The following is a 57,671-nucleotide window of genomic DNA, read 5'->3' as shown; positions in this document are numbered from 1 at the left end:
TGGTTGTCGGTGTTCAATCTGTTGGCCATCTCCCTGGCCTGGAGCGTGCTCGCCGACATCTTCGACAACGAACAGGGCACGCGGCTGTTCGGGCTGCTGGCCGCCGGGGCCAGCCTGGGCGGGCTCAGTGGGCCGATCCTCGGCACCTTGTTGGTGGCACCCCTCGGCCACGCAGGCTTGCTGCTGCTGGCCACCGCTTGTCTGCTGGGCAGTATCGTTGCCACTGGGTATTTGCAACGTTGGCGGGCGCGCCACCCATTGCCCGCCATTTCCGAACACCCACCCTCCAAACCTCTGGGCGGAAATCCACTGTCTGGCGCCACCGCCGTGTTGCACTCCTCGTACCTGCTGGGCATTGCCGGTTTCGTGGTGTTGCTGGCCAGCGTCAGCACCTTCCTGTACTTCGAGCAGGCGCGGATCGTCAGCGAGACATTCACCGACCGCACTCGCCAGACCCAGGTTTTCGGGCTGATCGACACCATCGTCCAGGCCCTGGCGATTCTCACCCAGCTGTTTCTCACCGGACGTCTGGCCCGATATCTGGGGGTTGGTGTCCTACTGGTGGGGGTGCCGCTGGCAATGGCGGTCGGTTTCGTCTGCCTTGCGCTGTATCCAGTCTTTGCGGTGTTCGTGGTGGTGATGGTGGTGCGTAGGGCCGGAGAGTACGCATTGGTGCGACCGGGTCGGGAGATGCTGTTCACGGTGCTGACGCCCGAGGACAAGTACAAGGCCAAGAACTTCGTCGACACCGTGATCTACCGCGGCGGCGATGCGCTGAGCGGTTGGCTCAAGCGCGGGCTGGACGTGATGGCCGACCATCCCCAATTGGCCATGGTCATTGGCGCTCTGCTGGCACTGGGCTGGAGGCTGACCGGCAGTTGGCTGGGGCGACCTCATGGCCAGTCGCTTGGTGCGCCAAATACAGACTCCCCGCATATTTAACGCCACCGGTCAGAACCCTTCTTTTGAAAACGAATCCCTGCGGGAGACCGCACTCCGAACCTATGTACGGCGTACTGCCGTGCATATCCGAAGCCAAATGAGGTTAAAGACCATGGCTAACAAAGAAAATGGCCGCCAGGGTAGTCAAGGCGGCAGCAAGAACCCTGGTAACTTCGCCAACGACCGCCAGAAGGCCTCCGAAGCGGGGCGCAAGGGCGGCCAGTCCTCCGGCAGCAACATGGACCACGACCGCGAGTCGGGCCGCAAGGGCGGTCGCACTTGAGTGAAGGCGCTGCAGTGCCGGGCATGTCCTGGCACTGCATTGCCGCGTTTCGCTCAACCTCTCAGATCTTGCCAGGGTTAGGATTGGCGGCGTTCGCCGTGCCCTGCACCCGGGTGGCCTTGTCCAGGGTATCCTGCGGCAACTGGTCGAACTCATGCAGACCGTCCTTGCGATAGGGGTCGCCAATCCAACGTGGCGCCGCCACGAATTGCGAACTGACCAGGCTCTTCTTCGGCTCGTAGCGGTCATAGCTGAGCCCCGCGAGGTCTGACAGCGTATGGATCAGGTGCGAGCTGCTGTAGGCCCGGTTGGCCATCGCCTGGAAGTCGCGCGGATGCGTGGCCTGCCAGCTTGGCGAGGTCCAGAGTAAGAATGGAATGGTGTACATCGGCCGGGTCGGGGCGCCTTCGTTACGTCCCAGGCGGTCATGATTACCCGAGCTGTACACATCTTCGCCGTGGTCGGACAGGTACATCAGGAAGCCATTGGCAGCGCTTGCCGAGTAACGTTTGATCAGGCTCGAAACCACGTAGTCGTTATACAACACCGCATTGTCGTAGAAATTGTAGGTGTCTGCCTGGCTGTCGGTGAGCTGAGGCGGAACACCTTGCCGGTCTGTGAAGCGATCGTAGGCCTGCGGATAGCGATAGCGGTAATCCATGTGCGTCCCTAGCAGGTGGACGATGATGAACTTGTTCGGTGCGGGGTCTTGCAATGCCTTCTCGAACGGTGAAAGCACCACGTCGTCATACTGGCTGGCGTTCTGATTGCGCTGGTTGTTCAGGTAGACCTGCTCGTCGGTCTGCTGGGAGAACGTGGTCAGCATGGTGTTGCGCTTGGTCATGGTCTGCTGGTTGGTGATCCAGAAGGTCTTGTAGCCCGCCTGTTTCATCAGGTTGATCAACGATGGATCGGTGAGGAAGCGGTCCGGGTTCTGCTGGTCACCGAACGTCAGGATCTGCTGCATCACCTCGATGGTGTAAGGGCGAGGCGAAACCACGTTGTGGAATACCGTCAGGCCTTTGTCGCTGGCCGCCAGAGCGTCGAGATTCGGGGTGGTCGGACGGTTGTAGCCATACAGGTGCATGTGTTCGCGGGTTGTGGATTCGCCCAGCACCAGCACCAAGGTGCGCGGTTCGGTACCGCTGCTGTCATGGAGATTTTTCAAGGGCGGCAACGAGGCGTTGCGGGCCAGCAGTGCCTGCATGTTGTCCAGTTGCTGGCGATACTGCCGGTAGCCGACCAACAACTGCCAGGGGACCGCCGGTTCCATGCGCTGCTCGACCTTTTCCATCGCGTCGGCAAAATTGCGCTGCTGATTGACCATCTGTTTGTAGAAGGGGTAGACGAGGTTCGCCGCCAACAGCAGAACAACTACCGGAACGCGACTGCGAAGAGGCAGCGAAACCGGGCGAATGCGCTTCCATAGCAGCACGGCGACCGCGGTGTACAGCAGCAGTGCCAAGCCCAGCCAGATACTGAAGTACTGGCTGAAGTACTCGCTCGCCTCTGCAGTGTTGGACTCGAACATCACGAAAATGACGCTTTGCGAGAACTCCTGGCGATAGATGCCGAAGTAGCTCAAGCCCACCAGGGAGGCGCCCCATAGCACCAGGCCAATCACTGCCGCGGTGGCGCGGGTGAAGCGCGGCAGCAATAACACCGGGGCAAGCCAGAGGCTGCTCAGGAACAAGGCGTCGCGAAAACCGGCAAAGCCTGTGGTACCGCTGAACAGCAAGAGCGCCTGGGTGACGCCGGAGAAGTACCAGAAGAACAGAAGTAGCCAGCCCAGGCCGGCCCAGTCCAGGCGTTTTGCGGTGGAAGGGGATGTAGTGTCTGACACGTTTGCCTCGTTGAACCATGGCGGCCGCGAGTCCTGCGGCTGCCGGAAAGGCCGTGACGCTAAAGGGAGGACTGTGAAAATAACGTCAACAGAAAGTCGCCGATGGGTCATTTCGAGGGAACTTTGCCAGCGCTTGGAGATTCCACCCAAGGGAGCTCTTTTTTGATGAGCGCCCCTGGGCCACCCCGAATGCGGAGACCAGCATGGCCAGACATATCATCCACTTCACCGGACCTATCAACTCGTCCACCTGTGGCAACCTGATCAGCACGTGCGGCAAGGCGATCCAGCAGGGCGCCGATGTGTTGCAGTTGAACATCGCCACAATGGGCGGTGAATGCAGTTACGGTTTCACCTTGTACAACTTCCTACGTAGCCTGCCCATCGCGTTGCATACCCACAACCTGGGTACCGTGGAGTCGATGGGCAACATTCTGTTCCTCGCGGGCGAGCACCGCACGGCCTGCAGCTACAGCAAATTCCTGTTCCATCCGTTTCACTGGACACTGCATGGCTCGGTGGACCATGCGCGGATGGCTGAGTACGCCATGAGCCTGGACTATGACTTGCGCCTCTATGCGCAGATCGTTGCCGAAAGAACCGAAGGCAGTGCCGAAGCCCTGGATGTACCTCGCTACCTGATGGCCTACCCGCGCATTCTGGGCCCCCACGAAGCGCTGCAAAGCGGGCTGATCCACGCCATCGACGAGCTCGCGATCGGTTCCGAGGCCACCCAATGGAGTGTGCATGCGTGAAACCCCTCTCAGTCGCTGAACAGCGTTTTGAATTTTCTGGAAAAACCCTGATCCATCAAAGGCTCATCCACGGAGAACAGGAGGCCCCCTGCGATGCCTAGCCCACAGCTGTATATCATCGACTATCAACTGCACGGCCAGCCGCGCAGCTTCATCATCCGCCTGGACCGGCTGGACAACGCCGACGCCTGGCATTGGGCCAGCTGTGACGCGGGGATCGGGGTGATTCCGAAGTTCGGCCGGGAAAAGCTCAGGAAAGTCAGCCGTCCGATGGCTGAGCGCTATGGCATCACCGAGGTCAGCTGGCGAGCTTCCGGTGACCGTCAGCGGCCCCCGCAGTGAGGCCTGCAGGGGGCGCGTTCGCACACTCAGGAGCGTTTGAGCACCAGGGTCAGGATGTCGTAGCTGGCGACCAGCTCGCCCAACTGGTTGGTGACCTCCACGTCCCAGGCCACCACGCCTTGGGGTTGGCCAAGAGGACTGGTCTTGCCTTGGTCGATCTTGCGCTTGCAGGTCAAGCGCGCCTGAATGGTGTCGCCAATGCCAACCGGGTTGATGAAGCGCAGGGTGTCCAGGCCGTAGTTGGCCAGCACGGGTCCGGCGCCTGGGGAGACGAACAGCCCGGCAGCGGCAGACAGCACGAAGTAGCCATGGGCGATGCGCTTGCCAAACTGCGATTGCTTGGCGGCGATCTCGTCGAAGTGAATGTAGAAATGATCGCCCGACAGGCAGCCGAAGTTGACCAGGTCGGCTTCGGTGACGGTGCGACGGTGCGTCAGCAGCGACTCGCCGATGCGCAGGTCGTCGAAATGGCGGCGGAACGGGTGAACTTCGGTTTCGATCACTTCAGCGCCGCGGACATACTCGCCGGTGACGGCGGTGAGCATGCTTGGCGAGCCTTGCACAGCGGCGCGCTGCAGGTAGTGCTTGACCGCACGCAAGCCGCCCAGCTCTTCACCGCCGCCCGCTCGGCCGGGGCCGCCATGTTTCAATTGCGGCAGCGGCGAGCCGTGGCCGGTGGACTCTTGCGCGGCCTCGCGGTCCAGCACCAACAGACGACCATGCCAGGCGGCTGCAGCCGGAATGGCCTTGGCTGCCACTGCACGGTCGGCGGTGACCAGCGTCGCCACCAGGCTACCTTTACCACGGGCGGCGAGAGCCAGGGCCTCGTCCAGGTCGTCATACGCCATCAGCGTGCTGACCGGGCCGAAGGCTTCGATATCGTGGGCTCCGCCCTCGGCGTGAGGATCCCGGGCCTGAAGCAGGGTCGGGGCGAAGAATGCACCCTCGGCAACACCTTCGCCCACTGGGGCAAAGCCATCACCCGCACCGAACAGCTGGTCGCAACTTTCCAGCAGGCTGCGTACGCGCTCGCCGACATCGCGCTGCTGGTCGTGGGACGCCAGGGCCCCCATGCGCACACCTTCGACCGAAGGATCACCCACCACCACCTTGCTCAAGCGTTCACGCAAGCGGGTAGCGACAGCGTCAAGGTGCTTGGCTGGAACGATGGCGCGGCGGATCGCCGTGCACTTTTGTCCGGCCTTGGTGGTCATCTCGCGCACCACTTCCTTGATGTACAGTTCGAACTCTTCGCTGTCCGGGGTGACGTCCGGCCCAAGTATGGCGCAGTTGAGTGAGTCGGCTTCGGCGGTGAAGGGCACAGAGTTGCGCACCAGGTTCGGTGTTACCCGCAATTTGGCGGCGGTATCGGCGGAACCGGTGAAGGTCACCACATCCTGGCCTTGCAGGCGGTCGAGCAAGTCGCCTGTGCTGCCGATCACCAGTTGCAGGCTGCCGGCCGGCAACAAGCCGGACTCGTTCATCAGGCGCACCACGGCTTCGGTAAGGTAGCTGGTGGAGGTCGCCGGCTTGACGATGCACGGCATGCCAGCCAGGAAGGTCGGGGCAAATTTCTCGAGCATGCCCCAGATTGGGAAGTTGAAGGCATTGATGTGCACAGCCACGCCGGCGCGCGGCACCAGGATGTGGCTACCGGCGAAATGGCCTTTTTTGCCCAATGGAATCGCCGGACCTTCATGCACCAGGTTGCCGGACGGCAGTTCGCGGCTGCCAATGCCTGCATAGGAAAACAGGGTGGCGTTGCCGCCTTCGATGTCGATCCAGCTGTCGGCGCGGGTAGCGCCGCTGTGGTGGGACAGGGCGTAGAGCTGTTCTTTGCGCTCGGCCAGGTAAAGGGCCAGAGCCTTCAGGCGGGCAGCGCGCTGCTGGAAATCCATGGCCATCAGTTCTGCAAGGCCACGTGCCCGGGCGAAGTCCATGGCTTCGGCGAAGTCCGGGCGCTCTTCGTGGCTATAGGCCAGGACGTGACCGTCCAGGGCACTGCGCAGCGCCTGGGCGCCGTGCTGGCCGATCCAGCGGCCGGCGATGAAACTCTGCAGGGTTGGGGCGTCGGACATGCTGTTCTCCTCAAGAAGGCGCTGTTACCACAGCGCCAGGGTGTAGCCGATGATCAGGCGGTTTTCGTCCACGGCATTGGTCAGGCCGTTGCCGGAACGGAAGGTGACGTTGCGCCAACGCAGGCTGACGTCCTTGAATGGGCCGCTCTGGATGACGTAGGTAAGGTCGGTGTCGCGCTCACGCTCACGACCATTGCTGAGCGTGGCGGTCTCGGCATGGCGGCCGTCGGTGTAGCGGGTCATGAAACTCAGGCCGGGGATGCCCATCGCCACGAAGTCGTAGTCGTAGCGCACTTGCCAGGAGTCCAGCCCGGCACGGGTGAAGGTGTTGTAGGTCACCAGGTTGACGGTGAACGGGTCACCGCCGTTGACGAATGGAAAGGCGCTGTCGCCGGACATCTGCTGCCAGGTGGCGGTGAACTTGTGGGCCTTCACACCCAGTGTGAACAGGGCGTTGAAGTTGCGGTTGTCGATGTTGCCCGCGCGCTCGGCACCGTCGCCGCGGCTGTCGAAGTAGCGCAGGTCGCTACGCAAGCTCACGCCTTCGCCCAGGGGCTGGGTGTGCACCAGGCCGACGAACTGCTGGCGGTAGATCTCGTCGAGCTTGGCGTAGTAGTAGCTGACAGTGGCCTGCGGGGTGATGGCGTAGCTGCCACCGGCCAGGTCCAGGTGATCGCTGCTGGCGGCGCCGTAGCCCATATCGTCGCGGCCGGACGAGTCGCGCAGGTTGACTTTGCTCAGGCGCCCGGCGTTGACGGTCAGCCCATCGATGTCCTGGCTGGTCAGCAGTCCGCCCTGGAAGGTCGACGACAGCAGGCGGGTGTCGTTGTACACCACCACTGGCAGGATCGGTTGCAAGGTGCCCAGGCGCAGCGTGCTCTTGGAGACCCGCACCTTGCCGGTCAGGCCCAACTCGCTGTAGTCATCCACCGGCTCATGGCTGTTCGGTCCGAACGGCAGCAGGCCGGTGTTGCGCCGGTCGCGGCTGGAGTCGAGCTTGATGCCAAGCTGGCCCATGGCATCCACACCAAAGCCCACGGGACTTTCGGTGAATCCCGATTCCAGTCGTGCGGTGAAACCTTGGCCCCATTCCTCGGCCTTGGCCTGGGGAGCGTTAGCCTGACGGAAGTCGCGGTTGATGTAGTGGTTGCGCAATTCCAGCCGTGCATGGCTGTCGTCGATGAAGTCCGCCATGGCCGGCAAGGGCAGGGCAAGTGTGGCGAGCCAGGCGGCTGAGGTCAGATGCGTGCGGTTCATTGTTTTTTTATCCGACATGATGCTGTTCTGGGGTCAGTGCTTGCTGGCGCCAGCGGCGCCGATACCGGTCATGGAGCGGATGAACTGCGCCAGGTAGCGCCCACGCTCCTCGCTGGCGCGCGCCGAGGTGTCTGTTACCGAGAACACCCAGGCGCAGAGGAAGGCCAGGCTCATGGAGAACAACGCGGGGTTGCTGTAAGGGAACAGCGCTTGTTCGTTGTGCAGCACGTTGACCCACACTGCCGGGCCCAGCACGACCAACACGATGGCCGAAACCAGCCCGGCCATGCTGCCGCACACTGCGCCTCGGGTGGTCAGGCCTTTCCAGAACATCGAAAGCAGCAGCACTGGGAAGTTGACCGAAGCGGCCACGGCCAGCACCAGTCCAGACAGGAAGGCGATGTTCTGCGACTCGAACACCAGTCCCAGCACGACCGCCAGCAAACCAATCACCAGCGTGGCGATACGCGAGACGCGCATTTCCTGCTGTTCGCTGGCCTGGCCCTTGCGCACCACGCACGCGTAGAGATCGTGGGACACGGCGGAGGCGCCGGACAGCGCAAGGCCGGCGACCACCGCTAGGATGGTGGCGAAGGCCACGGCCGAGATGAAGCCCAGGAACAGGTTGCCCCCCACGGCCTGAGCGAGGTGTACGGCGACCATGTTGCCACCACCGATGATCGCACCACTGGCGTCGCGGTAGGCTGGCTCGGTGCCGACCATGACGATGGCACCAAAGCCGATGACGATCAGTAGCAGGTAGAAATAGCCAATGAAACCAGTGGCATAGAACACACTCTTTCGGGCCTCCTTGGCATCGCTGACGGTGAAGAAACGCATCAGGATATGGGGCAGGCCGGCAGTGCCGAACATCATGCCCAGGCCGAGTGAGATAGCGTCGATAGGGTTCGACAGCAAGCCGCCAGGTGCCATGATCGCCTGCCCTTTGGCGTGCACCGCCACGGCATTGGCGAACATGGCCTCGGTGCTGAAACCGAAGTGCTTGAGCACCATGAAGGCCATGAAACTGGTACCCGACAGCAGCATCACCGCCTTGATGATCTGCACCCAGGTGGTGGCGAGCATGCCGCCGAAAGTCACGTAGGCGACCATCAGTACTCCGACCAGGATCACCGCATACAGGTAGCTGATGCCGAACAGCAGCTCGATCAGCTTCCCGGCACCGACCATTTGCGCCACCAGGTACATCAGCGCCACGGCCAGGGTGCCGAACGCCGAGCTCAGACGCACCGGCGTCTGCGCCAGGCGGTAGGAGACCACATCGGCGAAAGTGTACTTGCCCAGGTTGCGCAGGCGTTCGGCGATCAGGAACAGAATGATCGGCCACCCGGCCAGTACACCCAGGGCATAGAGCAAGCCGTCATAGCCGTTCATGAACATCATCGCCGAGATGCCCAGGAACGAGGCGGCGCTGATCATGTCGCCCGCAATCGCCAGGCCGTTCTGCATGCCGGTCAGGCCTCCGCCGGCGGTGTAGAAGTCGCTGGCCGAGCGCGTGCGCATCGCTGCCCAGCGAGTGACCAGCAGGGTAAAGCAGACGAACACCATGAACATCGAGATGGCAGTCCAGTTCATCGTGCGCACTCCTGCTTGACCTTGTCGTTCAGGGGGTCGAGGACGTTGTTGGCACGGTGCACGTAGAGGCCGGTCAGCGCGAAGGACAGCAACACCATCAGGACGCCCACCAGCATGCCGACGGTGGTGACGCCGCCGCTCAGGGACTGGCCCAGGGTGCTGGGGGAAAATGCCACCAGCAGCACGAAGCCGTAGTAAATCACCAGCATGGCCAAGGTCAGGCTGCCATTGAGGCGGCGCTTGGACCGGACCAGGTGCTGGAAGTCGGGGTGGTTGGCGATGCTGTCGATGTGTTCGGGTGTCATGGGAAGCGATCTCTGGGTGTTGTAATTGTTGTGTTGAGGTCACGCGGGTGTTGCTAGGCAGTTCAGCGCCATGGAGATCCCACAGCCGCTCCGGGAGAGGCTGCGGTAGGCCAGGTGTCAGAGCTGGTCGAAATCAAGGACCACCTTGTCGCTCACCGGGTAGGTCTGGCACGACAGCACATAACCGGCCGCCACTTCGTAGTCCTCCAGCGCGTGGTTACTGTCCATCTCGACTTCGCCCTCGATCACCCGACACTTGCAGGTGGAGCACACACCGGCCTTGCACGAGTAGGGCAGTTCGGCGCCGATGGCGTTGCCGGCGTCCAGCACGTTCTGGGTATTGCGCGGCAGGTCGAAGGTAAGGGCGCGGCCATCGCTGATCACGGTGATGTGGCTGAGCGCGGAGTCGACCTGGCGCGCCGCCTCGCGGGCTTCGCGACGGGCTTGGCTGCCAGCGGCGGCGAACAACTCGAAATGGATGCGCTCATTGGCCATGCCATTGGCCTGCAGACTTTCACGCACGGTTTCGGTCATCGCCTGTGGGCCGCAAACGAACGCGGCATCCAGGCTCGAAACATCCATCCAACGGGAGAACAGCTGGCCGCACTTGTCGGCATCGATGCGACCGTTGTAGAGGTCGACGTCCTGCTGCTCGCGGCTGAACACGAAAATCAGGTTCAGGCGGTCGAGGTAGCGGTTCTTGAGGTCTTCGAGCTTGTCGCGAAACAGCGCGCCGGAACTGGAACGGTTGCCGTAGAGCAGGGTGAAGCGGCTGTTCGGCTCGCTGGCCAGGGTGGTGGCGATGATCGACAGAATGGGGGTGATGCCACTGCCGGCAGCTACACCCAGGTAATTGCCCTGGCGCGTGGGGTCCAGCGGCACGAAGAAGCTGCCGGACGGCGGCATGACCTCCAGTTGCTGGCCGGCCTTGAGCGCCTCGTTGGCGAACGCCGAGAAGCGACCGCCTGGCACGCGCTTGACGGCCACACGCAGTTCGCCGTCCTGCACTGCGCTGCAGATGGAGTAGGACCGGCGGACTTCTTCGTCATTCAGTTGGGTGCGCATCACCAGGTACTGGCCTTGGGTGAAGCGGAACGTTTCCCGCAGGTGCTCGGGCACATCGAAGGCAATGGACACCGCATCACGGGTTTCGGGGCGCACTTGCTTGACGGTCAGGCTGTGAAACTGGCTCATGGTGGTCTCCACGGCTCAAATGCATTTGAAATAGTCGAACGGCTCCAGGCACTCGCGGCAGCGGTACAACGCCTTGCATGCGGTGGAGCCAAACTGGCTGAGCAACTCGGTGTGGCGACTGCCGCACTGCGGGCAGCACACCTGCGGCGGTTCGCCCAGCAGGCTGCGCTTGCTGGGGTTGCCCTCAGGGGGAGCGATGCCGTAGGCCAACAGGCGTTCTCTGCCTTGGGGGGTGATCCAATCGGTGGTCCAGGCCGGGGTCAGTCGACGCTCCAGCTGCGGCGCGGCAAAACCGGCTTGTTCCAGGGCATGACGAATATCGTCCTCGATCACCTCGGTGGCCGGGCACCCAGAGTAGGTGGGCGTGACCACCAGGTGCAGGTGACCGGCGCGCCAGTCGAGGTCCCGGACGATGCCAAGGTCGACGACGCTGACCACTGGCACTTCGGGGTCCATGACCTGCTCCAGCGTCTTCCAGGCGAGGGACAGGTCATCACCGCGCAGCGCACGGGCGCGACGGTCGCTGGTAATCAGCTCACCAGGTTGCATCGGGATATGCCCTTGGCAGGAACTGCATCTCGGCCAACAGCAAGCCCAGATGTTCGGTGTGCAGGCCTTTGCGACCGTCGAGGTAGAAGTGACTGGCGGCTTTGGGCAACGGCAGGTCGACCGAGTCGAATACCGTGCTCACCTGCTTGAGCCAGGCAGCGCCTACCTGAGTTGGATCAGCAGCGATACCCGCCTCGGCCAGCTGCACTTCGCCGTCGCTGCCGGTGTTCAGCTCGACCGTGAAACGCCACAGCGCTGCAATCGCATCGAGCATGCGTCGGCGGCTCTCGTCGGTGCCGCCCCCGAGGCGCTGTACCCACTCGCCAGAGCGGCGCAGGTGGTAGGTGACTTCCTTGACCGCCTTGGCAGCGATACCGGCGATCCGCTCGTCGCTGGATGCCTGAAGCTGCTGCAGCACGGCAAGGTGCCAGGCGTCGTAGAGGAACTGCTTGGTCATGGTGACGGCGAAGTCGCCATTGGGCTGTTCGACCAGCAGCAAGTTACGGAACGCCCGCTCGTCCCGGCGAAACGCCAGGGCATCGGCATCGCGGCCGTCATCGAGCAGTTCTGCAGCATATTCCAGCCAGTTGCGCGCCTGGCCGACCAGGTCGAGGCCGACGTTCATCAGGGCCAGTTCTTCTTCGAGGGCAGGGGCGCGGCCGCACCACTCGCACAAACGCTGGCCCTGGACCAGGGCGCTGTCACCCAGCAGAAGCAGATACGCAATGAGGTTTTGTTCGTGCATGGCGGGCCTCACATGTGTCCGACTTCGTCGGGCAGCTCATAGAAGCTGGCATGGCGGTACACCTTGTCGTCGGACGGGGCGAACAAGGGGTCTTTCTCATCGGGCGAGGACGCGGTGATCAAGGCCGAGGGAACCACCCAGAGGCTCACGCCTTCGCTGCGGCGGGTGTACAGCTCACGGGCGTTTTCGATCGCCATGGCGGCGTCGGCGGCATGCACGCTGCCGACATGCTTGTGGTTCAGGCCGTGCTTGCTGCGCACGAACACTTCATAAAGGGTCCAGACAGACATTTTCGATCTCCGCATCAATCGCCGCTCAGGCGGCGTTCTTGTTCTGTTGCTTGCGTGCATAGGCCACGGCCGCTTCGCGGACCCAGGCGCCATCCTCGATGGCCTTGCGCCGGGTGGCGACGCGCTCCTGGTTGCAGGGGCCGTTGCCCTTGATGACTTCGTAGAACTCGTCCCACTGGATTTCGCCGAAGTCGTAGTGGCCACGGGCTTCGTTCCACTTCAGCGCCGGGTCGGGTGCGGTGCAGCCCAGTAGCTCGAGTTGCGGTACGGTCTGGTCGATGAAGCGCTGGCGCAGTTCATCGTTGGTCTGGCGCTTGATTTTCCAGGCCATCGACTGGGCGCTGTTGGGCGAGTGCTCGTCGCTGGGGCCGAACATCATCAGCGCTGGCCACCACAGGCGGTTGATGGCGTCCTGGACCATGTCCTTCTGGGCCTGGGTGCCGTGGCGCATCATGGTCAACAGCAGTTCGTAGCCCTGGCGCTGGTGGAAGCTCTCTTCCTTGCAGATGCGGATCATGGCGCGGGAGTAGGGACCGTAGGAGGTGCGCTGTAGCACCACCTGGTTGACGATGGCGGCGCCATCGACCAGCCAGCCCACGGCACCCATGTCGGCCCAGCTCAGGGTCGGGTAGTTGAAGATGCTCGAATACTTGGCCTTGCCGCTGTGCAGCTTGGCGATCTCTTCGTCGCGGTCCGCGCCGAGGGTTTCCATGGCGCTGTAAAGGTACAGACCGTGGCCGGCTTCGTCCTGGATCTTGGCCATCAGTTGCAGCTTGCGCTTGAGGCTCGGCGCGCGGGTCACCCAGTTGCCTTCCGGCAGCATGCCGACGATTTCCGAATGGGCGTGCTGGGAGATCTGCCTGATCAGCGTCTGGCGGTAGGCCTCGGGCATCCAGTTCTTGGCTTCGATCTTGACTTCGGCGTCGATCTTCTCCTGAAAGTTGCGCTCCTCGGGCGACATCTCCTCCAGTGACTTGACGCGCTTGACTCCGGTTTCCACTAGCTGTGCGTACATGTTCCGACTCCTGCTAAGGCATGAGTCATTTGTAAGCGATACAAAACATAACGTCAAACTGTTTTATGTGTATCACGTAACGTTTGTGTATCGCTTTGCCTGTCTGGAGTCTTGAGGTGGCCAATGAATCGAGCGCCGCCCGCGCGGCGCTCTATCTGAGGCACACCAAAAAATCAGCTGGCCAACCGTTTGTCATACACATGACAGGCCTTGCCCTCGGAACGCTTGAGCGTCCCGCAGGGCTGTAGCCGCACTTGGGTGCTGATACCGATGTAGGTCTTGATCTGCTTGGTCAGCTCGCCGGTCAGCAGTTTGCGCTGCGCCTCGTCCAGGTGCTGGCACTCGGCACGCAGCTCGACATGCACTTCGACACTGTCCAAGTTTCCGTTGCGATACAGATGAATCTCGTATAGCTCTGAAAGCTGTTTTATTTTGAGTACCTGCTCTTCGATCTGCGTCGGGAACACGTTCACCCCACGGATGATCAGCATGTCGTCACTGCGCCCAGTGATCTTGCCAATCCGTCGCATCGGCCTGGCCGTGCCGGGCAACAAGCGGGTGAGGTCGCGGGTGCGATAACGCACCATCGGTAGCGCCTCCTTGCTTAGCGAGGTGAACACCAACTCGCCCAATTGCCCGTCTGGGAGCACCTGGCCGGTTACCGGATCGATGATCTCGGGGTAGAAGTGGTCCTCCCAGATGGTCGGGCCGTCCTTGGTCTCGATGCATTCCATGGCCACGCCTGGCCCCATGATTTCCGACAGGCCATAGATGTCCAGGGCGTCGATGCCCAGGCGCTGTTCGATGGAACGACGCAACTCGTCGGTCCAAGGCTCGGCGCCGAAGATGCCCAGACGCAGCTTGAGGTCCTGTGGGTCGATGCCTTGGCGCTCGATTTCATCGGCCAGGTTCAGCATGTAGGACGGCGTGACCATGATGATATCGGGCTGGAAATCGCGGATCAGCTGCACCTGCTTCTCGGTCTGGCCGCCGGACATCGGGATGACCGTGCACCCTAGACGCTCGGCGCCGTAATGGGCGCCCAGGCCGCCGGTGAACAGGCCGTAGCCATACGAGACGTGTACCTTGTCGCCCTTGCGCCCGCCAGCGGCACGAATCGAACGGGCAACCACATTGGCCCAGGTGTCGATGTCGTTCTGGGTGTAACCCACCACCGTGGGTTTGCCGGTGGTGCCGCTGGATGCATGCAGGCGCACGACCTCTTGCTGGGGCACGGCGAACATGCCGTAGGGGTAGTTGTCGCGCAGGTCGTTCTTGCCGGTGAAGGGGAACTTCGCCAGGTCTTCCAGGCACTTGAGGTCATCGGGGTGGGCGCCGCATTCGTCGAAGCGCTGGCGGTACAGTGGCACGTTGTCGTAAGCGTGCTTCAGGCTCCAGCGCAGTCGCTCTAGCTGATGCTGGCGCAGGGCGTCGATACTGGCGGTTTCCATCGGGTCCAGCAGGGCACGATCGGCATCATGGTACATGTTCATGGCTTCACTCGAATTGTTCTTGTACGCCGGCGGTTTCTCTGAAAGCGCCTGGGCCGTGAGTGTCATGGGCGCAGCATAACCGGCTGCGCCGTCCTGGGTAACAAGCCGTTGGTCAGAGGCGCTCGATGACCATGGCAATGCCTTGGCCGACACCGATGCACATGGTGCAGAGGGCGTAACGGCCGTGGGTGTTTTCAAGCTCGTGCAGGGCGGTGGTGACCAGTCGCGCGCCACTCATGCCCAACGGATGCCCCAGGGCGATGGCGCCGCCGTTTGGGTTGACCCGCTTGTCGTCATCGGCCAGGCCCAGTTCGCGCAGCACCGCCAGACCTTGCGCAGCGAAGGCTTCGTTGAGTTCGATGACGTCCATGTCGGCCAGGGACAGACCGGTCAACTCAAGCACCTTGCGCGTCGCCGGTACCGGGCCAATACCCATGATGCGCGGCTCCACGCCCGCCACCGCCATGCCGACGACCCTGCCGCGAGCCTTGAGTCCGTAGCGCTGAGCGGCGGCAGTGGTGGCCAGCAGCAGCGCGCAGGCTCCGTCGTTCACCCCCGAGGCATTGCCCGCGGTGACGCTGCCGCCTTCGCGAAACGGCGTGCCAAGCTTGGCCAATTGTTCCAGTGTGGTGTCGCCGCGAGGGTGTTCGTCCTGTTCGACGCGCTTGGCCGGGCCTTTGCGCTGGGCGATCTCCACGGGCACGATCTCTTGTGCCAGACGACCGCTGGCCAGCGCTGCTGCGGCCTTTTGCTGGCTGCGCAAGGCGAAAGCGTCCTGGTCGGCGCGAGAGATACCGAACTGGGCGGCAACGTTTTCTGCTGTTTCGGGCATCGAGTCGATGCCATATGTGGCCTGCATCAGCTGGTTGACGAAACGCCAGCCGATGGTCGTATCAAACAGCTCTGCGCTGCGGCCGAAGGCTTGCTCGGACTTGCCCATGACGAAGGGCGCTCGCGACATCGACTCGACACCACCGGCCAGCATCAGCCCCGCCTCGCCGCAGCGCAGGGCACGAGCAGCGTTACCGATGGCATCCAGGCCTGAGCCGCACAGGCGGTTGATGGTGGTCCCGGGCACCGCAATGGGTAGGCCAGCCAGCAATGTGGCCATGCGCGCGACGTTGCGGTTGTCTTCGCCGGCCTGGTTGGCACATCCGAGGATCACATCGTCGATAGCCTGCCAGTCCAGCTCGGGGTGACGCTGCATGAGCGCCTTGATCGGCACCGCTGCCAGATCGTCTGCACGCACTGCGCTCAAGGCGCCCGCATAGCGGCCAATCGGGGTACGAACGGCATCGATGATCAATGCATCGAAGCGCATGGGTTCAGTCATCTTGCGTCTCCTGCGTCAGCACCGTGCCGCGCACTTTGTAGGATTTGCCGTGGAACAGGGCGATCAGCTCGCCGTGTTGGTTTTCAATGCGCACGTCGTACAGGCCTGTGCGGCCTTTACGGGTGAGCTCGATGGCCGTTGCCGTGAGTTGGTCGCCGAGCCGTGCGGGGGCGACGTAGTCGATGCTGCAGCCCGACGCGACCGTTGCCTCGTCGTAGCTGTTGCAGGCGAAGGCGAACGCCGAATCGGCCAATGCGAATAGAAAGCCGCCGTGGCAGGTGCCATGCCCCTGGATCATGTCGGCGCGTACCGTCATGCCAAGGCGCGCCTTGCCGGCAGCGATGTCTTGCAGACCGATGCCCAGGCTCTGGCTGGCCTGGTCGCGGGAGAACATGGCATCGGCGCAGGCCTGGGCGAGTTCGTCGGGCGTGCGTTGAGGTTCAGTCATGCAGGCGGCCTCCATTGGCATTGCTGCGTCGCAGCAGCAGGGAAGGGCGATAGCGGCTTTCGCCATAACTGCGTTGCAGGTTGTCGAGCACGCGCAGGGTGTAGTCGACACCGATGTGTTCGGCCCAGGCCAACGGGCCGCAGGGGTAATTGACCCCGGCGCACATGGCCAGGTCGATGTCGGCTGCCGTGCCGACGCCTTGCAGCACGGCATCGGCGGCTTCGTTGGCGAGCATGGCGACTGTCCTAAGCACCACCAGGCCGGGCAGGTCGGCCACAGCGGTGACCTGCAAGCCTGCACGTTGCAGCAGGGCCACTGCCTGATCCCGAGCGGCAGGGCAGGTGCCGGCAGCGCAACCGATGGCAAGACGGGTTGCAGTGGCATAGTCCAGGGCCAGGTCGAGCAGCACCAAGTTGCTCAGGCCATCCTCGCGTGCGCGCTGGCTGGCCAGGCGGCCATCGCTCAAGGCCAAGGTGGCGTCGCCGACGCGCAGCAGTCCCTTGCCTGCACGCTCGGTCACGCTGACACCTGCCGCGCGCAGGCGGTCAAGCAGCGGCTGCATCACCCCCAGATGACCTTCGACCACACAGTGTTCGACCTTTGCCGCACTCTGCAGTACCGATGCCGGGGGGCGCTCGGCTCCTTCGGCGTAGCTATAAAAGCCTTGCCCGGATTTGCGGCCCAGGCGGCCTGCATCCACCAACTCTTTCTGCACCAGCGAAGGCTGGAAGCGGAAGTCACCATAGAAGGCGTCGAACACCGAGCAGGTCACGGCATAATTGACGTCATGGCCGATCAGGTCGGTCAGCTCGAAGGCGCCCATGCGAAAACCGCCTGCATCGCGCAACAACGCATCAAGGCTCGCACAATCGGCGGCGCCTTCTTGCAGCAGTCGCAGGCTCTCGGCGTAGAAAGGACGTGCCACACGGTTGACGATGAACCCCGGCGTCGAGCGGGTATGCACCGGCGTCTTGCCCCAGGCTTTGGCGGTCTTGTACAGGGCGTGCGCCAACGCCGGGTCGGTCGCCAGGCCGGAGACGATCTCTACCAGTGCCATCAATGGCGCCGGGTTGAAGAAATGCATGCCGATCACATTGTGCGGGCGCTCAAGGCCAGCCGCCAGGCTGGTGATGGACAAGGAAGAGGTGTTGCTGGCCAGAATGCAGTCGTCGGCGCACAGGGTTTCGAGCTGACGCAGCAGGCTTTGCTTGACCTGGAGGTTCTCCACGATGGCCTCGACAACGAGACGTGCGTCTGCCAGTTCGGCGAGGGTCTCGACCGGTTTCAGGCGGCCGATGATGGTCTCACGGGCCTGACCCTGCAGCTTGCCTTTGTCGACCAGGCGTCCAAGCTGGCGGTCGATTCCTGCAATGGCCTGGGCGGCCGCGCCTGGGCGGTTGTCGTACAGCTTGACCGGGTGGCCAGCCTGGGCGGCCACCTGGGCGATACCTGCGCCCATGGCGCCGGCACCGATCACGGCAACCTGGGCAGTGATGGCGAGTGCGCTCATGTTCAATGCCCCTCGAACGCGGGTGTGCGCTTGTTCATGAACGCGCTTACACCTTCGCGGTAGTCATCGCTACGCCCAGCCAGGCGCTGCAGGTCGCGTTCGAGTTCCAGTTGCTGATCGAAACTGTTGTCGAAGCTGGCGTTGAGGCTGCGCTTGATCAGGGCAAGGCCGTAGGTAGGCTGGGTGGCCAGGTGACGGGCCAGGGTAAGGGCTTCGTCACGCAGGTCTGCGTCATCGACGACGCGATGGATCATTCCCCAGCGCTCGGCTTGCTCGGCGCTCAGTCGCTCGCCCAACAGGGCCAGGGCCTTGGCGCGAGCCATACCGACAAGGCGCGGCAACAGCCAGGTACCGCCAGAATCCGGAACCAGACCGATCTTGCAGAAAGCCTGGATGAAACTGGCCGAGCGGGCTGCCAGCACCAGGTCGCAGGCTAACGGAATATTTGCCCCGGCGCCGGCAGCGACGCCGTTGACGGCACACACCACAGGCATCGGCAGGTCACGCAAGGCGCGCACCAGCGGGTTGTAGAACTGGTCGATGGATTCACCCAGGTCAGGCATCGCCGCTCCCGGCGCGACATTGCGGTCTGAAAGATCCTGGCCAGCGCAGAACCCGCGGCCCTCGGCGGTCAGCAACAGGACCCGCGCCTCGGCGCTCTGGCGTACCTGCTTGATGGCTTCACGTACCTCCATGTGCATTTGCGTATTGAAGCTGTTCAGCTGTTGCGGACGGTTCAGTGAGAGGAGGGCGACACCGTCCTCGATGGAAAACAGGATGTGCTCGAAGGTCATGGCGGACTCGCTGTGTCGAACGATAAAGAAGGGGGATCAACGGCCTGTGAACCGGGCCGGGCGTTTTTCCATGAAGGCGCGTACGCCTTCGTCGCGGTCAGCGGTTCCGGCGAGCAACGTGAACGCATGGCGCTCGAAGCGCAGACCGCTGGCAAGGTCGATATCGCCGGCCTTGAGCAGGGCCTCCTTAGCCAGTCGCACGGCCAGGGGGGCTTTGGCGGCGATGCTTCGGGCGACCTGTAAAGCACGCTCTACAGTCAGTTCCGGCTGAGTGATTTCACTGACCAGCCCGGCCTGCAAGGCATGGCGGGCGCCAATGGCCTCGCCTGTCAGCACCATCTGCATGGCCAGCGGTTTGCCGACGGCACGCAGCAAGCGCTGGGTGCCGCCGGCGCCTGGAATGATGCCGAGGTTGATTTCGGGCTGGCCGAAGCGGGCATCCTCGCCAGCGATGACAATGTCTGAGCACATCACCAGCTCGCAGCCACCGCCCAGGGCATAGCCATTCACGGCGGCGATCAATGGCTTGGCAAAGGTTGCGATCCGCTGCCAGTGCGCAACGCGGGGATCGTTGAGGATGCCCACCAGATCACGCTCGGCCATCTCGCGAATATCGGCACCGGCGGCGAAAGCCTTGCGGCTGCCGGTCAGCACGACCACCTGGGTGTGCTCGTCGCGTTCGGCGTCTTCAAGCTCGGCGGCAAGCTGCTCCAACAACTCGGTGCACAGGGCATTGAGGGCTTCTGGCCGTTGCAAGGTGATCAGACGCACGCCGCTTTCAGGGGCCTGCACATCAAGGTAACGAGGCATGTCGTATTCCTCAGGCTGCTCGCGCGGCGCAGTGGATGGCCGGCTTTTATTGGAATTGTTTGCAGGGGCGCGGCACGAACCACGCTCAGGTATTTCAGTATATGCCTTATGCGATACACAATATCAAGCATGAATACGTGATTATGTATCCAATAGTGCGCGTGATGCATTGATGGAACCGCGGTTTGACCTGACGAAATCCCGCAGAAAATGGTTGAAAGGCGATTTCTGGCGGGCGCTAATCACGCGCATCCACGCTGAAAAAAGCGATACATGGATGATGGCAATTGACGAAAAATATCGAAGTGATACAAGATCAGGCAACGCTTCAAATCATTTCTGGAGGTGCGAGATGCCTTGCTATCGTTTGGACGGGCTGACCCCCGTCATCCATCCAACCGCCTACGTGCACCCCAGTGCGGTACTGATTGGCGATGTGATCGTTGGCCCTGATTGTTATGTAGGCCCACTGGCGTCCTTGCGTGGGGATTTCGGTCGAATCGTGCTCAAGGAAGGCGCCAACCTTCAGGACACCTGCGTGATGCATGGTTTCCCAGGGGGCGACACCGTCATCGAGCGAAACGGCCATGTTGGCCATGGCGCAGTGCTGCATGGTTGCCAGGTGGGGGAAGACGCTCTGGTGGGCATGAATGCCGTGGTCATGGATGGTGCGCGCATCGCACCCCGCTGCATCGTCGCCGCCGCGGCCTTCGTCAAGGCCGGCTTCGAATGTCCCGAGCAGAGCCTGGTGGTCGGCTCACCAGCGCTAGTCAAACGTTCGTTGAGCGAGCAGGAAGTGGCGTGGAAACAGCGGGGTACCGAGGCGTATCAGCAACTGACCCGGCGCTGCATGGCGGCACTGGTTGAGTGCCCACCCTTGAGCGAAGTGGAAGCGCAGCGCCCGCGCATGGGTGATTCGGGCTTCAGGCCCAAGAGCGAGGCGGGCGCATGAGTGTGGGCGCGCTCGGCAATGGCCAGGCAGCCCGCCGCACAGGTATAGTCGGTACTTTATCTGCGCACAGTTCCTCCATGAGCAACCTTGCCCCACTCAATACTCTGATCACTCGCTTTCAGGAACAGACGCCGATTCGCGCCAGTTCGCTGATCATTACCCTGTACGGCGATGCCATCGAGCCCCACGGCGGCACCGTGTGGCTGGGCAGCTTGATCAACCTGCTGGAGCCGATCGGCATCAACGAGAGGTTGATTCGCACGTCGATCTTTCGCCTGACCAAAGAGGGATGGCTCACGGCCGAAAAGGTTGGCCGACGCAGCTATTACAGTTTGACCGGCACCGGCCGCCGACGCTTCGAGAAAGCTTTCAAGCGGGTCTATAGTCCAAGCCAGCCAGCGTGGGACGGTGCCTGGACACTGGTGCTCCTGTCGCAGCTGGAAGCGGTCAAGCGCAAAAACGTGCGCGAAGAGTTGGAGTGGCAAGGCTTTGGCGCGATCGCCCCCAACGTGTTGGGCTGCCCCCGTGCCGACCGTACCGACCTCGCCGCGACCTTGCGCGAGCTCGATGCCGACGAGGACAGCATCGTCTTCGAAACCCATGCCCAGGAAGTGCTGGCCTCCAAGGCCATGCGCGCGCAAGTTCGCGAGAGCTGGCGCATCGATGAACTGGGTCAGCACTACAGTGAATTCATCCGCTTGTTCAGGCCGTTGTGGCAGGGACTGAAGGAGCAGGAACAACTGGACGCCCAGGACTGCTTCCTGGCGCGCACCCTGTTGATCCACGAGTACCGTCGTTTGCTGCTGCGCGACCCGCAATTACCAGACGAGCTGTTGCCAGGGGACTGGGAGGGCAGGGCCGCACGCCAGTTGTGCCGCAACCTGTATCGTTTGGTATTTGCCAAGGCTGAAGAATGGCTAAACAGCGCACTGGAGACCGCAGACGGGCCGTTGCCAGAGGTGGGGGAGAGTTTCTACAAGCGTTTTGGTGGCTTGGTGTAGATGATGCGCTTTCTTTACCAGGCCTTAGTCAAGGCGAAAACAGCCGCGGAAGCGGAGTTTACGGGTTGTAAATGAGCGTTCCGAGGCTGTTTTCAACGCAGCATCACCGAGTATGAAGGCTTTTCGAACAGAGCCTATGAAGCAGAGGCGGTCTTGATGCCGTTGGGCACATGATAGGTTGGCCAAGGTCACCAGCGACCAATTGCGAGCAACCGCGCCTAGACGGATGCGTCGGGGTGCTCCGGGACTTGCAATTGACCAAGGTTCACCGACAATAGCCTCGCCCTCTGCAAGCCAACTGGAATGCCCCGTACCATGATGCTTACCCAGCAATTTTCTGATATCGCCCTGGCCGACACGCTATTCGTGTTCGCCCTAGAGGCAGAAGCTGGCAACCTGTTCACTGGCATGAACACCGTGTTCACCGGTATCGGCAAGGTCAACGCCGCCATCGGCCTGACCAAGGCCATTCAGCAGCGCAAACCCAAGCTCATCGTCAACCTCGGGTCGGCCGGCAGCCAGGGGCACGGCAAGGGTAGCTTGGTTTGCTGTACCCGTTTCGTGCAGCGTGACATGGATGTGACGCCGCTGGGCTTCGCCCGTTACCAGACGCCACTGTCGGAGATACCCGTGGTGCTGGAATATGGCGTTGCGCTGCCAGGGATCGCCCAAGGCATCTGCGGCAGTGGCGACAGTTTCGAGGTCAACCACGGCCAAGCCCCTTACGATGTGGTCGATATGGAGGCATATGTCCTGGCATTGATCGCGCGCGGGGAGGGCATTCCTTTTGTTTGCCTGAAGTACATTTCCGACGATGCGGGCGACGACGCGGCCAATGACTGGTCGGTGCAGGTGCACCTGGCTGCCGAAGCGTTCAAGCGTGTGCTGCTCGACTGACGTTCTAAACTGTCGCGAACGGGCGATAAGACGTTTTCGTACCTTCTGATTGTCGACAGCTGGCGCGCTACGGGAGTTTCGCGAAGTGCACACGTTTGTAATGGAAGCGAGATTGAATAACCCAAACTTTATTAAGGGTGGAGTCGGGTTATTCAACGGACGGGGATTTACTATATCTTAATTACACTAAATGATTATTTAGTCGAGTTAAAGGAAAAACGCCGGCAAGTGAATTTGCCGGGGACAACGTCAGAGCAGCGGTATTGCTGCCTTCAACTGGATGTTTTTGCTGATGTTGTAGCCTACCACGCGCCATTGATCATCCTCTTCGACGAGCAACACAACTTCAATCACTTCGAGATTAGAAAAGGACGACTGTATCTGGACCGCGGCGTAGAGCCCTGGCGGTGCATCAGGCATTTCTCGAGTGAAGCTGATCTGTGCATGGTTACGATGTTTGAACTCGCCAACACCCGTGCGCAAACCACTGATGCCTTTGACCCAGTTGGACTCGGAGGTCGACGCCTTCAGCGCCGAACCGGCTGGGAGCCAAGTCAAATCGGCCCGTCCTTCATCGAGCAACATCAGGAACTCTAAGGCTCTGCTAACGATAACGCGCTGTTGCGGCGTGATAGCGGCATCTGGCTGGAGTGCCGGCACAACGACCGGAATGACTGGAGCGTTGGTATTGATTGAAACATCGCATGCTGAGAGTAACGACAGGCAGATAATCAGAGTGACGGATTGCTTCATGCAAATAGAGCCTCGTGGCGTAGAGCGGGCGTGATAGGCATTAGAGCGGATTGGGGTCGAGACGGATAGTCGAAGGTTGGGATCGGGCTTGTAGTATGAAGAGTGATTCTTGCATCACCACCTAGCTCAGGTGCCTGCATATGGATCTGCGCATAATGCGTATTATGTTAAATACAGTGTCACGTTCGAGCGCTCTTGATAAACTCGCCTCAATTGTTCGCGAGCCCTGTCGCGTCAAAGAATGTCTCACGCGATAGGATGTAGTGCCTTGTCGACCGATCAGAACCTGATATTCAAAGCTCCTGCAACCACCCGCGCACAGGCTGTCGCCGACCGTGGCAAGGCACAAGTGGCCCCTACCGGCGTGCAACCTGCCTTGTACCGCGCCGATATCGATGGGCTGCGTGCCGTTGCCGTCCTGCTGGTGCTGATTTTCCATGCTGGACTGGCGGTGTTCCCTTCCGGGTTCATCGGCGTCGATATCTTCTTCGTGATCTCCGGCTACCTCACCACCTCGATCATCCTGAGCGCGGTCGGCCGGGGTGACTTCAGCCTTGGGCAGTTCTATGTCAAGCGTTTGTGGCGCCTGCAGCCAGCGATATTGGCGCTGTTGATCGTTACGCTCGGCGCGGCCAGTGCGCTGTATCTGCCCAAGGACTTCATCGACTTTCTCAAAAGCGAGAAGTACACCAGCCTGCTGCTGTCCAATCAGTATTTCTCCAAGTCCACCGACGGCTATGCCACCGCCGAGGCGGCGACCCTGCCCTTGCTGCACACCTGGTCGCTGGCCATAGAATGGCAGTGGTACATCTTCTTGCCGCTTGGGTTGCTGGTACTGACGCGCCACCTGAAGCCCCATCGATTGAAAACCGCTGTTGTGGTGCTGACCATCGTCTCCATCGGCATTACACTGTTCATCGCAAGAACATCCCCGGATAAAAGCTACTACGCGTTCCTGGCGCGGATCTTCGAGCTGCTGGTCGGCTCGTGCACGGCCGTGTTCGCTAACGACCGCCTCCGCCTCGGCCGTGTCAGCGCGTCCGCACTGGGGCTAGGCGCCTTTGGCGCGGTCTTGTACAGCGCCACACTATCCATACCGACCACCGCCTATCCTGGCTTCCCCGCCATCGTGATCTGTTTGGCGACGGCGGTACTGGTCTCGAGCCAGGTTGGGCAAGTGGGCATCACGTCAAGGCTGCTGTCATGGTCACCGCTGGTATTCGTCGGAACGATTTCCTACTCGCTATACCTCTGGCACTGGCCTGTCATCGCCATCGTGGAGTACCTGGGAGTTGTAAAGACGCCGGCCATCCTTGCTGGCTACTTCATCGCCTCGTTTGCCCTGGGCACCACCTCGTACTACCTGATCGAAAAGCCCCTGCGCCGTACCCGGCTGGGTTTGGGCAAGACGCTGCTCCTGCTGCTCGTCGTACCGGCCATCGCGTTTTCGGCGCTGTACTCGGCGGGCAAGGCCGCCGATGGCTGGCTGGAGCGTTTCGGCAGTGACCCGGCAAACATCCTGCCGCGCCTGAAGGCAAGCGAAATACCCAAGCGCAAGCCGTGCCTGGGCGGTGCCAGCGATGGCTCTGATAGCAGCTGTCTGCTCGGGCACGTCAACGCTAGCACCACCGCGCTGTTGATGGGCGATTCCTATTCCAACCACTTCTGGGGCTTTATTGACACGCTGGCCAAAGACGCCAACGTCTCCGTCATGGCCCAAGGCAGCCCAGGGTGCCTGGCTCTGCCGGATGTCTATCTCTACGACTGGTGGAAGTACAAGAACACACTCTACAAGAAGTGCCATGATGCCGCCGCCGAGTACCACAAGCTGATTGCTCGCAGCCACTACGACTACGTGATCATCGGCCTGACCTGGGAGACCTACGCCGACAGCAGTGCAGTGGTGTTGTCGATCGATGACCAACGCTCCCAGGCCCTGTCGCGCGATCGCATGAAAGCCGCCCTGCTCAAGAGCCTCGATATCATAGCGCGCTCCGGTGCCAGGCCCGTACTGATCAAGAGCAACATCGTCATGCCCGAAGGCGCCAATGACTGCCTGTACCGCTGCATCAAGCTCAGGGGCACGATCGAGGAGCATCATTGCGCGACGAGTATCGCGCAACCGGAAGAAAACCCCTGGCTTGCGCAGTTGTTCCGGGAAGTTAAGCAAGCACATCCGGACTTGCTGATCATCGACCCCAAGGACGTGCAGTGCGTCGATGGCCAGTGCAAGCTGTCGATCGACGGCCTGCCGATCTACCGGGACATCGGGCACATCACCGATTTCGCCTCCACGGCAATGGGCAAGCTGTATTTACAGGCCAAGGGCAATCCCTTTGCCCAATCCAAGCCTTGAACCCCAGGCCGGACAGCCGCTGCATCTGCCTGTCCGGCCGCGAACGGCCAAGCGCTAGAGGCCCGGTTCACTCAAGCCTGGTTAGCTGTCGTCATCAAGCAACAACCACTCGCCGGGCATCCCTTCGTATCGTTTGAGGCGGTACGCCGAGACCGCGAATGAACACCTCGCGCATATGCCGGCGATCCCTGAATCCGGTTTCCTTCGCCACCACGTCCAGGCTGTGTCGGCTCTGCTCTATCATCAAGCGGGCTGCCTCCAGGCGCAAACGTTCCACGGCCTTGGCCGGAGATTGTCCCGTCTCGGCAGTGAATACGCGGGTAAACTGGCGGGGGCTCAAATGCACGGTTTCGGCCAGTTCCTCGACACTCAACGGGCGATTCAGATTCTTGCGCGCGAAATCCAGGGCGCTTTGAATTCGATCTGACTTCGGCGAAAGCGTCAGCAGTTCGGAATGTTGGGACTGCCCACCGGAGCGGCGTTGATGCATCACGAGCTTTCGTGCCACTGATCTGGCCATCTCAGTGCCCAGATCCTTTTCCACCATACCCAGCGCCATATCCAGGGCGGCGGTCATGCCCGCAGACGTCCAGATCTGTCCGTCCACAATGAATATCCGATCTTCTTCGACCTCGATCTTCGGGTGAAGCTCACGCATTTTTTTCGCATAGGCCCAGTGCGTGGTGGCGCGCCGGTTATCCAGTACCCCCGCCTGGGCCAAGACGAAACAGCCGGTACACAGCCCGGCCGTGCGCCGGGCACCGTCGACAAATCCTCGCACGCTGGCCAGCACTTCCTCACTCGGCGGCGTCAACGGGGTCAATGTTCCCGTAACCATCCAGGTGTCAGCCAGGCCAGGTGTTCCTAGTGGGAGCGTATCCATGTACATCCCCAGTGAAGAGCGGACGGTGCCGCCTTCGATGGAAAAATTCTGGATCTTGTAAACGGCTTCGCCCGCGACGATGTTCGCAAACTCGAATACGGCCTGCGTCGCCAACGACATGATCTGGAAGCCTTCGGTGATCAGATAGCCGACCCGGTGCACAGTGGAAGCTCCAATAGGTGATGACCTAAAAACGTATCCTATACGTCGTTTGAGACGAAAGCGATCGACTGCATCATGCGTCCATATCAAACAGCGGAGCACGACCATGACGCAGCAATCAAAAGGCACTGCCCTCATCACCGGCGCCTCCACCGGCATCGGCTCCATCTACGCAGAACGCCTGGCCCGCCGGGGATACGACCTGGTACTGGTCGCCCGTAATCGGGAGCGCCTCAACACCTTGGCAAATCGGCTCACCACCGAAACCCGCCAGAGCGTGGAAGTCTTCCCGGCAGATCTGGCCAACCCGGAAGAACTGGCCAAGGTGGAACACAAATTGCGCGAGGACGCCACCGTCACCTTGCTGGTGAACAACGCTGGGATCGGCACCCACACCAGCCTGCTGGAAAGTGACGTGGAACGGATGGCCGAAATGATCACCCTCAACGTCACCGCCCTCACCCGCCTTACCTATGCCGCTATCCCGGGATTTGTAGCCCGCAATCAAGGCGCCGTGATCAACATCTCGTCCATCGTTAGCCTGGCGCCAGAGCTGCTCAATGGCGTTTACGGCGGCAGCAAGGCGTATGTCACTGCCTTCACGCGGTCTTTGAGCAAGGAGCTCGCGGACAAGGGCATCCAAATTCAGGCGGTGCTGCCAGGGGCGACTGCCACCGACTTCTGGCAAATCGGCGGTTTGCCGGTCGAGCACCTCGACCCGGGGATCGTGATGTCGGCCCAGGATCTGGTGGACGGGGCCCTGCAAGACTTCGACGACCAGGTACTCATCTCCATCCCCTCAATGCACGACCTTCAGGCATTCGAACGCTACGAAGCCAGCCGGCAACACCTGTTCAGCCAGCTGTCGAGCAATCGGCTTGCCCCGCGTTACACCACCAACTGATCGGAAAAAGGAAACGGATCATGAAACTCAGTGCTAACACCATTTTCATCACCGGTGGAACTTCAGGCATCGGCCGAGCCTTGGCAGAGGCCTTCCATCAGCGCGGCAACAAAGTGATCGTTGCGGGGCGCCGCCAGGCACTGCTGGATGAAATCGCCCAGGCCAACCCAGGCATCGATACCGTGCGCCTGGACATCAACGATCCGCAGCAGATCAAGGCGGTGGCCCAAGAAGTGATCCGCCGCCATCCTTCACTGAACGTGATCATCAACAATGCCGGCGTGATGCCATTCGACAACCCGGCCTCAGGAGACCATGACGACGAACAAGCAGTGAGCCTGCTACAGACCAACCTGTTGGGCCCGGTACGCGTCAGCGCTGCCTTCGTCGAGCACCTCAAGCGACAACCGGATGCCTACATCATCAACAACAGCTCGGTACTGGCCTACCTGCCGCTAGCGGCCACCGCGCTGTATTCGGCGACCAAGGCGGCCATACACTCCTACTCGCTGTCACAGCGATTCAGCCTGCGTGACACCAGCGTCAAAGTGTTGGAAATCGCGCCGCCTTGGGTCGACACCGACCTGATTCACAAGAGCGGTGATGAGCGTGCCATGCCATTGGGCGACTTCATCCAGGAGACCCTGGCCAAGCTCGAATCCGCCACTACAGAGGTCCTGGTGGATCGTGTCGTCCCACTGCGCGCTAATCAGGGCGCGAACGAGCACGAACTGATTCACCAATTCAACCAGTCGCTGGTTGACAACCCGATCCCCGTAGCCTGAACCCAACTCACCGAATCCGCGCCTGGATTCAGGCATGGCTGAACCTGAGCTCAGGGACAACAGTCTGTTCCGGTGAGCGTTTCGTCACGCTAATCGCCGAAGTCTTTTTCAAGTGGGTAGGACGTGCCATTCGCCAGAGCGATGCAGCGCTTGGCACATCCCCATCCATGCTGTTGGATCTGAGCTTGCCTCCCGTCGACAAACAACTCTGCACCATTCACAAAGCTTGAATCATTGCAGGGCAAGAACACCGCCGCGTTGGCGATCTCGATGGCTCAGCACCCTGCCCCCGCGGCACCTGTGATGCGAGGTAGTCGAGCAAACGGGGGTTGATACCCCACAGACACCAGAAGCTCCCCAATATGCCCCATCTCACGTTGGAAGCTTGTGCCATTGAGGCTCCTTCGCGGCTTGGGTTCCCCCCGGCCCTTCTCGTATGATCTGCCCATTCTGTTCTGGAACCAGACACGTGAAGTCGTTACCTGAAAACTTGCCAACTGGCCCACAAGCCGCCAAGGATGCGAAATGGAACGTGGGCGAGGCTGCCAATCAGCTTTCCTGGGATGATCTGCGGATCATCAAAACGCTGAGTGAATGCGGTAATCGCGCTGCCACGGCCAAGAAACTCGGCATCAACGTATCAACCGTCTCGCGTCGGGTTTCCCAGGTGGAAAAAACACTGGGCGTGGCTTTGTTCGATCACCGCAAGTCAGGCTATCTGCTCACCCTCGAAGGCGCGGAATTGCGAGCGCTCGCCGAGCGTGTGGAACTGGACATCGTCAGCGTGACACGGCGAGTATCACGTGCCGGCCAGGGGCCGCTCGGTAAACTGCGCATTACCACCAGCGACTCACTGCTTCTGTACTTTCTCACCCCAATCATCGCGGACTTCAAAGCCCTCAACGAAGGCATCACGATCGAAGTGCTGGTGGGCAACGAATCACTGAGCCTTGCCCGGGATGAATCGGATATCGCCGTTCGGGCGACCAAAAAACCCGCCGAGAGCCTGGTTGGTCGCAAACTGGCCTCGATCGCCTGGGCTCCCTATGGCAGCAGCAATCACATGACGCCTGCTGCGCTCTTCGCTGAAGGCCAGGCTTGGGTTTCCTATTCCGCCGCGCTAAGAGGCTTGAAAGCGACGAGCTACGTCGAAAACAGGGTCGCTGCCGAGTGCATCGCCTTCCGCACCGACTCAGTCGCAGCCGCAAGCGCTGCCATAGCCGCAGGACTGGGCGTGGGTTTTCTGCCCTGCATGCTCGGCGATATCACGCCAGGGTTGGAGCGCATCGGCCCGGTGGTGCCCGAACTTCAGGATGAACTGTGGTTGCTGACTCACCAAGACATCCGCAAATCCTGGCGGGTCAAAGCATTCATGACGTTCTGTGCAGCCGCCGTTGCCAACCAGAAGCCTTTGATCGAGGGTCAACGGGAACTCCCGGTCCTTTAGCCCGAGACCGGGAGTGCCGCTCACTCAGCCCGTGACCCGATCACTGCTTTGCAAGCAATTTCGATCAACTGAGGGCGTTGGGCCAGCCTCGATACGCCGATGATGTTGCTCGCGCATTGCGGCCGCTCGGTGCCGTAGGCAGCCTTTCGTACCTTTCCGACCACTGCGAATGCAGCGTCCATGTCCAACACGTAGAGCGTTTCCTCCACGACATCCTCGAGCGTCGCACCGTACAGGGCGAGTAACTTGGCGATATTGTCGTACGCAGCGCGCATCTGGTCGCCCATCGAAGAGAAATCGCTGGGCTTCCCGTCACGATCCAGGGGGGCAGGCGCGATCAGGCTGCCCTCCTCGTCATGGTTGAACTGGCCAGAGACATAAATGTCGTTTCCTACCCGCCGTGCCTGCGGGTAGCCGTAACTCTTCTCCCATGGCACGCCCCAATAGGCGGTTTGTTTGTTGAGCGGTTGTGAAGCTGTCATCGCATTCTCCTGAGGCGAACCGGATCAGGTGGATCCGCCTTTGCGTACGAATCCTAGCAGGCAGATGAACAAGTCTGTGGCGCATTAGTGCGTTCCTACTGGCGCAAAAATGCGCCACCGCTTCGCGTTGGGTTTGGCTATCTTGTACTCGGACTCAAGCAACGGGCGTCGCCGAGGACATCACCCGATGGCTCAGCGAAGCCTGCCGAACGCGGGCGCCGAGGCTTGTGCGATGACCTTCATCTAGCAGACAGGGAGCAACAATGAACAATCCAAAAACTGAAGTCCTGACCCCGCTCAACAGCCAGCTGATCTTCATCGATCAGCAACCGCAGATGGCTTTTGGCGTACAGAGCATCGATCGTCAAACGCTCAAGAACAACACGGTGGGCCTGGCCAAGGCCGCCAAGATTTTCAATGTTCCCACCATCATCACGACGGTGGAGACTGAAAGCTTCTCTGGGCATACCTACCCCGAGCTGCTTGCTGTCTTCCCCGACGCTCCGCTGCTGGAGCGGACCTCCATGAACTCCTGGGACGACCAGAAGGTGAGAGATGCGCTGAAGAAAAACGGTCGCAACAAGATCATCGTTTCCGGCCTATGGACAGAAGTCTGCAACACCACCTTCGCCCTGTCGGCAATGAACGATGCCGGCTACGAAATCTACATGGTCGCAGATGCCTCTGGTGGCACGACCAAGGAAGCGCACGACTACGCAATGCAACGCATGATTCAGGCGGGTGTGATTCCTGTCACCTGGCAGCAAGTGCTGTTGGAATGGCAGCGCGATTGGAAAAACCGCGACACCTACGACGCCGTCATGGCGCTGGTCAAGGAACACTCCGGCGCCTACGGGATGGGTGTCGACTACGCGTACACCATGGTGCACAAAGCGCCTGAGCGCGTTCAGCATGGGCCTACCCTAGCCCCAGTCGCTGCGCCTGTCTGACCGTCACCAGCCCCTTGCGTCAAGGGGCTGCTCATCGCCCCTGTGAGGGGTACGCCAATCGGTCGTACCCCTCTTCATTGAATAAATGGACTTGTATGAACAGTGACAACTGCACTGTGCTGGCCAGTGTCGCACTGAAAACCACCGGGCGACTTAAACCCTGGCAGGTGACGACCGCGAAGAAGTTGATGCTGGACAATCTGGACACCGGCATATCCGTTACTGAGCTAGCTCAAGCCTGCGCCCTATCGCGCAGCCATTTTACCCGCATGTTCAGGGATACCCTGCAGATGCCCCCGCAGCAGTGGATGCGTGCGCAACGGTTGAAGAAAAGCAAGGAGCTGCTCGGAGGCTCGGGAATGTTGCTGGCCGAAATTGCACTGGAGTGCGGCTTTTGTGACCAGTCCCACTTTTGTCGGACATTTGCCAAGGCCGAAGGCATTTCACCGCTGGCTTGGCAGCGGCAAGCAACGCTTTAGCACCAAGCCGCCGGCCCGCGAGTCGCACAAGTTGCCGATTCGCGGACGCTCTTGGCATCAACGGGTTTTCCATTCCCGACATTGGGCCGTTCTAGAAACTGGCGCCAACACTGAACGCCAGATAATCGCGATCGCCGCGGGTGCCATAGTCACCGTCGATGAAGTCGGTGTAGGCAACGCTTGCCCAGTACTTGTTTGCCAATGTGGCATCCACACCCACGCTGATCGAGCGCGACCCTTCATTGAACGCGGAGCCATCGGTGGGGGAATAGCCCTTGACGTCATGAGCCCAGGCCAGGTTTGGGCGGATGTCCACGCCCTGGAGCAAACTCGGGTAGCTAAAGGTTGCCCGCAGCCGATAACCCCAGGAGAATGGCGTGACGAACCCCTCCCCGTTGCAGTCACCTGGACTTCTTGAAATTTCCAGGCACACGTCGTTGTCCGCAAGCTCGCCATTACCGTAGGCGCCAGAGCGGCCATAGCGCGGGCCGAAACGCCCCTCTAGCCCACCTACATAGGTGGCCCCCACCTCCCCGATCAGCAACAGTTGGTTAGCGCCCATCACCTGGCTGAACGTCTGCAGCGCCGACACCTGGGCTTGGGTCACTTCCTTGCGCCGGTAGCCGTTGAACAAGGTATTGCCGGTCGGCGGTCGCAGTCCATCGGCGTTGAGCGGGCTGCGCCCCGGCGCATTGAGCAACGACTGCAGCAGATCGTTTCCGTTCAGCTGTACCGGCATGTTCGGGCGATAGCTCACCTCGCCTTGCACGGCGGTGCCGTTGCGCAGCGTGGTGGCAAAGGTGATGCCATAGAGGCGAATGTCCTCGGGGTACTGCGCAACGTACTGCGAGGTACCCATACGCAGCGCACCGGCCAGAGTCTGCCCGTTGCTCGACGTCAGGAAGGCCCCGCAGTTGGACAATGGCACGCCGATGCTGCCGCACAAGCGCCTGGCAAAGTCGGTATTGGCGTAATAACGGCTGCTGACCGTGCCCAGGTACGGAGAGCGACTGTGATAGTTGGCCGCGTACAAACCAAACTCGGTATCCATCGGCTCGACATACCAGTGCAGCGAAAAGCCCCACTGGCCACCATTGCGCGCAGTCTGGTCGGCGCCACGCGGCACACGCACGCCCTCCTCGGTCAGCGTCACGCCAAAGGGGGCCAGTGCTTGGGTAACCACTGGGTTGGTGACCATCTGCCCACCGACGTCCAGGCCCTGACAACCTTCTGGCATGAAATCGTTCGCGGCGAAGAAAGTTGCACAGTTATCCAGCCGGGTCTGCTCCCAATCGAGCTGGTAGAAAGCGTCGAATGACACGGCCTGGTTGAGGTTCTGAGTGATATACAGCAGGTTGATCGGCACCAACGCATCCTTCACTTCGGTGCCAGGTCGGCGTAGCGCGGCCTGGTTGAACGGACTGATTACGTTCAGACCACCTTGAATGAACAGGCTTTCGCCCCAGTTCACGACCTGTTTGCCCAGGCGAAGCGAACCGGGCTCACCGTCGATGTCGTAGAGAGCATAGGCAAACGTGTCCAGCAACTCGGCGCCCGCGGTCTTCGTCGAAACCAGACGGTTGTTGTCGTCGATAGCGACCGCGCGCTGTTGGTGATCACGCTGCATTGTGTCGTACCAGTAGCTGCCACGCACGAACAGACCGACGTTATCGTGTCGTAGCTCCAGGTCGTGCGTCCCTTTGAAGATCGCCGAGAAGACATCCCCCGAACGGTAGTTTCGCCGCCCATCGTTGCCATTGGCGTACTGAAGTTGCTGCTTGTCCGGGTTGGCAGTGCTGATGGCTGTAGCGAACGAAAGGGCCGAGTCAAGCCGCCCTTCGAGTGGGCCGACATCGAATTGCAAGGCAGTGGCCGGTGCGGCGAGCAGGCAGCAGAATACCGCCAGCGGCGCTCGGCGCCGGCAGGAAAGGTTGTATACGCTCACTCTTAACCTCTTGTTGTTGTATTCGAGAGTGACAAGACAAGTTCAACGGGGAAAACGCCGGCCGCACTGGCCGGCGGTAGTAGTGGGAAGATTATTAGTGAGGTGGCGCGGCGGTCACAAATAGCGTCTTCGGATCAGTGCCATGCCGGTTCGTTATGGCTGGTGGGCGCGTTCAAAGCACCTCGAACAATCCGGCCGCGCCCATGCCTCCGCCAACACACATGCTGATCACTACGTAGCGCACGTTGCGCCGGCGGCCTTCGAGCAAGGCATGGCCGACCATGCGTGCACCGCTCATGCCATACGGGTGCCCGATGGCGATGGCGCCGCCGTTGACGTTCAGGCGTGCTGGGTCGATGTCCAACTGCTCGGCGCAATACAGCACCTGGCAGGCGAATGCCTCGTTGAGCTCCCACAGGCCGATGTCTTGCACCCGCAAGCCGTGCCGAGCCAACAGGCGCGGTATCGCCAGTACAGGCCCAATGCCCATTTCCTCCGGTGCCAGGCCGACCACCGCCATCCCTCGGTACAGCCCCAGCGGCCGTTGCCCCAGTCGGGCCGCGCGGTCACCGCTCATGAGCACGCATGCACTGGCGCCGTCGGACAACTGGCTGGCGTTACCGGCAGTCACACAGCCGCCCTCGATCACCGGACGCAGCGCCTGCAAGTCCGCCAATTGCGTGTGGGGCCGGTTGCCTTCGTCCTGGGTCAGATGCACGAGTTGATGAGTCTGGATGCCGGTATCCGGATCCACCAGCTTGCGCTGAGCGGTCACCGCAACGATCTCGTCGGCGAAGAGTCCAGCGTGTTGCGCGGCAGCCGTGCGCTGCTGCGACAGCAAGGCGTAGCGGTCCTGCGCCTCACGGTCGATGCCGTACTTCTGTGCCACACGCTCAGCCGTTTGCAACATGGGCATATAGGCGTGCTCGCACATGCGCCGCACCGTGGCATCTTGCGCAGCGTTGGCAGCCTGCATGTGCGCCTGCTGCACCAGGCTGATCTGCTCTTGCCCTGCCCCGACCACCACCTGCATACCCTCGCTGCGAATCTGCTGGGCGCCGATGGCGATGGCCATCAACCCCGAGGCGCATTGGCGATCGATGGTCTGCCCGGCCACCGACAGCGGCAAGCCGGCCGCCAACGCCGACAGGCGCGCCGGGTTGATCGCGGCAGTGCCGCTTTGCATGGCGGTGCCGAGCACCAGGTCCTCCACCTCTTGCGGTTCTATGCCGGCGCGCTCGACCGCCGCACGGATGGCGATGGCACTCATGCTTGGTGTAGTGAGGTCGTTGAAGGCGCCCCGCCAGGCTTTGGCGATAGGCGTACGCGCCGTGGATACGATGACTACGTCTTGCATGAAACAGCTCTCCTTGTGCAATTACGCCGGCAGCAAGCGTTCGAACGCGCTGCGCAGTTTGGCGGGAATGGGGACCGGCCGGTGGTCGCGGCGGTCAACGAAAACATGGGTAAAACGACCGGCAGCACAGGCTTGGGGTTGGCCCTCGACGAACACGGCCAGCGCGTACTGCACCGAACTGTTACCCAGCTTGTCGATGGCGATACCCACCTCGATGCGCTGCGGAAACGCAACGGAGGCGTAGTAGTCGCACGCCGAACCGGCCACATAGGCCACAACTGGGTCGCTGTGAACGTCCAGGCCGGCATGCTCGATCAGCCAAGTGTTCACGGCGCTGTCGAAATAGCTGTAGTAGATGACGTTGTTCACATGCCCATACAGGTCATTGTCATGCCAGCGCGTGCTGATCGGCTGGAAGTGACGGTAGGCGCCGCGCAGCGGGCGCTCCCTGGCCATGTTCAGAACGCCGCCTGGTAAAGGGCAAGGGCGTCGGCAAGGGTCACCTTGCGCGGGTTGTTGACCAGCAACCGTTGTTGCTGCATGGCGTCCTCGGCAAGCAGCTGCAGACTGTGCCGCGGTACGCCAACGTCACGCAGCCGGCTGGGCAGGCCGCAGCGCGGCGCAAGTTTCTCCAGTTCATCGATGAACTGGCAGCACAGTTCGTGCGGATCACCCGGCAGCAATCGCTCGCCCAACAGTGCTGGAGCCAACGCCGCGTAGTCGGCGAACGCCTCGCGCCGGTTGTAGCGCATGACGTGAGGCAGTACCAAGGCATTGGCCAGCCCGTGTGGTACGTGATAACGCGCCCCTAGCGGGTAAGCGAGCGCATGCACCGCCGCCACCGGGGCATTGGCGAACGCCTGGCCGGCCAGGCAGGCGCCCAGCAGCATGGCCTGGCGCGCCTGTAGATTGCCGCCGTTGTGCACCGCCTGGTCGAGGTTGCGCGCCAGCAGCGCCAGGGCCTCGCGGGCCAACAGGCTCGACATTGGATTGCGCTTGAACTGGCTGGTAGAGGCTTCGATGGCGTGGACCATCGCGTCGATACCCGTGGCGGCGGTGATCGCCGGTGGCAGGCCCAACGTTCGCTCAGCGTCCAGCAATGCCAGGTCAGGCAGCAACAGCGGCGAAATCACCGCCATCTTCGCCGACTCGCCAGTGGTGATCACGGCGATGGGCGTTACCTCCGAACCGGTACCGGCGGTGGTAGGGACCTGGATCAGGGGCAGACGCTGGCCCTTGGCTTGGTTGATGCCGTAGACCGCTTCCAGGCTTTGCTCGCAGTCAGGGTGCGCCAGCAGCGCAACCAGCTTGGCGACATCCATGGAGCTGCCGCCGCCAAAGCCGACGATCAGCTCGGCCCCGATGTGGCGGGCACGACCGACCGCTGCCAGTACGCAGGCATGACTGGGGTCGGCACTGACTTCACTGAAAATCGCCGCGCTCAGGTTCGCCTGGGTGAAGCCGGGCAACAGGTCATCGAGCATGCCCAGGCTTGTGATGCCCGGGTCGGTCACGATCAACACGCGACGCGCGCCGCGTTGCTGACACAACTGGGCAAGGCGCCCCGCGGCGCCGACTTCGCACAACAGGTGGGGGGTGGTGGCAAAACTGAATGGCTGCATGTCCGAATTCCTTTTGTTCTTGTAGGGGAACGGCAAACCGGTCAGAAGGCGAAATGCGCTTCATCCAGGCTCATCAGGCACTGAGCACCGCCACGCAACGCCTCGCAGTGGGCACTGGCGCGCGGCAATATCCGCCGCCAGTAGAAGGCCGCCGCATGCAATTTCGCCTGGTAGAACGCGCCGTCGCCGCTGCCAGCAGCCAAGGCAGCGCTTGCGCGCTCGGCTGCCCGGAGCCACAGCGCTGCCAGCAGCACGTAGCCTGAATAGGCGAGGAAGTCCACCGACACTGCACCGATCTCCTGAGGGTCGCAGCGGCAGGCATCGAGCACTTCAGCGCTCAGGTTGCGCCACTCTTGTAGACGCTGGATCACCGCCTCGGACATGCCCACCAGTTCTTTTGCGTGGCATTGGCGCGCCGCCGCAAGTAGCTGATCGATCAACAGCCACAGCTGCTCGCCGCCGTCGGCCAATACCTTGCGCCGAACCAGATCCAGGGCTTGGATGCCATTGGTGCCCTCGTACAGCTGGGTGATTCGGCTGTCGCGCATCAGTTGCTCCATGCCCCATTCGCGGATGTAGCCATGCCCGCCATAGAGCTGCACGCCAAGACTGGCGACCTCCTGGCCGACGTCGGTGAGAAATGCCTTCACGATGGGGATCAACAGTGCCGCCTGCCGGCCGGCGGCGGCCCGGTCCTCTGGCTGCTCGCCACCATGCTCCAGGTCGAGCGCCTGCGCCGCGAAAGCCGCCAACATGCGGCATCCTTCGCTGAGGGTTTTCTGGGTCAGCAGCATGCGCCGCACGTCAGGGTGGCAGATGATGGGGTCGGCACTGAGTTCGGGCGCCTGCGGCCCTACGAGGCTGCGCGACTGAAGACGCTCACGGGCATACGCCAGGCCGCCCTGGAAGGCCGCCTCGGCAATGCCCAGACCTTGTAGGCCGACCTGGAAGCGCGCGTCGTTCATCATGGTGAACATACAGGCCAGGCCCTGGTTGGCTTCGCCCACCAGCCAGCCACGGGCGCCGTCGAAGTTCATCACGCAGGTGGACGCGCCCTTGATACCCATTTTGTGTTCCAGCGCGCCGCATTCGAGCGCGTTGCGCGTGCCCAGTCCACCCTCGGCTGAGCACACGAACTTCGGCACCAGGAACAAGCTGATGCCGCGAACCCCGACGGGCGCATCCGGAAGGCGTGCCAACACCAGGTGGACGATGTTGTCGGTCAGGTCCTGATCGCCGCCGCTGATGAAAATCTTGCTGCCGCTGATGCGATAGCTGCCATCGCCGTGCGGCTCGGCCCGAGTGCGCAGCAACGCCAGGTCGGTGCCTGCTTGGGGCTCCGTCAGGCACATGGTGCCGGTCCATTCACCGCTGACCAGCTTGCCCAGGTAATCACGCTTGAGAGCGTCGCTGCCATGCCGGTGCACGGCCAAGGCTGCCCCCTCGGTCAGACCGGAATAGATCCGGAAAGACAACGAGGCGCTCATCAGCATTTCGTGAAAGCATGCCGAGACCATCTGCGGCAAGCCTTGCCCGCCGTATTCCAGCGAGCCGGTCATACCGCCCCAGCCCTGTTCCACGTACTGTTGGTAGGCATCGCGGAAGCCATCGGGCGTGATTACACGGCCCTGTTCGAGGCGACAGCCCTGCTCGTCGCCTTGGCGATTGAGCGGTGCCACCACCTCGCTGGCAAAGCGCGCACCTTGATCGAGAATGCCGTCGATGGTTTCACGGTCCAGCTCATTGCCCAAGCGGGCGCAATGGGCCGTCACGTCGAAGACTTCGTGCAGGACGAACTGCATGTCACGCAGGGGGGCCAGGTAGTTCATGCGCGGCCCTCGCGGACATTGGCCAACGGCTTACCCTCGGCCGCCAGACGCATCAGCAACCCAGACGGGCGCCAGTGCTCGCCGAACAGGCCTTGCAGACGCTCCAGGCGCCCCAGCAACGACCCCAGTCCCTGTTGGTCGGCCCAGCGCATGGGCCCACCGATATCCGCCGGGAATCCATAGCCATGCAGGTAGACGCGGTCGATGTCATCGCTGCAACTGGCAACCGACTCCTCGAGGATCTTCGCACCTTCATTGACCAGTGCCAGCAGGCATCGCTCGCGGATCTCTGCTTCGCCGATCTCACGCGGGCGCACGCCCAGGTCGTGGGCAACCTTGAGCACCAGCGCATCGACCTCGGGGTCGTGCACGGCTTCTCGGCTTCCAGGGGCGTAACGATAGTAACCCTTACCCGTCTTCTGTCCGAAGCGACCCAGCGCACACAGGGCATTGTCGACCTGGGCCAGGGGGGCCTCCATTCCTACGCCGGCCAGCTGGCGGGCACGCCACTCCAGGTCGATGCCAACCACGTCGTACATGCGGAACGGCCCCATGGCCATGCCGAAGGCTTGCAGCGCCTCGTCCACCTGCCTTGGCGTCGCACCTTCCAGCAGTAGTTTGCGGGCCTCGGCGACATAGGTGGCAAGCATGCGGTTGCCGATGAAACCCGGACAGTTGCCAGCCACCACGACTTCCTTGCCCATCCGCTGCCCCAGGGCCTGGGCCGCATCGAGCACGGCAGGCGATGTGCGCTGACCACGTACCACTTCCAACAGCTTCATCACGTGCGCCGGGCTGAAGAAATGCAGCCCCAGTACCTGCTCAGGTCGCTGGGTCACGGCAGCGATCGCGTCTATGTCCAGCGCCGAGGTATTGCTGGCCAGGATTGCTTCAGCTTTGAGGGTATCGTCCAGCGTGCGAAAAATCTCCTGCTTGAGGGCAAGGTTCTCGTACACCGCTTCGATCACCAGGTCGACCTGGGCGAGGTCTGCATAGGTGGTTACCTGGCTCACGCGCGCCAGGCAGGCATCGGCCTCTGCCTGGTCGATGCGACCCTTGGCAACCTGCTGCGCCCAAGTCTGCTTGAGCATCGCCAGGCCCGTCTCCGTGGCGCGCGGGTCGTTATCCAGCCACAACACGGGCAGCCCTGCACGGGCCAGGCTGATGACAATGCCGCGACCCATCGTCCCGGCACCAATCACCGCCGTCTGCTCAACGTTATAGGGAGTATTCACGCATGACGCTCCTGATTCTCAGTGTGAAGGCATTGCCCCCACCCTAGTCAGGCGCCTACTATTTTTGAAATTTTCATTTTCCATCCCATGTATTTTTCGCATGAATATTGGCAACTTCGATCTCAACTTGTTGCGCGTGCTAGACATGCTGCTGCGCGAGCAAAATGTGTCTCGCGCCGCCGAGCGCCTGGCCCTGACCCAGCCCACGGTGAGCAACGCACTGGCCCGCTTGCGCGACCTGCTCGATGACCCATTGCTGGTACGGGTTGGCCGACGAATGCGGCCTACCCCGCGCGCGCTGGCCTTGGAGGGCCCGATCCGTGCGGCCTTACAACAGATAGAGCAGACCCTTGGCGGCGGAGACAGCTTCACGCCATCGGTGAGCCACCGGCAGCTGCGCATCGCCCTCACCGACTTTGCCGAACAGCTATGCATGCCCGGGTTATTGACCACCTTGCACAACCAGGCCCCCCACCTGCGCGTGGATGTCGTGCATCTGGCGCCCAACCTGCCGGCCGAAGCCCTCGACCGGGGTGAACTGGACCTGGTACTGGGGCGCTTCGACGAAGTGCCGGCACGCTATGAGCGACGCCACTGGCGCAGCGAGACCCTGCATGTGGCAGTACGCCAGGGACACCCCGACGTCGATGGCGCACTCGACCTGCAGACTTTCCTGGGCTTGCGTCATCTTTGGGTGCACGGCGGCCAGACCCGTGGCATGGTCGATCAGTGGCTGGGCGAGCAGGGTCTAGCCCGGCGTATCGTCTACACCACACCCAACTATCTGCAAGCCGCACACCTTGCCGCCAGTTCTGACTTGTGTGTGGTATTGCCCACCGCGCTGGCGCGCCATTTCGCCCAGTTGCTGCCGCTGCAGGTATTCGACCTGCCCTTCGCCCTGGAACCGTTCCAGCTGGAGCTGGTGTACCTTGCCCACCGCCAGCACGATCCGGCGTTGGCCTGGCTGGTGGCCCGTATCATGGACATACGCGCCGGCTGAGCCATCGCATCCGGGCATGGCAGGGCATACAGCAGAGGTATTGGTTAGGCGCCAAGCTCTGTCCTTAGAGTGGTCGCCCTCAAAACCACAAGGAATGCCCCATGCGCCTACGATCTCTGCCCTACCTGCTGGCCATCGCTCTGCCCTTTACCGCGCACGCCGATTCGCCCGGCAAGGACGCTACCGACCTCACCCGCCAGAGTAATCAGCAATGGCTTCAACGCCTGCCGTTCGCCGACCGTAACGACTTCGCCGATGCTCGCCGCGGCTTGCTCGAAGCCGTGGACCAAGCCGTAGTCACTGCCGATGGCAAAACCGTCTGGGACCTGCAGCGCTATGCATTTCTCAACGGCGAGGCACCGGCCACGGTCAACCCGAGCCTGTGGCGTATCGCCCAGCTCAATACCATCGCAGGCTTGTTCAAGGTCACCGAGGGCATCTACCAGGTACGTGGCCTTGACCTGGCCAACATGACCCTGATCGAAGGCGAGCACGGCCTGATCGTCATGGACCCGCTGCTGTCGGTCGAGACTGCCAAGGCCGGGCTGGCGATGTACTTCCGGCATCGCCCGCAGCGTCCGGTGGTGGCGGTGATCTACACCCATCCCCACGTCGATCACTTCGGCGGAGTGCGCGGCGTGATCGACGAGGCCGACGTCAAGGCCGGGAAGGTTCAGGTCATCGCCCCGCAGGGCTTCTTCGAGCATGCCATCAGCGAAAACGTGCTGGCGGGGCCTGCAATGAAGCGACGAGCGCAGTACATGTATGGCGCACCGCTGCCACGCGGGCCGCGCGGCCAAGTGGACGCTGGCCTTGGCAAGGGTGTACCGGCCAATGCCACGGTCAGCCTGATCGCCCCCACGCGGCTGATCGAAAAACCCATCGAGACGCTGCGCATCGATGGTGTCGATATTGAGTTCCAGCTCACGCCCGGCACCGAGGCACCTGCCGAAATGAACCTGTGGTTCCCCACGTTCAAAGCCCTGTGCATGGCCGAAAACGCCTCCCACGTGCAGCACAACGTGCTGACCTTGCGCGGCGCCCAGGTGCGCGATGCCAAGGTCTGGGCGTACTACCTGGATCAATCGCTGTTGCGCTACGGCAACCAGGCCGAAGTGGTCTTCGCCCAGCACCACTGGCCGACCTGGGGTGGTGAGGCGATCCGCGAGTACCTGGCCGACCAGCGCGACATGTATGCCTTCATCGACAGCCAGACCCTGCGCCTGATCAACCGGGGCCTTGGCCCCACCGAGATCGCCGCCGAACTGACCTCGCTGCCGCCTCGGCTGGCCAGCAAATGGTACAGCCGCGACTATTACGGCTCGCTCAGCCATAACGTGCGTGCGGTTTACCAGCGCTACATGGGCTTCTACGATGGCAACCCGGCGACGCTGAACCCGCTGCCGCCACGCGAGACTGGCGAACATTACGTCAAGGCCCTCGGCGGTGCCGAGCGAGTGCTGACCTTGGCCAAGCAAGCGTATGACAACGGCGACTACCGCTGGGTAGCAGAGCTTACCCGCCACCTGATTTTTGCCCAGCCGGACCATCGCGCCGCGCGCGAGCTGCAAGCCGACGCACTGGAGCAACTGGGCTATCAAAGCGAAAACGCCACCTGGCGCAACGCCTACCTGACCGGCGCGCAGGAACTGCGTAACGGTGTGGCAACCACCGCCAGCAGGGGCGGTAGCGCCGATGACCTGGTGCGAGCCCTGACCCCATCGCTGTTCTTCGACTACCTGGGCGTGCGTGTCGATGCAGCCAAAGCTGCCGCGCAGGACCTGACCATCAACTGGCGCTTCACCGACCTGAACGAGTCCTATGCCCTGACCCTGCGCAATGGCGTGCTTACCCACCGCGACCATACGCAACACGCCAAGGCGGATGTGCAAGTGTCGATGAGCAAGGCCACCTTGGACCTCATCGCACTCAAGCAGACCGGTTTCCTCAAGGAAACCAAGTCAGGTGGCATCGTCATCAGCGGCGAGCGGGAGAAATTCATGCGCTTCATGGCGCAGTTGGACGAACCAGATGGGCGCTTCAACATCGTCACGCCCTGATTGACTCGACAGCGCCGCTCTAGATTGAGCGGCGCAACCACACACACAGCACCAGCAGCGCCACCCCTATGGCACAGAGCGGCACGATGCAGGCGCCTGCGCGTCCTTGCTCGCTGCACAACATGCCCAGTCCTCGGCGGTAGATCCCCCGCTCCCGCACCCGCCCCAGCAACGCCAGCAGCACGCCCATGCCCGCAATGGCGAGCATTTCGCCGCGCCAGGCCAGGCATGCCACTAGCAGCAATGAGACTTGGGTACGCCGCCAGGCCAGCACCGTGCGTTCTGCCTGCAGTCCCCGGTCGACACTGCAATCAACCATGCCAACGCCCCCACAACGCCTCTACCAGCGCAATGCTGGCCAGCGCGCATGCGATGCTTAGCAGCGGTACCAGCCGAGGTAACGGCAATGGCGCTTCGCAACGCAGTGCGCGTTCCACCGTTAACCAGCGCCAGCCAGCGCCCAGGCTTACCAGCAAGCTGGCTGCCAGCAGTGCCATTTCCATCGCCACCCGACCCGGCTGGGGCCAGGCGTGAGCAGCGAATGTCTCGATGGCAATGGCCCCGCCGAGCAACGCCAGGGCTGTGCGGATCCACGCAAGAAAGGTGCGCTCATTGGCCAGGGTAAAGCGCGGGTCGGGAGGCTTGCCCTGCCCCAGCAACCAGCGTTCCCACGTACGGTGACGATGATCAGGATTCATCTAGGGTCCTTTTTCAGCGCAGCCCCTGGCTACGCAGTGCGCCGGGTGAGAAGTAAGATGCACTGGTGCGTACATTGAAGGCGAAGGGCCTGGGTTGCTCGTTGGTCAGGCCTGAGAGCTGGTAGCGGCCACTGCGTAGGTCGTAGATCGCCTCCATGGCGTTGACCAGTGACTGCCCCGCCACGTGGTAATAGCTGTGGGCCTGGGCCGTACGCCAAAGCTTTCCCTGGCGATCGTAGAAGTCCGCCTCGACGATGGCCCAGCTGTCCTCGTCCAGGTAGTAGCGACGGCTCGCATAGATATGCTTCGCCCCCGGCTTCAGGGTGCCCACCAGTTCCCAGACCCGGTGCAGCTCGTAACGGGTCAACTGCGGGGTGACATGGCCTGGGCCGACCAGTGCTGCATAACCGACCAGCGGCGATGCCAGGCGATAGCTGTTATAGGGCACGTGCAGGGTCTTCTTACCGACCAAAGTCCATTCATAGAGGTCTGGAGCGCCGTTGAACATATCCCGGCTGTCGGCGGTTCGCAGGCCGGCAGTGCCCGGGGTGATGCTGTCATAGGCCAGCGCCGGTGCGCGACGAACCCGCCGCTGGCTGCTGCTGTACAACCACGACAAGCGCGGCTGCGCCACCTGGTCGAGGGTTTCGTGCAGCACCACGGCGTCGCCGGCCAGGCGCGACGGCGCGGTCAGGCGGTAGCTCAGGTAGTACAACACGTTACCGGTCCGACCTTCGGCCAGTACATCGGGTCGGGCGAAGGTCTGTTGCATGCTCATCGTGACGAAGCGTCCGTCTCCCCGTGGGGTGACACTGTCCGAGGCCAGGCTGTAGCTGCCATTTCGCGGTCGCGTGAGGTGATTCCATAGCACTTGCAGGCCGTTGCTCGGCTGCGGAAATGCGAGCACTCCGGCAAAGCCCTGCAAGCCATTGCCATCGTTGGTCAAATGAACGCTGGTAGCGTTGTGCCGCGCCCACTCGGCCACTTGGGTCGACACCGCGACACTGCGATGCGACGGGTAGACAGGTAGGCGAAACGACTGGGGATAACGCTCGATCAAGGCCACTTGTCCATCCGTGAGCTGCTGACGATAGCGCTGGTAGTTCTGCGCGGTGATGACGTACAGCGGCTGCTCATCGGCGTAGGGATCCAGTGGCGTACCGTTGACCGACAGCGATACCTGACCCGCTTGCAAACCGCCAGTCCATGCCGGGACACTGCCATCGCGGGTAGGCCCTCGTTCGGCGCCCACGGGTGTCAGTTCCTCGGTCATCGGTGTCGCCCCCAGGTGCGGGGCCAACAGGCTGGCGTGGACGAGCAGGATGCAGCGCAGCAGTGCTAAAGATTTCATATCGCGTGGCCTCTTGTATTTACCGGACCTGACCGGGCTTGCCTTGGCCTGCCCTTTCGGGGTGATACTAGGAGCCGCGCTTCGAACCCCACAAATAACGTGTTCGGATACGTGCCATATCAGTTCGGCATACCCTTGGAACCGCTCCAATGACCTTGAAACAGCTCCGTTACCTGATCGCCATCGTCGAAGCTGGCAGCTTCTCTTCCGCCTCACGCCGGTCCTATATCGCCCAACCTGCGTTGAGCAGGCAGATCGGCCTGCTGGAGAGTGAACTGGAGATGCAGTTGCTCGACCGCCAGCACGACGGCATTGCCCTGACCGACGCCGGGCGCCAGTTGTACGAGGTGGCCCGCCAGGTTGTGCAGAAACTCGACTCGGTCAAGGACGAGCTGAAATCCAGCCGCGGCGACCCTAAAGGCCATGTGGCCATCTCCATTCCGGCCACGGCCGCCGACTTGCTGCTACCGGAAATCGTCAGGCGCGCCGAACAGCGCTTCCCCGGGGTGACCCTGACGGTGTGGGATGGCCTGAGCCGAGAGGGTGGCCAGGCCATCGAACTGGGCAAAGTGGATTTTGGTGTGGTGCCCAACGCCGAGGAGCTCGAGCATGTGGAAGCCGAGGCAATCTTCACCGAGGCCCTCTACTGGGTCGGCGCCAGCGCGCCGGGTGCCGCCGACACCATCACCCTGGCCGAAGCGGCGGCCACCCGGTTGGTCCTGCCACCCCGCGCGCTACACCTGCGCCGCCGCATCGAGCAGGCAGCCATGGAAGCGGGCGTGCCCTTGGCAGCGGCCTATGAACAGCAATCGGCTCCCGGCATCGCCAGCCTGGTGCGTGCAGGCCTGGCGGCGACCATCAGCAACTGGCCGCCGCTCAGTGAACTGCTTGAACCCACGGCGGCGCGACGCATTGTCGAACCGCGCATCAGCCGCACCATCGCCTTGGCCCATTCGCGCCACAAGCCGCTGTCGTTCGCCGCTGGCTGCCTGCGCGACCTGGTGCGAGGCGTGTTGGTCGACCTGGTCAACAGTGCCCGTTGGCGGGGCGAGCTGATTGGGTGTGAGGCTGAGCCATTGGAGTCCGTGCTTGGTGTTCAGCTTGCGGTCTGAGAGCGCACCCGGACACCCCGCTTGACCACAGCTGGCTCGCGCAAGCGCTGTAACGTGCGCTGCGGATTCAAGGTCGCCAGGCCAACCAATCCGGCCAGCACCAGCACCGCGCCACATACCAGGAAACCCTGGGCGTAACCGGCCGGGTGTTCGGCCCCCGCGCCCTGCACCAGCAGACCAGTCACCACCGGCGCTGCCAGGCCGGCCAGTGAAGCGATACCATTGCCCATCGCGAGGATGCCGCCACGCTGGGCCGCCGGGGTGAACTCGGCGAGCATCGCCGGCCCCACCGAGTACATCACCAACGCCAGGCCCCCACTGAAGGTCAGCGCGGCAACCCGTACCGCAGTGCTCAGCCCAGGCAGGATCAACGATGCCGACAGTAGCCCTCCCAGCACCAGGCACAGCGAGACGAAGACTCCGCGCGCCACCCGCGACGGCATGCCTCGGCGCATCAGACGCTGCGATAGCCAGGCCAACAACAGGCTTAGCGGCGTGGTCACCACCACGAACATGACGAAGATGTGCCCCGTCTGCAGCGGATCGATACCCAGGCCGACCTGCAGGTAACTGGGCACCCAGGTCAAGGTCAGGGCCAGCGACCAGTTGGCTGCGAAGTGGCAAAGGTAGTTGCCAAGGACGCTGGGGTCGCTCAACAACCTGCGATACGGTATCGCCGTGTCATCCGCCCTGAGTTGGCTGGCACGCAGGCGCTCGAGGGTGCCCTCCTTACCCAGTCGCCACCAGAGCAGGCACCAGACCAGGCCGATCAGCGCAAGGATAATGAAGTTGGTGCGCCAGCCATAGTGCAGGCTGACCCAGGGGATCATCGCGCCCGCCACCAGCAGCCCCATGGCACTACCGGCATGCAGCAACGCTACCGGCAGGTTGCGTCGGTCATTGGGGAACCACTTGTACAGCGCATGGGTCGCCACCGGTGATGCCGGTCCCTCACCGATGCCCAGCAACACGCGGCAGGCAACGATCGCCCAGAGTGAGGTGGCGAACAGCATCGGCAGTTGTATCACTGCCCAGAAAAGGCCCATGCCCAACAGCAAGGTCCGTGTCGGGCGCCGGTTGGCCATGAAGCCACCGACCACGGCCGATGCGGCAAAGCACCAATGCAAAGCGCCACCGATCAGACCGAACTCAGTGGCCGTCAGGCCCAATTCGGCGCTCATCGGCACCGCCACCAGGCCGATCACCACCTTGTCGAGGAAGTTCACCAGCATCAGCAAGGCCAGCAGGACGGCCACCAGCCAGGCCGTACGAGGGTTGGGCAGCGAAGAATCTGCAGTCATGGCAAGTACTCTTGTTCTTGTTGTGGGGTGTTGCAAGGCCGCCCCAAGGGCGGCCCGACGGTCACGCAGGCATCAATACGCCTTTGGCGATGGTGTTGCGTTGGATCTCGCTGGTACCGGTGAGGATACGCATCATCCGCGTGGCGCGGAAAATCCACTCCACGGGATGGCCCTGCATCAGCCCGGCCCCGCCATGCACCTGCACCGCTTTGTCGGCGATACGAAACGCCGCTTCGGAGACGAACAGCTTGCACATCGGCGCCTGGGTGCGAATATCGCCTCCGGCGTCGTTCACCTGGGCGGTTGCATACACCATGCTGCGCGCGGCATGCAGTTCGGTGGCCATGTCGGCGATCATATGGTTCACCGCCTGGAACATGGCGATCGGCTGGCCGAACTGCTTGCGCGTACGCGCATGCTCGATCGACAGGTTCAGGGCCAGGCCGGCCATACCCAGCAGGGTTGGGCAATGTAGCAAGCGATTGAGGGTGATGCGGCCCATGGCGAGCTTGAAGCCCTGCCCCTCCTCACCGATCAGGTTGGCCGCTGGCACACGCACTTCGTCCAGCACGATATCGCCATGGGCTCCGCCGCCGGACATCACTGAATAGTCGCTCTCGACACGTACGCCCCGAGCCTTCAGGTCGACGAAGAACGCCGAAATCCCCTGGGCGCCCTGCCCCGGACCGGTCACCGCCAGCAGCACTGCCAGGTCGGCATAGGTCGCACCGGAAATGTAGCGCTTGCTGCCGCTGAGCACATAATGATCGCCTTCACGCCGTGCCTGGGTGCGAATGGCCGTTGCATCCGAGCCTGCCTCGGCCTCGGTCAGGGCGAAACACACGGCTTTTTCGGCGCGGCACACTGGCTGTAGGAAGGTCTCGACCTGATAAGGGCTGGCTACTTTGAACAGGTGGCCGACGCGCGGCGGCCCGGACAACTCGCCCAGTACATGCGGCGCGAGCATCGACCCGGTCAGCACCGTGGCCTCCTTCACCGCGCACAGGTCCGCGACGTTCAGGCCGGCACCGCCCATGCTTTCTGGCAACATGACCTTGTAAAGACCTTGTTCACTGGCGCGTTTCCACACCTGGCGCAGCACTGCCTGCGGGTGCGGACGTGCCCAGTCCAACTGTGCCTCTTGCTCCAGCGGACGAACCTGGTCGCGGACGAAACCTTCGATGGCTTCGATGATCTGCGCAGCCTTTGCACTTGGTTGATACATGCTGATGCTCCCTGATTAGATACGACGTTCGCTGTGTTGCCAGTAGGCTTCGCGGACCAGTCGGCGCACGACCTTGCCATTGGGGTTCTTCGGTAGTTCGGCGACGAAATCCACACCGCGTGGCTTCTTGAATCCGGCCAGGGCGCGGCCGCAGCGCTCGATCAGCTCGGCCGCATCCAGCTGTGCCCCAGGCTTGAGCACCACCACCGCGCGCACCGCTTCGCCCCACTGTTCGTCGGGGACGCCGACTACCGCCGCCTCGAACACTTCGGGGAAGCCATAGATCACCTGCTCCACTTCGCTGGGGTACACGTTGAACCCACCGGAGATGATCATCTCCTTCTTGCGGTCGACGATGAACACGTAGCCCTGGGCATCGACGGTCGCCAGGTCGCCGGTGAGGTAGTAGCCGTCACGCATGACTTCGGCGGTGAGCGCCGGCGCACGCCAGTAGCCCTGCATGATGTCTGGCCCCTTGACGACGATCTCGCCGACCTCGCCCGGCGCCACATCCTCGAAGGCCTCGTTCACCACCCGCAAATCGGTCTCGAAATAGCACCGCCCGCATGAAGCCAGGCGCTGGTAATTGCCATCCTCGACCAGATGGTCCTGCTCGGTCAGCACGGTCACCAGCGAACAGGTCTCGCCAGCACCGTAACCTTGCGCGAGGATCGGCCCGAACAGTTCGATGGCCTTCTTCACCAGGGCCGGCGCCATGGGGGCAGCGCCATACATGACCAGCTTCAGGCTGGACAGGTCGAAGCGCTCGACACCAGGGAAGTTCACCAGCCGGTTGATCATCGCCGGCACCAGGAACAGCCGGGTCACCCGCTCACGCTGGATGGTCTCCAGCAACAGCGAATCGTCAAAACGGTCCAGCAGGAGGTTGCATGCGCCGACTGCCAGCAGCGGCATGATCTGCATACCGCTGGCATGGGTGATCGGCCCTACGTGGGCCATGACGTCATCAGGTCCGGAGCGACGCGTGGGGCTGGCGATACTCTTGCGCACCAGGGCCTTACGGTTGCCGAACGACAGCATGGCCGCCTTCAGCACACCGGAGCTACCCGAGGTATAGTGCAGCACCGCCAGCGCATCGTCGTCAGGGTCCCGGCAAAACGGCGCTTCGCTACCGAGTTCGAGCAGCGCGTCGTATCGCAGGTCACCGTCATCGCCTTCCAGCGCGATAACCTTGCGCAACATCGGTAACGTCTCGCGTCGCTCGGCCAGCGCGCGGGCGAAGGTGGCATCGGTGATCAGCGCAACGCTGCAAGCGTCTTCCAGCACCCGCACCACTTCATCCAGCGACAACCGCGCGTTGATCGGCACCTTGACCATCGCCGCCTTGTACAGGGCGACCTCCGCCTCCACCAACTCCACACGGTTGGCTGCCAGGATCGCCACATGTTCACCGGCGGCCACACCCAGTGCCCCCAGCCCCGAGGCCAGTCGGTTGCTACGGTGCTCCAGCTGGGCGTAGGTCAAGCGCGTCTGACGGTCCGCCACGGCGGTGTGGTCAGGCCAGTAGCGGGCACTGCGGGTAATGATCTTTCCAAGGTTCACGTTGTTGTTCTCGTCGACAGGAAGACGTCGACGATGCTAAACAGCGCGGGCCGGACAGATGTAATACCAGATTCCGATGCCGGCCATATCGAATTTGACTGGCTGGCGTTGGAAACGCCGAACGACACCAGCCGAAGTGTTTATGGCCCCTTGCATGACGCTCCGGGGTAGGCAGCCAAGCCAGACATTGGCTACCGTACCCTCTATTGCCCAACACCGAGCCGCCCATGACCCGCCCTCCTTCATCGACCAAGCCCAGCCACCTCGACAGCGAAGGCTGTGTGGTGGTGCGCGGCGCACGTGAACACAACCTCAAGGAGGTGGATGTCGCCATCCCCCGCGATGCATTGGTGGTGTTTTCCGGCGTGTCCGGCTCGGGCAAGTCTTCCTTGGCCTTCGGCACCCTGTACGCCGAAGCGCAGCGGCGCTATTTCGAATCCGTGGCCCCTTATGCCAGGCGCCTGATCGACCAGGTGGGCGTGCCGGATGTCGACGCCATCGATGGTTTGCCGCCGGCGGTGGCACTGCAACAGCAACGCGGGGCAAGCAATGCCCGCTCCTCGGTCGGCAGCGTCACCAACCTGTCCAGCCTGCTGCGGATGATGTACTCCCGCGCGGGCCACTATCCGCCCGGGCAGAGCATGCTGTATGCCGAAGATTTCTCGCCCAACACACCGCAAGGTGCCTGCCCGGCGTGCCATGGGCTGGGGCATGTCTTCCAGGTCACCGAAGCGACCCTGGTCCCCGACCCATCCCTGAGCATCCGTGACCGGGCGATTGCCGCATGGCCTCCGGCGTGGCACGGGCAGAACCTGCGCGACATCCTGGTGACCTTGGGCTACGACGTCGACAAGCCCTGGAAGGATCTGCCGCAGAAGGACCGCGACTGGATCCTGTTCACTGAAGAGTCGCCCACGGTGCCGGTTTACGCCGGACTCACACCCGCCGAAACCCGTATTGCGCTCAAGCGCAAGCTCGAACCCAGCTACATGGGCACCTTCACCGGCGCCCGGCGCTATGTGCTGCATACCTTCGCCAATAGCCAGAGTGCCCTGATGCGAAAGCGCGTGTCGCGCTTCATGCAAGGCCACCCCTGTCCGGCTTGTGCCGGCAAGCGCCTCAAGCCCGAAGCGTTGTCGGTGACCTTCTGTGGAGTGGATATCGGCACCCTGGCGCAGATGCCGCTGGACCAGGTGGCAGCACTGCTCGAACCGGTCGCCCAGGGCGAGACCAATGCGCATTTCACGCGCTCGGCAGAAAAACAACTGGCCGCGCAGCGCCTGGCCGAAGGCGTGCTGACGCGCCTGCGTACCCTGCAGCAACTGGGCCTTGGCTACCTCACCCTGGAGCGCGCCACACCGACATTGTCGACCGGCGAGCTTCAGCGCCTGCGCCTGGCCACGCAACTGAGTGCCTTGCTGTTTGGCGTGGTGTATGTGCTCGACGAGCCCTCCGCCGGGTTGCACCCTTCTGACAGCCAGGCGCTGTACGATGCCCTCGACCGGCTGCGCGTTGCTGGAAACTCGGTATTCGTGGTCGAGCACGACCTTGAGTTGATGCGCCGCGCTCAGTGGTTGGTGGACGTCGGCCCCGATGCCGGCGAGCGCGGTGGACGGGTGCTGTACAGCGGTCCGCCGGCCGGTTTGCGTGAAGTGGCCGAGTCCCACACTGCCCATTACCTGTTCGAGCAGTTGCCCACCCCCGCCAGTCATGCCCGCACGCCCACCGGTTGGCTGGAGCTACAGGGGATCCGCCGGCACAACCTGCAGGGCGTCGATACCCGCGTGCCACTTGGCGTGCTCACGGCGGTCACGGGTATTTCCGGCTCCGGCAAATCGAGCCTGATCGCCCAGGCTTTGCCTGAGTTGATGCTGCTTCACCTGGGGCACGAACCGGAAGAGAACACCGACGACAGCAGCGTCGAAGGGCCGACCATCATCGAACGCACCAGCGGCCACCTCGGTGGTGACGTGCATGCCGTGCAACGTGTCGTGCAGGTGGACCAAAAGCCAATCGGCCGCACCCCACGCTCCAACCTTGCCACCTACACCGGATTGTTCGACCCGGTTCGCAAATTGTTCGCCGCCACCGAGCAGGCACGCAAGCGCCGCTACGACGCCGGACGCTTTTCGTTCAACGTGGCCAAGGGACGCTGCGATACCTGCGAAGGTGAAGGCTTCGTCAGCGTCGAGCTGCTGTTCATGCCTAGCGTCTATGCCCCCTGCCCCACCTGCCACGGTGCCCGTTACAACGAAGAAACCCTCGCTGTCCGCTGGAACGGCCACACCATCGCCGACGTGCTGCGCATGACTGTGGAGCAAGCCTGCGACAGCTTCGCCGATGAACCGGCCGTATTGCGCTCACTGCAGGTCCTGCGTGAGATCGGCCTGGGCTACCTGCGCCTGGGTCAACCGGCCACCGAGCTGTCCGGTGGCGAGGCCCAACGCATCAAGTTGGCCACTGAGCTGCAGCGCAGTCAGCGCGGCCGCACCCTGTATGTGCTCGACGAGCCGACCACAGGCTTGCACGTAGCCGATGCCGACCGCCTGATGGCGCAACTGCAGCGCCTGGTCGATGCCGGCAACAGTGTAGTGGTGATCGAGCACGACATGCGCGTGGTTGCACAGGCTGACTGGGTCATCGACATCGGGCCGGGTGCGGGACATGCAGGTGGCCGGGTCGTGGCGACGGGGACAGTCGACCACGTCGCTCAGGTCAAGGGCAGCCGTACTGCACCGTACCTTGCACAAGAGCTGGCAAGGAGAGTCTGAAACTCCGGCCTTGCCAACCTACAGTCATCACTTGGCTAACGGCGGTCCCGGCTAGCCTCGACGAACGTCGCGTCAACCGTCCGCCGACGCCCACTGACGCGATGATTCACTCTACCGGGTGCTGGCCATACAACCCGGCGCTCGCACTAGCCGGTCGGCTGTTGACCATGCAGTACAGCGCCCCAGCCAGCACCAAACCCATGGCCCAGCTGATATCAGCGTCCAGCCACTGGGCAATGAATCCGGTGTAGAACGACAGCTTCATGAACGGTATCGTGCCAATGATGGAGACCGCATAGACCGCCAGGGTCCGCCGGTTGAAGCGCCCGTAGCGGCCCTTGATATCGTAAAGGTCAGCCACCGAGTAGTGGCCTCGGCAGACCCAGTAGTAGTCCACCAGGTTGATCGCGCTCCAGGGGATCAACAGGTACAGCTGACCGATCAGAATGTCGGCGAAGAAGGTGTCGAAGTGGTACTGGGTGGCGATCGCGATCAGGGTTGCGGCAATGCTCAGTACCGCCATCACCACGGCTTTGGCTGCTGCTGTGACCTGCTTGAGCTCGCCGAATGCACCGAAGATCGTCACCGTGGACATGTAAGCGCTGTAGAGGCAAAGCACGTTGTACTGGATGACGCCCAACGCGATCACAGCCAGCGCCAGCGGTGCCCACGGTCCGAACAACGAGGCAATCGCGGTGGCCGGGTCGTGGCCGAGCGCGGTGGGTATGGCCACGGCCAACAAGGCACCAAGCGCCATCATGGCGAATGAACCCAACGCACAACCGCAATAGGTCGTCCAGAATGTGTCGCGGGTGCGTACATTGGCCGGCAGGTAGCGTGAATAATCAGCCACATAAGGGCCATAGCCCAATGTCCATGAAGCTGCCTGGGCGATGACCAAATTGAACGCTGCGAACGAGAAACCGGTGCTCGGCGCCATGGTCGCGGCCGGGTCCAGCGGGTACAACAGGATCAGCACCATGGCGGTGGCGAACACCAGCGTCGACAAAACGCTCATCCAGGCGCCCAAGCGGTGGATCAGTTCATAGCCAACGAAACCGATAACGAAGGTCAGCACACCAACCAGTACGATGGCCTGGTCATCGCTCATCGGCATCAGCGCCTTCAAGGCATCGCGCATGAGCACGCCACTGGCGGCCAGAAACAACACTGCCGCAACAACCATCACCAACAGCGGAATGGCTGCGCCATAGACGCCGAATTGCGCGCGGCTCTGGATCATTTGTGGAATGCCCAGGTGCGGGCCCTGGGCCGAGTGCGCGGCCATGAACACGGTGCCGACCAGGTTGCCGATCAACAAGCCCAGCAATGTCCAGCCGAAACTCAAGCCTGACGCAATACCCAGCGTGCCGACCATCAAGGCCGTGACCTGGAAATTGGAACTGAACCAGATAGTGAACAAACGTCGGGGGGTGCCGTAACGCTCGCTATGGGGGACAAACTCGATACTGCGCTTTTCCAGCTTCACGACAGCCTCCTGATTCATTTTCACGATTATCAGTGGGTTATCGATGGCCTCTCGGCCTGTTAGCGAACGCCTCATAGCTAGTAACGCCATGCCTCGGCGCAATGACCGACGGCCAACCCGGTCCTCGACGCTGCAGTCGTGGATTGTCTAAGATGCCCCCTTTACCGTTTCAGCATGTTTCAATAAGGATCTCGATGTCTGTTATTCAAGCGCCACCGCCAGTGCGCAGCACGTCCACCGTTGCCAAGATGGAGGCCGCCCTGGCGCTGGGCAGCTTCGCCATCGGTACCGGCGAGTTCGCCATCATGGGCTTGATGCCCGATATCGCCAATAACCTGCAATTGAGCGAGCCTCAGGTGGGCCATGCGATCAGTGCCTACGCCCTGGGGGTGATGGTCGGTGCACCGACACTGGCCATTCTGGGCGCCAGGCTGCTGCGCAAGCACCTGTTGCTGTGGTTGATGGCGCTTTATGCCATCGGTAACCTGGCCACAGCATTCGCACCCTCGTTCGCCAGCCTGGTCGCCTTCCGGTTCATCAGCGGGCTTCCCCATGGAGCATACTTCGGTATCGCGGCGGTAGTGGTTTCGAGCATGGTGCCGACCGATCAGCGTGCCAGCGCGGTGGCGCGGGTCATGATGGGGCTGACCTTGGCGATGTTGCTGGGCAACCCGGTCGCCACTTTCCTCGGGCAATTCTTTGGCTGGCGTTCCGCTTTCGTGCTGGTCGGGATGATCGCCCTGTGCACCATCGCCATGGTCTGGCGCTTCGTGCCCCAGCGCCATGACGAGGTGCGCAGCGACCCACGCAAGGAGCTGCAGGCCTTCCGGCTGCCACAGGTGTGGATGGCACTGGCCATCGCCTCCATTGGCTTTGCGGGTATGTTCTGCGTGTTCAGCTACCTGGCCCCGACCATGCTCGAAGTCACCCAGGTGTCACCGCAGTGGATTCCATTTGGCCTGGCAGCATTCGGGGTCGGCGGCATCGTCGGTAACATCGCAGGCGGCAAGCTGTTCGACCGTTGGCAGTTCCGCGCCGTTGGGCTGGTGCTGGTATGGTCGATGGCGGTGCTGCTGTTCTTCTCGTTCGCCGCCAGCGCACTGTGGTCGCTGCTGCTGGGGATTGGCCTGGTCGGCACCATGATCGCATTGGCAGCGCCCCTGCAGATTCGTTTGATGGATATCGCCCATGAAGCCCCAAGCCTGGCAGCGGCGTCGAACCATGCAGCATTCAACCTGGCCAATGCGCTCGGTCCCTGGTTTGGCGGAATGGCGATCACTGCCGGCTTGGGGTGGACGAGTACGGGTTACATCGGCGCTGCTGCCGCCCTGGTTGGCCTGGCGCTCTACCTGTGCGCGCGCCGCATGAAAGGTGGGCACTGAACCGTGAGCAGTACGGCCGTGGGGCTCCCCCACGGCCTTTTATGTATACTCCGGCGCCCCAGAGTCAAATTACCGTGCGCCATGAAAAAACTGTTGTATGTCATAACCTTAGCCTTCTCTGCCATTCCCTGCGCCTTCGCTACTCCACCCGCAACGTTCACCGAAGCCAAAGTCATCGCCAAACAGCAGGTCTACCTTGACCAGGCCAACAGCGCCATGGGGGACCTGTACTGCGGCTGCAAGTGGACCTGGGTTGGTAAATCCGGCGGTCGCATCGATCCCGCCTCCTGCGGCTACGAAACCCGCAAGCAGAAAAACCGGGCCGAACGCACCGAATGGGAACACATCGTCCCGGCCTGGACCTTCGGCCATCAGCGCCAATGCTGGCAGAACGGTGGGCGCGAGCAGTGCGTGGACGAAGACCCTATTTTCCGCGCGATGGAGGCAGACCTGTTCAACCTCTATCCTGCCGTGGGGGAAGTGAATGGCGACCGCAGCAACTTCAACTACGGCATGGCCTCGGGCGTCGCCCCGCAATACGGTCAGTGCACGACCAAGATCGACTTCCAGCAGAAGGCCGCGGAACCCCGCGACGAAGTCAAAGGCCTGGTTGCCCGCACCACCTTCTACATGTTCGATCGCTACAAGCTGAGCATGTCGCGTCAGCAACAGCAGTTGCTGATGGCCTGGAACAAGCAGCACCCGGTGTCCGCCTGGGAAAAAGAACGCAACGCCCGCATCGCTCGGATCATGGGGCACTCCAACCCATTCGTGACCGGTGAGCGCACCTGGTCGCTCGGCTACAAGCCAGTGGGTGACGGTGTGGTCGCCGCCGTGGCGGCAAAAAGTGCCACGGCCAAGCCTGCCGAGCGTACCGTTGCCAGCAACGCGACTTCCGGTGCCGTGCTCGGCAACCGCAACAGCCATGTGTATCACCTTGCCACTGGTTGCCCCGGCTACTACCAGCTCTCCCAAAAGAACCAGGTCATGTTCGAGTCGGAATCCCAGGCTCAGGCTGCCGGGTATCGCAAAGCGGGCAATTGCAAGTAAACGTGCAAGACAGGGAGCTCCAAGGCTCCCTGCCCCTTCCCACGGCGATCAGACAACTCACGAGCACATCAGTGCTGCGTCCAACAACCTGCCCTTGTCGTACCAGGCATCGCGTTGATAAGCGGAATAGTGATGCTGCGTTCCAGACGGGCGAATCTCGACCAGGCCGGTGGACTGTCGTGGGTCCGTGCTTTCGAGGAACAGCGCCAGCGCATGGTTGTCTTCGCGCATGAATGCCTTCTCACCCGCAGGAAGCTCATCCCGTACGCATTTTATGAAGTCGGGCGGGCTTTTCAGCGTGGTCCCCGCCACATTGTCATGCCCCATCCGGATATCCGGGTCATGGGCGCACCCCGTCACCAGTAGGGCCGCAAACAGCGGTACCAGCGCATGACGGGTAATGGAAAGTGATGGACGAATGCTGGACGTGCGTTTCATGTGGCAATTCTCCGACGCGCCCCGATAGGAAAATCAACGTTCGGCGGATACAGCCCTTTTTTATTGTGGCGTCAGCAGGTCGACAGGCTCAACCTGCTCAGTCTAGCCCTGGGCATCCGCTGGCCATAGGCAGGTTCGCTATAGTCGTTATGAAGGTTCGTAGCTCAAGACCCCGCGCCGCCTTCGAGCGGGCTCATTCCAGACCTTCGAGCAGGCCATCGGCGCGAAGCACTTCGGCAATCACCGAGTCATCGACCGCGTACACGCCTCGCGAGGCTTTCCACACCAGTTTCTTCTGCTGTAGCGCGATCAGGGCCTGCTGCACGCCGGGAACCTCGACATGGACGTCACTCGCCTCGATGCCCGCCAGGGTCATGGCCTTGCCGTAAAGCACCATGGTCGGCGCTTCGAAGGGCGCGTAGTCATCGCCCTTGACGCTCATCACCCGAATCACCGCCGACTGGATCGGGGTCAGGCTGTGAATTACCTTCCTGAGGTTGGCGTTCAGCTCATCGGCCTGGGCGCGCACCCGTTCGGCAAAGCGTGCAGGAATCGCATCCGGCTCGATGACGAAGTCGAATCGGATCTCGTCGGCTGCCGCGCCCAGCAG

52 protein-coding genes and 2 pseudogenes (2 of these 54 cut by a window edge) are annotated in these 57,671 nt (G+C 62.2%); 19 read left to right on the top strand and 35 right to left on the bottom strand.

From position 1 onward, the window contains the following. Together H620_RS0106145 and H620_RS0106140 are read left to right on the top strand one after the other, a co-directional pair. Positions 1-942 carry the 3' portion of an NTP/NDP exchange transporter gene (locus H620_RS0106145; RefSeq protein WP_027906955.1) on the top strand. It extends 357 nt beyond the left edge of the window, so only the last 942 of its 1,299 coding nucleotides appear in the window; its start codon lies beyond the left edge, outside the window; it ends in the stop codon at positions 940-942. A gap of 112 nt (positions 943-1,054) precedes the next feature. Then, positions 1,055-1,225, top strand: coding sequence for a con-10 family general stress protein (locus H620_RS0106140; RefSeq protein ID WP_023380570.1), 171 nt, complete (start codon positions 1,055-1,057; stop codon positions 1,223-1,225). 61 nt (positions 1,226-1,286) lie between these two features. Here the strand turns inward: H620_RS0106140 and H620_RS0106135 are convergent, their stop codons facing one another. Further along, a complete protein-coding gene (locus H620_RS0106135; RefSeq protein WP_081669648.1) occupies positions 1,287-3,068 on the bottom strand; it encodes a phosphoethanolamine transferase CptA in 1,782 nt (593 codons plus the stop codon). Between the two features lie 203 nt (positions 3,069-3,271). Between H620_RS0106135 and H620_RS0106130 the strand changes: the two genes are divergently transcribed. Then, the gene (locus H620_RS0106130) at positions 3,272-3,823 is read left to right on the top strand and encodes an ATP-dependent Clp protease proteolytic subunit (protein ID WP_023380572.1); all 552 of its coding nucleotides are present in this window, start codon (positions 3,272-3,274) and stop codon (positions 3,821-3,823) included. 93 nt (positions 3,824-3,916) lie between these two features. Then, positions 3,917-4,165: a DUF6555 family protein gene (locus tag H620_RS0106125; RefSeq protein WP_023380573.1), complete on the top strand. Its 249-nt coding sequence runs from the start codon at positions 3,917-3,919 to the stop codon at positions 4,163-4,165. Positions 4,166-4,191: 26 nt separating this feature from the next. Here the strand turns inward: H620_RS0106125 and paaZ are convergent, their stop codons facing one another. From paaZ to paaF, 15 genes and pseudogenes are all read right to left on the bottom strand, one after another. After that, a complete protein-coding gene (gene paaZ / locus H620_RS0106120) occupies positions 4,192-6,243 on the bottom strand; it encodes a phenylacetic acid degradation bifunctional protein PaaZ (RefSeq protein WP_027906953.1) in 2,052 nt (683 codons plus the stop codon). A 24-nt stretch (positions 6,244-6,267) separates the two neighbouring features. Further along, positions 6,268-7,500 (bottom strand): OprD family porin, encoded by a 1,233-nt coding sequence (locus H620_RS0106115; protein WP_027906952.1) that lies wholly within the window; start codon positions 7,498-7,500, stop codon positions 6,268-6,270. A gap of 33 nt (positions 7,501-7,533) precedes the next feature. Further along, positions 7,534-9,102 (bottom strand): annotated as a pseudogene (locus H620_RS0106110) (cation acetate symporter); the annotation flags it as partial. Further along, positions 9,093-9,401, bottom strand: coding sequence for a DUF485 domain-containing protein (locus H620_RS0106105; protein WP_023380577.1), 309 nt, complete (start codon positions 9,399-9,401; stop codon positions 9,093-9,095). The gene H620_RS0106105 and the pseudogene H620_RS0106110, both read right to left, overlap by 10 nt. 117 nt (positions 9,402-9,518) lie before the next feature. Next, entirely contained in the window at positions 9,519-10,595 is a 1,077-nt protein-coding gene (paaE, locus tag H620_RS0106100) for a 1,2-phenylacetyl-CoA epoxidase subunit PaaE (protein ID WP_023380578.1), read from the bottom strand. 15 nt (positions 10,596-10,610) lie between these two features. Next, complete coding sequence (paaD, locus tag H620_RS0106095; protein ID WP_027906951.1) at positions 10,611-11,144, bottom strand: 1,2-phenylacetyl-CoA epoxidase subunit PaaD; 534 nt, start codon at positions 11,142-11,144, stop codon at positions 10,611-10,613. Then, positions 11,131-11,889 carry a 1,2-phenylacetyl-CoA epoxidase subunit PaaC gene (gene paaC, locus H620_RS0106090; RefSeq protein ID WP_023380580.1) on the bottom strand — a complete coding sequence of 253 codons (759 nt, stop codon included), beginning with the start codon at positions 11,887-11,889 and terminating at the stop codon, positions 11,131-11,133. Before paaC ends, paaD begins: the two co-directional genes overlap by 14 nt. An 8-nt stretch (positions 11,890-11,897) precedes the next feature. Next, complete coding sequence (gene paaB, locus H620_RS0106085; RefSeq protein WP_004374528.1) at positions 11,898-12,179, bottom strand: 1,2-phenylacetyl-CoA epoxidase subunit PaaB; 282 nt, start codon at positions 12,177-12,179, stop codon at positions 11,898-11,900. A 25-nt stretch (positions 12,180-12,204) separates the two neighbouring features. After that, positions 12,205-13,194 (bottom strand): 1,2-phenylacetyl-CoA epoxidase subunit PaaA, encoded by a 990-nt coding sequence (gene paaA, locus H620_RS0106080; RefSeq protein WP_023380581.1) that lies wholly within the window; start codon positions 13,192-13,194, stop codon positions 12,205-12,207. A gap of 173 nt (positions 13,195-13,367) precedes the next feature. Beyond that, complete coding sequence (paaK, locus tag H620_RS0106075) at positions 13,368-14,687, bottom strand: phenylacetate--CoA ligase PaaK (protein ID WP_023380582.1); 1,320 nt, start codon at positions 14,685-14,687, stop codon at positions 13,368-13,370. 112 nt (positions 14,688-14,799) lie between these two features. Beyond that, positions 14,800-16,020: a 3-oxoadipyl-CoA thiolase gene (pcaF, locus tag H620_RS0106070; protein ID WP_027906950.1), complete on the bottom strand. Its 1,221-nt coding sequence runs from the start codon at positions 16,018-16,020 to the stop codon at positions 14,800-14,802. Continuing rightward, positions 16,013-16,468 (bottom strand): hydroxyphenylacetyl-CoA thioesterase PaaI, encoded by a 456-nt coding sequence (gene paaI / locus H620_RS0106065; RefSeq protein WP_023380584.1) that lies wholly within the window; start codon positions 16,466-16,468, stop codon positions 16,013-16,015. The genes pcaF and paaI overlap by 8 nt, the downstream gene beginning before the upstream one ends. Then, on the bottom strand, positions 16,461-17,978 hold the full coding sequence (paaH, locus tag H620_RS0106060; RefSeq protein ID WP_023380585.1) for a 3-hydroxyacyl-CoA dehydrogenase PaaH: 1,518 nt from the start codon (positions 17,976-17,978) through the stop codon (positions 16,461-16,463). The genes paaI and paaH overlap by 8 nt, the downstream gene beginning before the upstream one ends. A 2-nt stretch (positions 17,979-17,980) precedes the next feature. After that, on the bottom strand, positions 17,981-18,772 hold the full coding sequence (gene paaG, locus H620_RS0106055; protein ID WP_023380586.1) for a 2-(1,2-epoxy-1,2-dihydrophenyl)acetyl-CoA isomerase PaaG: 792 nt from the start codon (positions 18,770-18,772) through the stop codon (positions 17,981-17,983). Positions 18,773-18,808: 36 nt separating this feature from the next. Next, the gene (gene paaF / locus H620_RS0106050) at positions 18,809-19,582 is read right to left on the bottom strand and encodes a 2,3-dehydroadipyl-CoA hydratase PaaF (RefSeq protein ID WP_023380587.1); all 774 of its coding nucleotides are present in this window, start codon (positions 19,580-19,582) and stop codon (positions 18,809-18,811) included. A 352-nt stretch (positions 19,583-19,934) separates the two neighbouring features. Between paaF and paaY the strand changes: the two genes are divergently transcribed. The 3 genes from paaY (at position 19,935) to H620_RS0106035 (ending at position 22,432) form a co-directional block, all read left to right on the top strand. Next, on the top strand, positions 19,935-20,534 hold the full coding sequence (gene paaY / locus H620_RS0106045) for a phenylacetic acid degradation protein PaaY (RefSeq protein WP_023380588.1): 600 nt from the start codon (positions 19,935-19,937) through the stop codon (positions 20,532-20,534). A gap of 77 nt (positions 20,535-20,611) precedes the next feature. Further along, complete coding sequence (gene paaX / locus H620_RS0106040) at positions 20,612-21,535, top strand: phenylacetic acid degradation operon negative regulatory protein PaaX (RefSeq protein WP_023380589.1); 924 nt, start codon at positions 20,612-20,614, stop codon at positions 21,533-21,535. A 315-nt stretch (positions 21,536-21,850) separates the two neighbouring features. Further along, complete coding sequence (locus H620_RS0106035) at positions 21,851-22,432, top strand: phosphorylase family protein (protein WP_027906948.1); 582 nt, start codon at positions 21,851-21,853, stop codon at positions 22,430-22,432. Positions 22,433-22,681: 249 nt separating this feature from the next. On the opposite strand, the gene H620_RS0106030 is transcribed toward H620_RS0106035, so the two are convergent. Continuing rightward, the gene (locus H620_RS0106030; protein ID WP_027906947.1) at positions 22,682-23,185 is read right to left on the bottom strand and encodes a DUF4019 domain-containing protein; all 504 of its coding nucleotides are present in this window, start codon (positions 23,183-23,185) and stop codon (positions 22,682-22,684) included. A gap of 268 nt (positions 23,186-23,453) precedes the next feature. Here H620_RS0106030 and H620_RS0106025 point away from each other — a divergent pair, with 268 nt between their 5' ends. Then, the gene (locus H620_RS0106025) at positions 23,454-25,541 is read left to right on the top strand and encodes an acyltransferase family protein (protein WP_049818715.1); all 2,088 of its coding nucleotides are present in this window, start codon (positions 23,454-23,456) and stop codon (positions 25,539-25,541) included. Between the two features lie 94 nt (positions 25,542-25,635). Here the strand turns inward: H620_RS0106025 and H620_RS0106020 are convergent, their stop codons facing one another. After that, positions 25,636-26,586 carry a GlxA family transcriptional regulator gene (locus tag H620_RS0106020; protein WP_023380594.1) on the bottom strand — a complete coding sequence of 317 codons (951 nt, stop codon included), beginning with the start codon at positions 26,584-26,586 and terminating at the stop codon, positions 25,636-25,638. Between the two features lie 106 nt (positions 26,587-26,692). On the opposite strand from H620_RS0106020, the gene H620_RS0106015 reads away from it, so the two are divergent. Then, on the top strand, positions 26,693-27,490 hold the full coding sequence (locus tag H620_RS0106015; RefSeq protein ID WP_023380595.1) for an SDR family NAD(P)-dependent oxidoreductase: 798 nt from the start codon (positions 26,693-26,695) through the stop codon (positions 27,488-27,490). Positions 27,491-27,510: 20 nt separating this feature from the next. Next, positions 27,511-28,275, top strand: coding sequence for an SDR family oxidoreductase (locus tag H620_RS0106010; protein ID WP_023380597.1), 765 nt, complete (start codon positions 27,511-27,513; stop codon positions 28,273-28,275). Between the two features lie 176 nt (positions 28,276-28,451). Here the strand turns inward: H620_RS0106010 and H620_RS27340 are convergent. After that, a pseudogene (locus H620_RS27340) lies at positions 28,452-28,597 on the bottom strand (SDR family oxidoreductase); the annotation flags it as partial. A 168-nt stretch (positions 28,598-28,765) separates the two neighbouring features. Here H620_RS27340 and H620_RS0106005 point away from each other — a divergent pair. Then, a complete protein-coding gene (locus H620_RS0106005) occupies positions 28,766-29,722 on the top strand; it encodes a LysR family transcriptional regulator (protein ID WP_027906945.1) in 957 nt (318 codons plus the stop codon). 20 nt (positions 29,723-29,742) lie between these two features. Here the strand turns inward: H620_RS0106005 and H620_RS0106000 are convergent, their stop codons facing one another. Next, a complete protein-coding gene (locus H620_RS0106000) occupies positions 29,743-30,204 on the bottom strand; it encodes a RidA family protein (RefSeq protein WP_023380599.1) in 462 nt (153 codons plus the stop codon). 263 nt (positions 30,205-30,467) lie between these two features. On the opposite strand from H620_RS0106000, the gene H620_RS0105995 reads away from it, so the two are divergent. After that, positions 30,468-31,154: a hydrolase gene (locus H620_RS0105995; RefSeq protein ID WP_023380600.1), complete on the top strand. Its 687-nt coding sequence runs from the start codon at positions 30,468-30,470 to the stop codon at positions 31,152-31,154. 95 nt (positions 31,155-31,249) lie between these two features. After that, positions 31,250-31,633, top strand: coding sequence for a helix-turn-helix domain-containing protein (locus H620_RS0105990; protein ID WP_023380601.1), 384 nt, complete (start codon positions 31,250-31,252; stop codon positions 31,631-31,633). A gap of 91 nt (positions 31,634-31,724) precedes the next feature. Here H620_RS0105990 and H620_RS0105985 read toward each other — a convergent pair whose 3' ends face one another. From H620_RS0105985 to H620_RS0105960, 6 genes are all read right to left on the bottom strand, one after another. Further along, a complete protein-coding gene (locus H620_RS0105985; RefSeq protein WP_027906944.1) occupies positions 31,725-33,578 on the bottom strand; it encodes a DUF1302 domain-containing protein in 1,854 nt (617 codons plus the stop codon). A gap of 172 nt (positions 33,579-33,750) precedes the next feature. Continuing rightward, the gene (locus H620_RS0105980; RefSeq protein WP_027906943.1) at positions 33,751-34,935 is read right to left on the bottom strand and encodes an acetyl-CoA C-acyltransferase; all 1,185 of its coding nucleotides are present in this window, start codon (positions 34,933-34,935) and stop codon (positions 33,751-33,753) included. A 21-nt stretch (positions 34,936-34,956) separates the two neighbouring features. Then, entirely contained in the window at positions 34,957-35,391 is a 435-nt protein-coding gene (locus H620_RS0105975; RefSeq protein ID WP_027906942.1) for an acyl-CoA thioesterase, read from the bottom strand. Between the two features lie 2 nt (positions 35,392-35,393). Next, the gene (locus H620_RS0105970) at positions 35,394-36,557 is read right to left on the bottom strand and encodes an iron-containing alcohol dehydrogenase (RefSeq protein WP_023380605.1); all 1,164 of its coding nucleotides are present in this window, start codon (positions 36,555-36,557) and stop codon (positions 35,394-35,396) included. Positions 36,558-36,598: 41 nt separating this feature from the next. Further along, positions 36,599-38,386, bottom strand: a complete 1,788-nt coding sequence (locus tag H620_RS0105965; RefSeq protein WP_023380606.1) for an acyl-CoA dehydrogenase C-terminal domain-containing protein — start codon at positions 38,384-38,386, stop codon at positions 36,599-36,601. Further along, positions 38,383-39,621 carry a 3-hydroxyacyl-CoA dehydrogenase gene (locus H620_RS0105960; RefSeq protein ID WP_023380607.1) on the bottom strand — a complete coding sequence of 413 codons (1,239 nt, stop codon included), beginning with the start codon at positions 39,619-39,621 and terminating at the stop codon, positions 38,383-38,385. Before H620_RS0105960 ends, H620_RS0105965 begins: the two co-directional genes overlap by 4 nt. Positions 39,622-39,721: 100 nt before the next feature. On the opposite strand from H620_RS0105960, the gene H620_RS0105955 reads away from it, so the two are divergent. Then, positions 39,722-40,621 (top strand): LysR family transcriptional regulator, encoded by a 900-nt coding sequence (locus H620_RS0105955; protein WP_023380608.1) that lies wholly within the window; start codon positions 39,722-39,724, stop codon positions 40,619-40,621. A gap of 101 nt (positions 40,622-40,722) precedes the next feature. Further along, positions 40,723-42,681 (top strand): alkyl/aryl-sulfatase, encoded by a 1,959-nt coding sequence (locus tag H620_RS0105950; RefSeq protein WP_027906940.1) that lies wholly within the window; start codon positions 40,723-40,725, stop codon positions 42,679-42,681. Positions 42,682-42,700: 19 nt separating this feature from the next. Here the strand turns inward: H620_RS0105950 and H620_RS0105945 are convergent, their stop codons facing one another. The 3 genes from H620_RS0105945 to H620_RS0105935 are packed head-to-tail and all read right to left on the bottom strand — an operon-like array spanning position 42,701 to position 44,730. Continuing rightward, positions 42,701-43,000: a DUF202 domain-containing protein gene (locus H620_RS0105945; protein ID WP_027906939.1), complete on the bottom strand. Its 300-nt coding sequence runs from the start codon at positions 42,998-43,000 to the stop codon at positions 42,701-42,703. Then, on the bottom strand, positions 42,993-43,379 hold the full coding sequence (locus H620_RS0105940) for a YidH family protein (protein ID WP_023380611.1): 387 nt from the start codon (positions 43,377-43,379) through the stop codon (positions 42,993-42,995). Before H620_RS0105940 ends, H620_RS0105945 begins: the two co-directional genes overlap by 8 nt. Positions 43,380-43,392: 13 nt before the next feature. Next, positions 43,393-44,730, bottom strand: coding sequence for a DUF1329 domain-containing protein (locus H620_RS0105935; RefSeq protein ID WP_049818714.1), 1,338 nt, complete (start codon positions 44,728-44,730; stop codon positions 43,393-43,395). Between the two features lie 149 nt (positions 44,731-44,879). On the opposite strand from H620_RS0105935, the gene H620_RS0105930 reads away from it, so the two are divergent. Beyond that, positions 44,880-45,842: a LysR family transcriptional regulator gene (locus H620_RS0105930; RefSeq protein WP_027906937.1), complete on the top strand. Its 963-nt coding sequence runs from the start codon at positions 44,880-44,882 to the stop codon at positions 45,840-45,842. Here the strand turns inward: H620_RS0105930 and H620_RS0105925 are convergent. From H620_RS0105925 to H620_RS0105915, 3 genes are all read right to left on the bottom strand, one after another. Continuing rightward, on the bottom strand, positions 45,827-47,143 hold the full coding sequence (locus H620_RS0105925) for an MFS transporter (protein WP_023380614.1): 1,317 nt from the start codon (positions 47,141-47,143) through the stop codon (positions 45,827-45,829). The two genes, H620_RS0105930 and H620_RS0105925, sit on opposite strands and share 16 nt — an antisense overlap. A 61-nt stretch (positions 47,144-47,204) precedes the next feature. Next, positions 47,205-48,368, bottom strand: a complete 1,164-nt coding sequence (locus tag H620_RS0105920; protein WP_023380615.1) for an acyl-CoA dehydrogenase family protein — start codon at positions 48,366-48,368, stop codon at positions 47,205-47,207. A gap of 15 nt (positions 48,369-48,383) precedes the next feature. Beyond that, positions 48,384-49,931, bottom strand: coding sequence for an AMP-binding protein (locus tag H620_RS0105915; RefSeq protein WP_027906936.1), 1,548 nt, complete (start codon positions 49,929-49,931; stop codon positions 48,384-48,386). 227 nt (positions 49,932-50,158) lie between these two features. Between H620_RS0105915 and H620_RS0105910 the strand changes: the two genes are divergently transcribed. Beyond that, positions 50,159-52,702, top strand: coding sequence for an excinuclease ABC subunit UvrA (locus H620_RS0105910; RefSeq protein ID WP_023380617.1), 2,544 nt, complete (start codon positions 50,159-50,161; stop codon positions 52,700-52,702). A 106-nt stretch (positions 52,703-52,808) separates the two neighbouring features. Here H620_RS0105910 and H620_RS0105905 read toward each other — a convergent pair whose 3' ends face one another. Then, complete coding sequence (locus H620_RS0105905; protein ID WP_023380618.1) at positions 52,809-54,191, bottom strand: purine-cytosine permease family protein; 1,383 nt, start codon at positions 54,189-54,191, stop codon at positions 52,809-52,811. Positions 54,192-54,439: 248 nt separating this feature from the next. Between H620_RS0105905 and H620_RS0105900 the strand changes: the two genes are divergently transcribed. Both H620_RS0105900 and H620_RS0105895 read left to right on the top strand, forming a co-directional pair. Beyond that, complete coding sequence (locus tag H620_RS0105900; RefSeq protein WP_051376122.1) at positions 54,440-55,573, top strand: MFS transporter; 1,134 nt, start codon at positions 54,440-54,442, stop codon at positions 55,571-55,573. Between the two features lie 81 nt (positions 55,574-55,654). Beyond that, positions 55,655-56,623, top strand: a complete 969-nt coding sequence (locus H620_RS0105895) for an endonuclease (protein WP_023380621.1) — start codon at positions 55,655-55,657, stop codon at positions 56,621-56,623. Positions 56,624-56,680: 57 nt separating this feature from the next. Here H620_RS0105895 and H620_RS0105890 read toward each other — a convergent pair whose 3' ends face one another. Further along, complete coding sequence (locus H620_RS0105890) at positions 56,681-57,061, bottom strand: hypothetical protein (protein WP_371919381.1); 381 nt, start codon at positions 57,059-57,061, stop codon at positions 56,681-56,683. A gap of 193 nt (positions 57,062-57,254) precedes the next feature. Next, a protein-coding gene (locus tag H620_RS0105885; protein ID WP_023380623.1) for an ATP-binding protein crosses the window boundary here: on the bottom strand, positions 57,255-57,671 show its 3' portion. The gene runs 741 nt beyond the window's last position; the window shows 417 of its 1,158 coding nt (coding positions 742-1,158); its start codon lies beyond the right edge, outside the window — the gene reads right to left on this strand; the stop codon is at positions 57,255-57,257.

Origin of the sequence: Pseudomonas taiwanensis DSM 21245 (genome assembly GCF_000425785.1) — a bacterium.
Classification (GTDB): Bacteria; Pseudomonadota; Gammaproteobacteria; order Pseudomonadales; family Pseudomonadaceae; genus Aquipseudomonas; species Aquipseudomonas taiwanensis.
The sequence above is the reverse complement of the archived record's forward strand: the minus strand, read 5'-3'. Positions and strand labels throughout refer to the sequence as shown.

Coding starts and splice junctions, on each gene's coding strand:
- H620_RS0106010 (WP_023380597.1), top strand. CDS start 27,511: ATGAAACTCAGTGCTAACACCATTTTCATCACCGGTGGAACTTCAGGC.
- pcaF (WP_027906950.1), bottom strand. CDS start 16,020: ATGACTGAACCCATGCGCTTCGATGCATTGATCATCGATGCCGTTCGT.
- H620_RS0105940 (WP_023380611.1), bottom strand. CDS start 43,379: ATGAATCCTGATCATCGTCACCGTACGTGGGAACGCTGGTTGCTGGGG.
- paaK (WP_023380582.1), bottom strand. CDS start 14,687: ATGAACATGTACCATGATGCCGATCGTGCCCTGCTGGACCCGATGGAA.
- H620_RS0105965 (WP_023380606.1), bottom strand. CDS start 38,386: ATGAACTACCTGGCCCCCCTGCGTGACATGCAGTTCGTCCTGCACGAA.
- H620_RS0105935 (WP_049818714.1), bottom strand. CDS start 44,730: ATGAAATCTTTAGCACTGCTGCGCTGCATCCTGCTCGTCCACGCCAGC.
- H620_RS0105980 (WP_027906943.1), bottom strand. CDS start 34,935: ATGCAAGACGTAGTCATCGTATCCACGGCGCGTACGCCTATCGCCAAA.
- paaY (WP_023380588.1), top strand. CDS start 19,935: ATGCCTTGCTATCGTTTGGACGGGCTGACCCCCGTCATCCATCCAACC.
- H620_RS0106035 (WP_027906948.1), top strand. CDS start 21,851: ATGATGCTTACCCAGCAATTTTCTGATATCGCCCTGGCCGACACGCTA.
- paaB (WP_004374528.1), bottom strand. CDS start 12,179: ATGTCTGTCTGGACCCTTTATGAAGTGTTCGTGCGCAGCAAGCACGGC.
- H620_RS0105910 (WP_023380617.1), top strand. CDS start 50,159: ATGACCCGCCCTCCTTCATCGACCAAGCCCAGCCACCTCGACAGCGAA.
- H620_RS0105920 (WP_023380615.1), bottom strand. CDS start 48,368: ATGTATCAACCAAGTGCAAAGGCTGCGCAGATCATCGAAGCCATCGAA.
- H620_RS0105925 (WP_023380614.1), bottom strand. CDS start 47,143: ATGACTGCAGATTCTTCGCTGCCCAACCCTCGTACGGCCTGGCTGGTG.
- paaC (WP_023380580.1), bottom strand. CDS start 11,889: ATGCACGAACAAAACCTCATTGCGTATCTGCTTCTGCTGGGTGACAGC.
- H620_RS0105950 (WP_027906940.1), top strand. CDS start 40,723: ATGCGCCTACGATCTCTGCCCTACCTGCTGGCCATCGCTCTGCCCTTT.
- H620_RS0106125 (WP_023380573.1), top strand. CDS start 3,917: ATGCCTAGCCCACAGCTGTATATCATCGACTATCAACTGCACGGCCAG.
- H620_RS0106030 (WP_027906947.1), bottom strand. CDS start 23,185: ATGAAGCAATCCGTCACTCTGATTATCTGCCTGTCGTTACTCTCAGCA.
- paaF (WP_023380587.1), bottom strand. CDS start 19,582: ATGCCTCGTTACCTTGATGTGCAGGCCCCTGAAAGCGGCGTGCGTCTG.
- H620_RS0105955 (WP_023380608.1), top strand. CDS start 39,722: ATGAATATTGGCAACTTCGATCTCAACTTGTTGCGCGTGCTAGACATG.
- H620_RS0105975 (WP_027906942.1), bottom strand. CDS start 35,391: ATGGCCAGGGAGCGCCCGCTGCGCGGCGCCTACCGTCACTTCCAGCCG.
- H620_RS0106000 (WP_023380599.1), bottom strand. CDS start 30,204: ATGACAGCTTCACAACCGCTCAACAAACAAACCGCCTATTGGGGCGTG.
- paaD (WP_027906951.1), bottom strand. CDS start 11,144: ATGCAACCTGGTGAGCTGATTACCAGCGACCGTCGCGCCCGTGCGCTG.
- H620_RS0105970 (WP_023380605.1), bottom strand. CDS start 36,557: ATGCAGCCATTCAGTTTTGCCACCACCCCCCACCTGTTGTGCGAAGTC.
- paaZ (WP_027906953.1), bottom strand. CDS start 6,243: ATGTCCGACGCCCCAACCCTGCAGAGTTTCATCGCCGGCCGCTGGATC.
- H620_RS0106140 (WP_023380570.1), top strand. CDS start 1,055: ATGGCTAACAAAGAAAATGGCCGCCAGGGTAGTCAAGGCGGCAGCAAG.
- H620_RS0105890 (WP_371919381.1), bottom strand. CDS start 57,061: ATGAAACGCACGTCCAGCATTCGTCCATCACTTTCCATTACCCGTCAT.
- H620_RS0106130 (WP_023380572.1), top strand. CDS start 3,272: ATGGCCAGACATATCATCCACTTCACCGGACCTATCAACTCGTCCACC.
- H620_RS0105990 (WP_023380601.1), top strand. CDS start 31,250: ATGAACAGTGACAACTGCACTGTGCTGGCCAGTGTCGCACTGAAAACC.
- paaA (WP_023380581.1), bottom strand. CDS start 13,194: ATGTACGCACAGCTAGTGGAAACCGGAGTCAAGCGCGTCAAGTCACTG.
- paaX (WP_023380589.1), top strand. CDS start 20,612: ATGAGCAACCTTGCCCCACTCAATACTCTGATCACTCGCTTTCAGGAA.
- paaE (WP_023380578.1), bottom strand. CDS start 10,595: ATGAGCCAGTTTCACAGCCTGACCGTCAAGCAAGTGCGCCCCGAAACC.
- H620_RS0105895 (WP_023380621.1), top strand. CDS start 55,655: ATGAAAAAACTGTTGTATGTCATAACCTTAGCCTTCTCTGCCATTCCC.
- paaG (WP_023380586.1), bottom strand. CDS start 18,772: ATGACCTTCGAGCACATCCTGTTTTCCATCGAGGACGGTGTCGCCCTC.
- H620_RS0106015 (WP_023380595.1), top strand. CDS start 26,693: ATGACGCAGCAATCAAAAGGCACTGCCCTCATCACCGGCGCCTCCACC.
- H620_RS0105900 (WP_051376122.1), top strand. CDS start 54,440: ATGGAGGCCGCCCTGGCGCTGGGCAGCTTCGCCATCGGTACCGGCGAG.
- H620_RS0105930 (WP_027906937.1), top strand. CDS start 44,880: ATGACCTTGAAACAGCTCCGTTACCTGATCGCCATCGTCGAAGCTGGC.
- H620_RS0106105 (WP_023380577.1), bottom strand. CDS start 9,401: ATGACACCCGAACACATCGACAGCATCGCCAACCACCCCGACTTCCAG.
- H620_RS0105995 (WP_023380600.1), top strand. CDS start 30,468: ATGAACAATCCAAAAACTGAAGTCCTGACCCCGCTCAACAGCCAGCTG.
- paaH (WP_023380585.1), bottom strand. CDS start 17,978: ATGAGCGCACTCGCCATCACTGCCCAGGTTGCCGTGATCGGTGCCGGC.
- H620_RS0105945 (WP_027906939.1), bottom strand. CDS start 43,000: ATGGTTGATTGCAGTGTCGACCGGGGACTGCAGGCAGAACGCACGGTG.
- paaI (WP_023380584.1), bottom strand. CDS start 16,468: ATGACTGAACCTCAACGCACGCCCGACGAACTCGCCCAGGCCTGCGCC.
- H620_RS0106115 (WP_027906952.1), bottom strand. CDS start 7,500: ATGAACCGCACGCATCTGACCTCAGCCGCCTGGCTCGCCACACTTGCC.